The organism is Collimonas antrihumi (assembly GCF_018304965.1).
In the GTDB taxonomy this organism is placed as follows: domain Bacteria; phylum Pseudomonadota; class Gammaproteobacteria; order Burkholderiales; family Burkholderiaceae_D; genus Collimonas; species Collimonas antrihumi.
In genome coordinates, this window is record NZ_JAGQED010000008.1 from 1 (window position 1) to 57,342 (window position 57,342).

Sequence of the window (57,342 nt, forward strand, 5' to 3'; positions counted from 1 at the left end):
AACTGGCGAAATACGGTGAAGAACGCGGCAATGTCGGCAATCTGCTGAGCGATATCCCTTACGGCAAGTTTGCCGAGATGCTGGGTGGTCATGGCGAAGAAGTGCGCGATCCGTCGCAGATCGCCGGTGCTTTGCAGCGGGCCCGTGAAGCGGTGCAGAAGACGCGTCGTTGTGCCGTGGTCAATATCTGGGTCGATCCTGCGGTGTATGCCCCGGGAACCATGGCGCAGACCATGTACAAATAAATTGCCAGGCCAAAATAATAAATTCAAAAATAGATTCGCAAATTGCACAAAAAGATTCGATCAAATGAAACAGGAGATTTGAAATGACCAAGGAAACAAGCAAGGCAAAGCCACTGGACGGCATCCGCATCATCGACTTCACGCACGTGCAAGCCGGTCCTGCATGTACGCAAATGCTGGCATGGTTTGGCGCCGACGTGATCAAGGTTGAGCGTCCCGGTTCAGGCGATGTGACACGCTCGCAACTGCGCGACATCCCGGATGTCGACGCGCTGTATTTCACCATGTTGAACAGCAACAAGCGATCGCTCACGCTGGATACCAAAAAGCCGGAAGGCAAGCTGGTGCTGGAAAAGCTGATCAAGGAATCCGACGTCCTGGTTGAAAACTTCGGTCCGGGTGCGCTTGACCGCATGGGCTTCTCCTGGGAGCGCATCAACGAACTCAATCCAAAGATGATCGTCGCTTCGGTAAAGGGCTTCAGCGACGGCCATCACTATGATGATTTGAAAGTCTACGAAAACGTCGCCCAATGCGCCGGCGGCGCGGCTTCCACCACCGGTTTCTGGGACGGCCCGCCAACCGTCAGCGCCGCTGCCCTGGGCGATAGCAACACCGGCATGCACCTGGCGATCGGCATTCTCACGGCGTTGATCGGTCGCGACAAGAGTGGCAAGGGCCAGCGGGTCGCGGTCTCGATGCAAGATAGCGTTCTGAATCTGTGCCGGGTCAAATTGCGCGACCAGCAACGCCTGGACCGGCTCGGCTTCCTGGAAGAATATCCGCAATACCCGCACGGCACGTTCAGCGATGTCGTACCGCGCGGCGGCAATGCCGGTGGTGGCGGTCAACCGGGCTGGGTGCTCAAGTGCAAAGGTTGGGAAAACGATCCGAACGCCTATATCTATTTCACCATCCAAGGCCATGCCTGGGCGCCTATCTGCAAAGCGATCGGCAAGGATGAATGGATCGACGATCCGGCCTACAGCACGCCAAAGGCGCGCCAGCCGCATATCACCGAGATTTTCGACACCATAGAAGTGTGGCTGAAGGACAAGACCAAGTTTGAAGCAGTCGACATCTTGCGCAAATTCGACATTCCTTGCGCACCGGTGCTGACCATGAAAGAACTGGCAAACGATCCGTCGCTGCGCGCCAGCGGCACCATTACCGAAGTCGATCATAAGGAACGCGGTAAATACCTGACTGTCGGCAGCCCGATCAAGTTCTCCGATCTGACCCCGGAAATCACCGGATCGCCATTGCTGGGCGAGCATACCGATGAAGTGTTGGCGAGCCTCGGCTACAGCGCCGGACAGATTGCAGAATTGCATGGTTCGCAAGCGGTCTGATACTCTCGGAATAGCAGTATGATAGGTGGATAATCGTCGTGTTGACGATTGACGGCGTCCGCCTCGGACGCCGTTTTCACATGCAGGCGGTTTACTCGACACAGGAGCAGGAATATGTCATCCACACTCGATCTCAAGCAGTTGGTAGAGGCAATTGGCGATGCCATCGTGATTTCCGACGCCAGGGGCGCCATCACCTTATGGAATCCAGCAGCCGAGCGCATGTTTGGTTTTACCCAGGAAGATGCGTTGGGGAAGTCGCTGGATCTGATCATCCCCGAACGGCAACGCCAGCGTCATTGGGACGGTTACCAGAAGACCATGGATACCGGCATCACCCGCTACGGCAACGATGTGCTACGGGTGCCTGCGGTACATAAGGATGGACACACCTTGTCGATCGCGTTTACGGTGGCATTGCTGCATACGCCGGACAACAAGGTGGCGGCCATCGTTGCGGTCATCCGCGATGAAAGCAGCCGCTTCGCCGAAGATCGCGCCTTGCGCAAACGTCTGACAGAACTTGAAGCCAAACTGGCTACGCAAACAGCCGAGTCCAGTTAGTATATTGATGGAACCGTTACCGGGAGTCGTTACCGGGAGTCGTTACCGAGAGTCGTTACCGAGAGTCGTTATCGAGAGACCGATATACGGTTCGATCAATATAAATATATAAATATAAACAGGAGATTGTAATGAGCAAAGCACTGGATGGCGTGCGCATTCTTGACTTCACCCATGTCCAGTCAGGGCCGACCTGCACGCAGCTGCTGGCCTGGTTCGGCGCCGACGTCATCAAGGTCGAGCGCGCAGGCGAGGGTGACGCCACACGTGGACAATTGCGCGATATTCCCGGGGTCGACAGCCTGTATTTCACTATGTTGAACCATAACAAGCGTTCAATCACTCTGGATACCAAAAATCCCAAAGGCAAGGAAGTACTGGAAACACTGATCAAGGATTGCGATGTGCTGGTAGAGAATTTCGCACCCGGTGCGCTCGATCGCATGGGCTTTTCCTGGGAACGCATCCAGGAGTTGAATCCACGCATGATCGTCGCCTCCGTCAAAGGTTTCGGTCCCGGCAAATACGAGGATTGCAAGGTGTATGAAAACGTCGCCCAATGCGCGGGCGGTGCGGCTTCCACCACTGGTTTCGACGATGGTCCGCCGATGGTGACCGGCGCCCAGATCGGCGACAGCGGCACCGGCTTGCACCTCGCGCTGGGGATCGTCAGCGCACTGTTTCAGCGCCACACTTCAGGGCGCGGACAGAAGGTGCTGGCGCCGATGCAAGACGCCGTATTGAACTTGTGCCGCGTCAAGCTGCGCGACCAGCAGCGGCTGGAACGCACCGGCACCATGCACGAATATCCGCAATACCCGGACAGCAAGTTCGGCGAGGCAGTGCCGCGCGCCGGCAATGCTTCCGGTGGCGGCCAGCCAGGCTCGATCCTGAAATGCAAGGGCTGGGAAACTGATCCCAACGCTTACATTTATTTCATCACCCAGGGTGCGGTCTGGCCTGCGGTGTGCAAAGTGATCGGCGAAGAAGGCTGGATCACCGACGAGGCCTACGCCACGCCGGCGGCGCGCCTGCTGCATCTGAAGCCGATCTTTGCCCGCATCGAACAATGGACCATGACCAAGACCAAGTTCGAAGCGATGGATATCTTGAACCAGTACGACATTCCGTGCGGACCGATTCTGTCGATGAAGGAAATTGCTGAGGACGCTTCGCTGCGCCAGACGGGCACCATCGTCGAGATCGACCATCCGGCACGCGGCAAGTACCTCACGGTAGGCAATCCGATCAAGATGTCGGACAGCCCGACGGTGGTCACCCGTTCACCTTTGCTGGGAGAGCATACCGAAGAAGTGCTGGCGCAACTTGGTTATGGCAAGGACTACATTGCGGCACTGCGCGAAGAGAAAGTGATTTGAATCAGGCCTGGGCTGACGACATGGCTGCGGGATCAAACGACAAAGCGCCCCATTCTGTCGACGGCTCAGTCGTGACATCTGCCTCGGATTATCCTGGCGGCCACGTCATCCCGCTGCACCGGCATGCCTGCGCGCAGCTGCTGTATGCAACCAAGGGCGTCATGACGGTGGATGCAGCAGCCGGGCGCTGGATAGTGCCGCCCGGCCGCGCCGTCTGGCTGCAGGCGCATGTCGATCATCAGGTCCGTATGCATGGCGAGGTCGGGTTGCGCACGCTGTTGCTTGATGTCGATGCTGCCATGGCGCGGCGCCTGCCGGCACGCAGTTGCGTGTTGAATATCTCGCCTTTGCTGCGTGAGCTGATTGCTGCGGTTCATTGCAACCCGGCAGCGGACGATGGCGCCAGGCGCAACTGGCATATGCTGCAACTGTTGCTGCACGAATTGGGTTCGGTAACGGTGCTGCCTCTTTTTTTGCCCTTGCCGCTGGCTGCGCGGCTACGCAGTCTTTGCGAGTTGCTGATGGCGACTCCCGGCAAACAGGTGACAATCGAAACCTGGGCTGGCCAGCTCGGTATTTCCACCAGTACCCTGCATCGCCTGTTCCTGCGCCAGACCGGCATGCGGTTCGGGCAATGGCGACAGCAAGCGCGGCTGTTGCTGGCTCTGGAACAACTGGCGCGCGGTGGCAAGGTTGCCGCAGCAGCGCAAGACCAAGGCTACAGCAGCCAGAGCGCATTCAGCGCCATGTTCAGAAAACACTTCGGCAGCACCCCCAGCGCTTTCTACCGCTAAATCCCCGCAGACTTTTCTTCAACACCGGTGTCGCAGCGTGGGCAAGCTTTTTTGCCCACGCTGGCGGGCCTCGGAATTTTCTATTACTTGCGTTTTTCAGCGATCAACGGCCGAACATCCGGCGCTTGCAGGCGAGGGCGATCCGGCTCGATCGCGGCCAGCGGTAACACTTCGATCATTGTAGCCAGGCAGCGGCGCGTCAGATCCTGGTAGGTCAGCGTTCCTTCCTGTTTCCAGGCAATTTCTTCTTCGCTCAGCTCGCGTATCACCTTGGCAGGAACCCCGGCAGCCAGGGAGCGCGGTGGAATTTTCATGCCGGCACGCACAAATGCGCTGGCAGCTACGATGGCGTGCTCGCCGATCTCCGCCTCATCCATCACCACTGCGTTCATTCCCACCAGCGCGCCACGCCGCACCAGGCAGCTGTGCAACACGGCGCCATGGCCAATGTGACCGTTTTCTTCTATCACCGTGTCGGCCGACGGGAAGCCGTGGATGACGCAAGTGTCCTGCACATTGGCTCCGCGTTGCAACACGATGCGCCCGAAATCGCCGCGCAGCGAGGCACAAGGGCCGACATAGCAATCGGGACCGATGATGACGTCGCCGATCAGCACTGCGGTCGGATGCACGTATGCGCTCGGATCTACTACCGGCGTGACACCTTCGATGGCATAGCAGGGCATAAGGATTCCTTTGTTTTACCGCTTTTTTATTGTCTAAGAGGCATTTAAATACGCCTTGCTTTTATCTTCAGGCTTAAAATATAATTTAATCCGACCGGTCGGTCAATAATGTTTTAATGGATCAGACAAATGGCACGTGGACGTTCTCCCGGATACGACGACCAGCGCGAGGCAATTCGGGCCGGCGCGGCGCAATTGTTCGCATCGCGCGGCTATCCGGCTACTTCAATGAATGAAGTGGCCGACGCTTGCGGTATGTCGAAACCCTCGCTTTATCACTATTTCCGGGATAAGGACGCATTACTGGCCAGTATCGCCGAAGACCATGTGTCGCGGCTGGAGGCGGTAGTCGAGGCTGTGCAGAAAGAAAGTCTCGATCCGAAAGCGCATCTGTATCGCCTGATTAACCGCTTCGTCGAGGAATATGCCGGCGCCCAGCATGCGCATCGGGTCCTTACCGAGGACGTGCGTTTTCTTGGCGAAGAAGACCGTGAACGCATCCTGGAAGGGCAACGCAGAGTCGTCGCCGCATTTGCACAAGTGATTGTCGCTTTGCGTCCGGAACTGGGCGAGGCGCAACTGGCCAAGCCGCTGACCATGCTGCTGTTCGGCATGATCAACTGGATGTTCACCTGGCTGAAACAGGATGGCAACCTGACGCATGAGGCGATGGCGCCCATCGTCGCCGATTTATTCTTTGGCGGTTATCCGGCGGTGCAATTGCCGGCGATCGCCGCTGGCGCTTAGCCGAGCTTGTAAGTGCGTGTTACCCATACCCGTGATGCACGCCTTTTAACGAAATCCAGATAAAGAGAGTTTTCATGATGAATGTGCCTACCTTACAAAGTTTCATCGGCGGCCGCTGGCTCGGCAGTCAGCCGGCGCAGGTGCTGGCGAGTGCAGTCAACGGCCGCGCCGTGGCGTACACCCATGCCGAGACCATTGATTTCGATGAGGCGCTGGCTCACGCGCGGCGCCAGGGTGTGCCGGCGTTGATGGCAATGGATTTCCAGGAGCGCGCGGCGCGCCTGAAAGCGCTTGCAGCTTACCTTGCGGAGCGCAAGGAGCAGTTGTATGCGATCTCGCAGCATACCGGCGCCACGCGTGCCGACAGCTGGATCGATATCGAGGGCGGCACCGGTACGTTGTTCGCCTACGCCAGCATGGGATCGAACGAACTCCCTTCCGGCAACGTATTTCACGAAGGGCCGCCGATCCAGCTAGGGAAACAAGGCAAGTTCTTTGGCACACATATCTTGGTGCCGCGCGGCGGCGTGGCTGTGCATATCAATGCTTTCAATTTCCCGGTGTGGGGCTTGCTGGAGAAATTTGCGCCGAGTTTCCTGGCCGGCATGCCATGCATAGCCAAGCCGGCGACCGCGACCAGCTATTTGACCGAGGCCATGGTGAGGCTGGCGCACGAGTCCGGCCTGCTGCCCGAAGGCAGTTTGCAACTGGTTATCGGCAGCAGTGGCGACTTGCTTGATCGCCTGCAAGGGATGGACGTCGTGACCTTTACCGGTTCGGCCGATACTGCGGCCAAGTTGCGCGCAAATGCCAATCTGATCAGGCAATCCGTACCATTCAATGCGGAAGCGGATTCGCTTAATTGCGCCATCCTGGGACCGGACGTGATGCCGGATGATGAAGAATTCGATCTGTTCGTCAAGGAAGTGGCGCGAGAGATGACCACCAAGGCAGGGCAGAAATGTACCGCTATCCGCCGTGCCATCGTACCGCGCCGGCATCTGGATGCCGTGGCGCAGCGGCTGCGTGAACGGCTTGCAAAAACCGTTGTGGGCGATCCGGCGCGTGATGGCGTCAAGATGGGTCCGCTGGCATCGCATGCGCAACAGGCGGACGTCGCCGAGCGCCTGGCATTGCTGGCGCAGGGCAATGAAATTGTATTTGGAGGCGGTGGCAACGCTTTCCGGCCGGTCGGCGACGGCGTGGCTGAAGGTGCGTTCTTTGCCCCGACCTTGCTATTGTGCCGCGATGGATTCAAGAACGACAAAGTGCACGAGATCGAAGCATTCGGTCCGGTGAGTACCCTGATGCCTTATGACGAACTGGATGAAGCGTTGGCGTTGGCGGCGAAAGGGCGCGGCAGCCTGGTCGGCTCGCTGGTGACGCGCGATCCGAAAGTCGCGGCGCGAGCGATTCCGGTAGCGGCCATGCATCATGGGCGCATGCTGATATTGGAGCGTGAAGCGGCAATCGAGTCGACCGGCCATGGCTCGCCATTGCCAGCCTTGAAGCACGGCGGCCCGGGACGTGCCGGCGGCGGTGAAGAACTGGGCGGCATTCGCGCAGTCAAGCATTATCTGCAGCGCACTGCGGTGCAGGGCTCGGCCACCATGCTGACGGCGGTTACCGGCGAATACCTGCGCGGTGCGGCAATCAACGAATCAGAGGTGCATCCATTCCGCCGTCATTTCGACGACTTGCAAATCGGCGATTCTCTGCTGACGCATCGCCGCACCGTGACCGAAGCGGATATCGTGGCCTTCGGTGGCTTGTCGGGCGACTATTTTTATATGCATTTCGACGAAATCGCCGCCAGGGATTCGCAATTCGGGAAGCGTATAGCCCATGGTTATTTCGTCTTGTCGGCGGCTGCTGGCCTGTTTGTTTCGCCTGCGCCGGGGCCGGTACTGGCCAATTATGGCTTGGACACGTTGCGCTTCGTCAAGCCGGTTGGCATCGGCGACACAATCCAGGCGCGCCTGACTTGTAAACGCAAAATCGATCGTCGCAGGAAAGACGACAAGGGCGTCGGCCAGGGCGTGGTGGCGTGGGACGTGGCGGTGACCAACCAGCATGGCGAGCTGGTGGCTACTTACGACATTCTTACCCTGGTGTCGAAACGCGCTTGAGTGGTCATGGCCTGAACCGGGCGTTCGTCAGCCATGTCTGATTACTACACTCAGTTCAGACCGCCGAAGCGCTGGTAAAAATAGGGTGCCGCAGCCGGTACGTCGTCGCTTTCGCGACGCAGGGTTTCAAGTATGTATTCTTCGGCGCTGGCCTGGGTGGCGTTATACACCTGATGGCAAAGATCATAGGCCGTCTTGCCGGGCCAGTTGGCCGGTAATAGTTCCAGCGGCAGTTGCGGGTCGTGCAATTGCACGCGGCGGAATTCGTGGATCGCCAAGGTCCGCAAGACGAATGCCTGTTCGGGATCAAGTATCTTTTTTGCGTTCAGGAGTTTTGGCAGCGACGCAAAGCACGTCAGGTAGTGCTCGTAATCGGCCATTACCGATTCCAGTTGCCAGCATTGCTCAACCAGGTCGCTGAGCGGCCGTCCGGCCACCTCTTGTGCTTCGGTTGCGCTGCACACAAAAACTGTATCGTGTACATCGATGCGATCGAGAATTTCCCGAAGCGTCTGCGGATCGGCGTTGGGATGTCCGAAAATCGCCGGCGCGATGGTGCCGAAGCCTTCCCACAGCAATTCTTTGCGTAACAAGGCACGCTGCTCGGCAGTGATGCCGTCGCCACTAGCGAACAGCAATGTCCATTTTCCTTGCCATGGCTGGTCCGAAGGCGTGTACACCCGCTGATACGCATGCTCAAAGCGGGTGGCCGCCGCCGGATTCAGTGCGTACAAGCTGCGTCGGCCCTCGCGCTTGGCGTCCAGCCATCCTTCTTCTGCGAGGCGGAATACACTGGTACGGACCAGGCGGTCGCTGATGCCGAAGGGCGCGAGCAGCTCGATCAGGCTGCCTAGCCATACTTCGCCGCCATGCGGCGTAATCGTATCGCCGAAAAGTGTCATCACCACGGACTTCGCTCTTGGCGGATTGGTCGCTATAAACTGCTCAATCCATTTCTTGATTGCCGGGCTTGGAGTTGAATTCATGATCGAGAGAAGATAGTCTTTGCAATTCAGAATAGCAGGCTCGCCAAAAAATGGGTGCACTGCCGAATTGCTGGATGATACAGGCATCGGCACATTTTTTCACTTCTGGATCATCTGCAAGCGCCATAGGGTGGACACGCCTTTGTGCCCACCCTACGAGGTTGATAAGCGATTTGCGCGAGGTAATAAAAAAAGGCGAGGTGCATTGGATCGCCTCGCCTCAGCATTACTGTCTCACGTAAATGTCACGACACTAAGCTGCTCCTTCTTCCTCTTCCGCGAGATATTTTACCTGTTCGGATGGAGCTGGAACTACGTTATCCAGCGATGTAAACAATTTTCGTGCTTGCAGATTCAACTGCGCCACGCCTGATTCGCCGCCGCCGTTGGCAGCCACGACAATTCCCGACACCGCGTTAATCGCACTCATGAAGGCGCCTTCAAGCCAGCCGCCTAAATGACTGTAGCTGTCACAGGCAAGGAAGAAGCGATTGCCCAGAGCAGCATCTTTCGCGTGCGTGTGATAACGGAAGCAGAAATTGCTCTGATAGTAGTCTCCGGTGACATCCAACTTGAAGCCGCCGGCGGTCTGATTGGTGGTCCAGTCGAAGACAAATCGATCTTCCAGCGTGACCTTGCTCAATACGTCGGCGAACCACCAGCGCGTGTAGAACCCGGTTAGTGGATCCTTGATGTCCCGGCTGGCGCGATTGATCATGGTTCTGAACATGTCTTCAGCCGACAGCGCCTTTCCTTCCGAAACATTCTGCGGATACATGCCAAAATCACGTTGCAAGCGGGTCGAATCATCGTTCCAGGTATAGCTGACCAGCAAAGTCGAATATAGAGAGTTAATCGAACTAGGCACAATGTAGCTGGCAGCCAGGCCGCAGTCAGATACCACCGCCTTGATTTTTTGCGTCACGATCGATGATGGATCGTCCTGATCGGCCTGATAAGTGAATGACGGTACGCCCGGTCCCTCGACGTCGGAAGTCAGGATTTTTCCGAATACCTTGGAAGATCGCACCATGGTCAACATGCTTACCGCCGTGACGGCACGCGCATTCTGCGCTGCATGCGTTCTACTCATCAATAGAGGTGGCAAGGCACTTGCATAGTCCACTGTAGCGTAGCCAAGGCCGATATCGCCAAATTTAACGGTTCTGTCGCCATGGACCGCGTAGCCGGCACGCGTTACCATCGGTATCAACTGGTCCTGTGGAAGCGCCAGGATGGCGTAGTCGAAATTTTTCTGATGCAAAGGGCGCGCTGCAGGATCTTCTGCGTCCTTGTGTTCGTAATAGAGAACCGTAGCCGGGCTATCCAGCCGTGGATCGTGAAATACATCCGATACGCGGCCCAATACGACGCTGACTTCGAATTTGGCTCCGCCGGGATCCGTCTTGAGCGCCAGCTTGCAAAGATCTTCGATGAATGTAACGTTTTCGTCAACTGGCAGTGAATACTCTCGGGAATAATCCCATAACACCAGGCGCATAATCTCCGGCAAGGAAATATTGTAGAGAGGTTTGAAGCCGCCGGTGCCGAAGCCGAAACGGCCAAATAATTCAACGTAATAATTTTCCTTTTCGGCAGTACTGGACAGGCCCGGAATCTCCGGCAGGATGTCCAGCCGGAAGCGTACGCACTGACGCACTGCGGATTCCAGGGTGTGGCCATCCCATTGGTGCACAAAGTCCTTCCAGTTCTGGCTGATGTGGGTCAGTTGGTCTGCCGGGGTGTCTTCCTCCTTCAATTTTTGTAGCACTTCGTATGGCCGTTCGTCGCCAATCATGAACAGAGAATCGTGCTCGCCAGGCAGGTAGCCAGGCTCGCCAGGAGTGAATCCGGGGTCGCCGATGAAGCCAAAAATCACAGCGTCCTTCACCGCCAGTGTGGGTGAGGACTCGTCATGCCAGGTGTCCCGCGCATAACGATCGACCTGGTCGCCGAACACGAATTCCGTGGCTACAGTACCGGGATTAGGGAAAATCTTAATTGGTGCATCTTCGTCAAAAACTTGTGCCGCATAGTGCCATGTCAAACCGGCGATAGTCGGGAAGCGCATCGCACCAACTTCATAAACGGTTTCGGATTCGCCGACGCGTGCGGCTGAAACGCGGCCGGCCTTTTTGCCAAAAACATCGACAGCTTTTCCGGCCGGTTTGGCCAGGAAGCTGTTCGGGTCTGTTTCGAAGATCGTTACGGTGATATTGCCGGAACTGCGCTTTGCAGCGATTCGGCTCAATTCATACAATGCGCTGATGCCCGCAGCGCCTGCGCCGACAATGCCAATATTCAGATCGCCGCCGTCGGGTATGACGCCAATTTCCGGCTCCACTGCAAGAGGGTATGAAATTTCAGCAGAGTCGGGGTGGCGATAAAACTTTCCTTCCTCAAGCACATCGCCAATTTTTGTGAAATCGGGGATTTTCATCCCTCGCTTAAGTTTTATCTTGTCCCGCAAGCCCAGCATTAACGTCACACTCATATAAGCCTCTGTCGGTTGAAATACGCGGATTCTTTGCCTGTGCGGCGAACTATCTGCAATGTCGCCTGCCGTCACAAACCTTGCTTCGCAGTTTTGCATTCGCTCCTCAAAAAAAGCGCGCTCGCCCGGATGCAAAATAATTGTATTTTTTGATAACTTGAGATGCAAGTAAGTATTTCACCTAAATGTGCTTCGAACATTTTTTCATGAGGGTGCTGATTGCATTAATCTGTAAATTGATACATGGAAATAACGTGATACCGAAAAGATGTTTACAGATTAAATTTAGTATCATATTATTTGATTCGTCGACGCACATGACTTCCCCGGACAGACGCGATGCAGTTCATCGCGTTCTTACTGCAACGTTGGAGCATGCGCTGTAGCAAATCGAACAAAAGAGATTGCATAGGAGAGAAACGCCATGTACGCGCAATTGGTTGAAACTGGCAGCAAGTCGCTACGATCCCTGGATGAGATGACGCCGGAAGAGCGTGCGTTTCAGGAGCGGGTGAACGAAGGTGTGAAGATCGAGGCTAAGGACTGGATGCCGGAGGGTTATCGGAAGACTTTGATCCGCCAGATTTCACAGCATGCGCACTCCGAAATTGTCGGGCAATTGCCGGAGGGTAACTGGGTAACCAGAGCGCCAAGCCTAAAGCGGAAATCCATATTGCTGGCGAAGATCCAGGACGAGGCGGGCCACGGTCTTTACCTGTATAGCGCTGTCGAAACGCTCGGTGTATCGCGTGACGAGGTGCTCGCCGACCTGCATTCAGGCAAGGCAAAGTATTCCAGCATTTTCAATTATCCGACCTTGAACTGGGCCGACATGGGAGCCATCGGCTGGCTGGTTGACGGCTCGGCCATCATCAACCAGGTTCCGCTTTGCCGCTGTTCTTACGGCCCATATGCCCGTGCCATGGTACGCGTTTGCAAGGAAGAGTCTTTTCATGCGCGCCAGGGCTACGACATCATGCTGGCATTGTGCAACGGCACGCCGGAACAAAAGCAGATGGCGCAGGATGCGTTCAACCGCTGGTGGTGGCCGGCACTGATGATGTTCGGCCCGTCTGATGCGGAATCGGTCAATAGCACGCAGTCAGCCGCATGGCGCATCAAATTGTTTTCGAACGATGAACTGCGGCAGAAGATGGTCGACCAGACCGTGCCGCAGGCAGAGTTCCTGGGCTTGAGCGTGCCCGATCCCGATCTCAAATTCAATGCTGAAACCCAGCATTACGAATTCGGCGAAATCGACTGGAGTGAATTCAATAACGTCATTAAAGGCAACGGTCCATGCAATCGCGACCGTTTGCGGACCCGCGTCAAGGCGTACCAGGATGGCGAGTGGTTTCGCGATGGCCTGGTGGCGCACGCGGATAAACAGGAACGCCGCAAGGCACAGCAGGCGCCACTGGCGGCCTGATCGAAGGAGAAATATTCCATGAGTAAAGAATGGCCTCTGTGGGAAGTATTCATTCGCAGCCAGCACGGACTGGCGCACAAGCACGTTGGCAGCCTGCATGCGCCGGATGCCGAGATGGCCGTCAATAATGCGCGTGACGTGTATACGCGGCGCAATGAGGGCGTCAGCATCTGGGTAGTGCTGGCCGGCGATATTACCGCTAGCAGTCCTGCCGATAAGTCGGTGCTGTTCGAACCATCCAACAGCAAAGTATATCGTCATCCAACCTTCTTCCCGATGCCGGAAGAAGTCAAGAACCTGTAAGTCAGTCCGGAGATTGAAAATGGCCGATTCTAACGTCGCCGATCCCAAAATCGAATTCCTGTTGCGTCTCGCGGACAATTCCCTGGTGCTGAGTCAACGCCTGTCCGAGTTGTGCGGCAAAGGTCCTGCGCTGGAAGAAGATATAGCGCTGACCAATGTTGCTCTCGATCTGCTGGGGCAAGCACGGTTCTGGTTCGCGTATGCCGGCGAACTGGAAGGCGCCGGCCGCGACGAAGACCGGCTGGCATTCCTGCGCGATGCGCACGAATTTCGCAACCTGCTGCTGGTCGAACAGCCGAACGGCAGTTATGCCGATACGCTGATGCGCCAGTTTTATTTTGACGCCTGGCATTACCTGCTGCTGGAGCAGCTGCTGACATCCTCCGACGAGCGGATTGCCGCGATTGCCGAAAAATCGCTGAAGGAAGTGCGTTATCACCTGCGCCGCAGCGGTGATTTGATCGTACGCCTGGGTGACGGCAGCGAACTCAGCCACAGCATGATGCAACGCGCTGCCGACGACTTGTGGATGTTTACCGATGAAATGTTCCAGGCTGACGCGGTGGAGCAGGCCATGGCGGCGCAGGGCGTGATGCCTGAACTCGGTACGTTGCGGACTCCCTGGATCAATCACGTGGCCGAGATATTCCGCGAGGCGACGCTGGTGCTGCCGCCGCTCGACGCCTGGATGCAAAAGGGCGGAAAGCAAGGGCGCCATGGCGAGAGCCTGGGATATCTGCTGGCGGAAATGCAATTCCTGCCGCGCGCCTATCCGGACGCGGTCTGGTAGATCTGGCAAAGGCGATAGCGATGACGATGACGATGACAAGCGTAGAACAAGTCTGGGCCTGGCTGGAGGAGGTCCCGGATCCGGAAATTCCGGCGATCTCCGTCGTGGACCTGGGAATCGTGCGCGTCGTTGAGCTGGATGGCGCCCAATGCACTGTCACCATTACGCCGACCTACAGCGGCTGCCCGGCCATGCAGGTGATTGCCGATGCTATCGAAACCGGACTGAAAAGCCATGGCATTGCGCATCTGACGATCAAGACGCAACTGTCACCGGCCTGGACCACGGATTGGATGTCGGCAGAGGGTAAGAACAAATTGAGAGCATACGGTATAGCACCGCCGGCACAGCAGGTGATCGATATCAGCCGCATCACCGGTTCCGTGGCGCGCAGCAAAATCGCCGGGCCGCAAGTGGCGTGCCCTCATTGCGGCTCAGGCAAGACGCGTTGCAGCAGTCATTTCGGTTCTACGCCATGCAAGGCGCTGTATCGCTGCGACGATTGCCTGGAACCGTTCGATTATTTTAAGTGCCATTAATTGGATTTGGAGAGTAGCCCGTCATGAGCAAATTCCAGGCGCTAACCGTTGCCCAAGTGAGCAACGAGACGCGCGATACCATTGCCGTAACTTTTGCCGTGCCGCCGGCATTGCGGGAAACCTATCGCTATACGCAAGGCCAGCACCTGACATTGCGCGCAATGATCAATGCGGAAGATGTGCGCCGCTCATATTCCATCTGCTCCGGGGTGCAGGAAGACACGCTGCGAGTTGCCATCAAGCGCACCCCGGGCGGCGTATTTTCCACCTGGGCCAACGACACGTTGCAACCCGGTTCCGTAATCGAGGTCATGCCGCCGATGGGCAATTTCAACGTGCCGCTGGCGCCTGACCATCGCAAACATTACCTGGCGTTCGCCGCCGGCAGCGGCATCACTCCCATGCTGTCGATTATCAAGACCACGCTGGCTGCCGAGCCGCACAGCAGATTCACGCTGTTTTACGGCAACCGCGCATCGTCTTCCGTCATCTTCAAGGAAGAACTGTCGGATTTGAAGGACCGCTATCTGGGCCGTTTCAAGCTGGTCTACGTGATGAGCCGCGAGCAGCAGGATATCGAACTGTTCAACGGCCGCATCACCAAAGACAAGTGCCAGCAATTATTCAAGCACTGGGTCGCGTTGGACGATGTCGACCAGGCATTCATTTGCGGACCTGAGCAGATGACGCAAGAAGTGCTCGAAGCGTTGCAGGTCCACGGCCTGGCCAAGGAAAAAATCAAGATCGAGTTGTTTGCCGCCGGCGCTCCGCGGCGCCAGCATGTGCCGAATGCGCAGCCACAGCCCGGCCAGCGGGAATGCGAGGTTACTTTGATTGTCGATGGCGCGCATCTCAGTTTTACGATGGAAAAGGACCGTGAATCGGTACTCGATGCGGCACTGAAGCAAGGCATCGACATGCGCTACTCATGCAAGGCCGGGGTCTGTTCCACCTGTCGTTGCAAGGTATTGGACGGCAAGGTCGACATGGACGCCAATTACGCCCTTGAAGACTACGAGATTGCGCGCGGTTTTGCGTTGTCCTGCCAGAGTTTTCCGGTATCCGACAAGCTGGTGATGGATTTCGATCAGGATCATTGAACTGCCGGTCGTTGCCGGAATCATATTGCATTAGATGTTAAATAATTAATATATTGGAGATAGCGCCGTGTCCCATCCTCTTTTTGAGCGTCATCAGGAACTGCTGCAGCAGGCCAGCGAAGCAATCGAACAGCGTGGCTACTGGAGCGCGTATACAGAAATGCCTAGCCCCAAGGCGTATGGCGAAACCGCCAATGACGATGGCAAGGCAGCCTATGAGGCGCGCCTGGAAAAGCCGTTTGGCCTGACCCAGGTAGCGACTGTCGGTCAGGTCGGAAATGAGATGTCGCCGTACGGCTTCAAGCTTGGCGTCAGCTACCCGAAGGCGGATCTGGATCAACTGTTTGCAGCCGTCAAGGCTGCATCTCCGGCCTGGCGCAAGGCGGGGCCGGAAGCATGGGTTGGCGTTTCAATGGAGATATTGCAGCGCCTGAACCGGCGCAGTGTCGAGATTGCCTATGCAGTAATGCACACCACCGGCCAGGCATTCATGATGTCGTTCCAGGCTGGCGGTCCGCATGCCCAGGATCGTGGACTGGAAGCGGTGGCGTATGCCTGGCAAGCGATGCGCAAGATCCCGGCGCATGCCTTTTGGGAAAAACCGCAAGGCAAGAACCCGCCGCTGAAAATGGAAAAGCACTATAGCATTGTGCCACGCGGCATCGGGCTGGTAGTCGGCTGCTGCACTTTCCCGACCTGGAACAGCTATCCCGGCCTGTTTGCCAGTCTGGCGACCGGTAATGCCGTGGTGATCAAGCCGCATCCGGGCGCCATCTTGCCGCTGGCGATCACGGTCCAGGTGGCGCGCGAAGTACTGGCCGAAGCCGGCTTCGATCCGAATATCGTGACGTTGGCAGCGCACGAACAGGACGACGACACGGCTACTCAACTGGCGCTCCGTCCGGAAGTACGCCTGATCGATTTTACCGGCAGCAGCAAGAATGGCGACTGGCTGGAACAGCATGCTCGCCAGGCCCAGGTATTTACCGAAAAGGCCGGGGTCAACCAGATCATCATCGACTCCACCGATGATTTCCAGGGCATGGTGCGCAATATCGCGTTTTCGCTCACGCTGTACTCCGGGCAAATGTGCACTGCGCCGCAGAATATCTATATTCCAAAAGACGGCATCGCCACCGCTGAAGGGCATGTCAGTTTCGACCAGGTTGTCGCCGCCATCGGCGAGAGCATCGCCAGGCTGACCGGCGATCCCGCCAAGGCGGTTGAATTGCTGGGCGCGATCCAGAATACCGGCGTGCTGGCGCGCATCGATGCAGCGCGTGCCATCGGTACAGTCGTAATTGACAGTAAACCGTTGCAGCATCCCTTGTTCCCGGCGGCATGCATACGCACGCCGTTGCTGATGAAGGTGGCGGAAGCAGAACAAGGCAAGGTCATGCAGGAGTTCTTCGGGCCGGTTTCTTTCGCCGTTGCCTGTGCCGACATGACGCACTGCATCGCCTTGGCGGAGCAGGCCGCGCGCACACACGGGGCTTTGACCTTGTCAGTGTATTCCAGCAACTCCGCGGTAATTGCCGCAGCGCGCGATGCCGCAGAGGAAGCAGGGGTTGCCTTGTCGATCAATCTCACCGGCGGCGTGTTTGTGAACCAGTCCGCGGCATTCAGTGATTTCCACGGCACCGGCGCCAATCCGGCGGCAAACGCGTGCTTGTCGGATACAGCGTTCGTTGCCGGTCGCTTCCGCGTTGTGCAGACTCGCGCACACGTATAACGAGACGTGCGTAGAGCACATTTCCGCCAAAAATACATAGACAAATCCGGAGCAACGAATGCCTTATCAAAACATTCTGCTGGAGATCCAGGACGGCATTGCGCGACTGACGCTCAACCGTCCTGAAAAGCTCAACAGCTTTACTGTCGCCATGCATAACGAAGTGCGCGCGGCGCTGGAACACATCGAGGCCGATGCTTCGGTCCGGGTGCTGGTGTTGACCGGCGCCGGACGCGGCTTTTGCGCCGGCCAGGACTTGGGCGACCGTGCCGTGGCGCCCGGTTCTGCCGCGCTCGACCTCGGCGAATCGGTGGAGCGATACTACGCACCGCTGGTGCTGGCGCTGCGTAATCTGCCGTTCCCGGTGATTTGCGCAGTCAATGGCGTTGCTGCCGGTGCCGGCGCCAATCTGGCGCTCGCCGCAGATATCGTTATCGCCACCCGCTCGGCATCATTCGTCGAAGCTTTTTGCCGCCTCGGCCTGATCCCTGATACCGGCGGTACTTATTTTCTGCCGCGCCTGGTCGGCAACGCGCGCGCGTTGGGAATGGCGCTGCTGGGCGAAAAATTGACGGCTGAACGGGCCGAAAGCTGGGGATTGATCTGGAAATGTGTGGATGACGATCAATTCGGCGCCGAGGTCGAGCAACTGGCCCGGCATTTCGCCAGTGCGCCAACCAAAGGCCTGGCCCGCACCAAACAAGCCATTTATGCGAGCCCGGCCAATACATTAGTGCAGCAACTCATGCTGGAACGCGATTTTATGCGCGAACTCGGCCACAGCCGGGATTATCGCGAAGGCGTCAGTGCATTCATTGAAAAACGCGCACCGCAATTCAAGGGAGCGTAGCAAATGACAAATTCCATGGCAATCGCACTCAACACCTCGCGGCTGGTTGCGGTGATCGGCAGCGGCGCGATGGGTGCCGGCATTGCACAGGTGGCGGCCGCCGCCGGCCATCGCGTCAAGCTGTACGACACGCGTGACGGTGCCGCTGTCAAGGCTGTCGCCGAAATCCGCAGGAATTATGAAAAGCTGAGCGCGAAAGGCAAAATGACCCCCGCAGCGGCCGATGCAGCAGGCGGAAATTTGCTGGTGGCCGGTACACTGGAAGAACTTGCCGATGCAGCACTGGTCGTGGAAGCGATCGTCGAGAATCTGTCGGTCAAGCGCCAGTTGTTTAGCGATCTGGAAGCGATCGTCGCTGACGATTGCATTCTTGCCAGCAATACCTCGTCGCTTTCGATCACGGCGATTGGCGCCGGTTTGCGCTTGCCGCAGCGGCTGGTTGGCATGCATTTCTTCAATCCGGTGCCACTAATGGCGTTGGTCGAAGTTATCAGCGGCCTGGCAACCGAGCGCTGTGTCGCCGAGATCGTCCACGCCACCGCCATCGCATGGGGCAAGAGCCCGGTGCATGCTGCCTCCACGCCAGGTTTCATCGTCAACCGCGTGGCGCGTCCGTATTATGCCGAAAGCCTGCGTGTAGCCACCGAGCAGGCGGCAAGTCCGGCAACACTGGATGCAGTGATGCGCGAGGCCGGCGGTTTCCGCATGGGGCCATTCGAATTGATGGATCTGATCGGGCATGACGTCAATTTTGCTGTAACCAGCTCGGTATTCGCGGCTTGCTTCAACGATCCGCGCTTCACGCCGTCGCTGCTGCAGCAAGAGCTGGTCAACGCCGGCTTCCTGGGCCGGAAGAGCGGACGTGGCTTTTATCACTATGGCGAGAATACCGACGTACCCGAAGTACACACCGAGCCGGCATATCCGATGCAGCGGGAAGCGGCGCTGCCTGTGGGTTCCGCGATGGCCGATATGCTGGCTGCGCGGCTATCGTCTTCCGGGATACATTTGCGGCGCACTTACTTTGAGCACGGCGACGACGCGCTGCTGGAGTGCGGCAACGCAACCATATTCCTGACCGACGGCCGCAGCGCTACTCAACGTGCCCACGACAATGCGATTCCGAACACAGTATTGCTTGATCTGACCCTGGATTTCTCAAGTGCCAAGCGGGTCGCGCTGGCACGCGCCGATCAATGCAGCGATGCCGCCTACCAGGCGGCGGTTGGATTGTTCCAGGCCGCCGGTTATGCCGTTTCACCGCTCGCCGATGTACCCGGAATGGTGGTCATGCGTACCGTAGCGATGCTGGCCAATGAAGCCGCCGATGCTGTCAACCAGGGCGTATGCAGCGCACCGGCAGTCGATACTGCGATGCAAAAAGGCGTCAATTATCCGTGCGGCCCGCTGGCCTGGGCGGACAGCATCGGCCTGGACCGCGTGCGCACGGTACTGCGCAACCTGACTAACGTGTATGGCGAGGACCGCTACCGCATTTCCCCGCTGATCCAGCGCAAGGTCGCTGCCGGGAGGACATTCCATGGGTGATTTGCAAATCGTTCCGGCCATGCCGGGCATGCAAGAACTGGCCGAAGCCACTGCCAAAACGATGTTCGAACGCGACCAGGCGTCGCAAGCGCTTGGCATGCAGATCGTCGGCATGGGACCTGGATCTGCGCAACTGACCATGCGGGTGCGGCCGGACATGCTGAACGGCCATAGCACCTGTCACGGCGGTTTCATTTTCGCCTTGGCCGACAGCGCCTTTGCCTTTGCCTGCAACAGCCATAACCGCAACACCGTGGCTTCCGGTTGCAGCATCGACTACCTGGCGCCCGGCTATGCAGGCGACATCCTGACCGCACAGGCGGCAGAGCAATCGCGCGCGGGCCGGACCGGCGTCTACGATGTCACGATATGCAACCAGTCCGGCACACGTATCGCATTATTTCGCGGCAGATCCTATCAGATAAAAGGCGAGGTTCTGGAAGAGCCTATGCCTGCTAGCCAACCTGCCGAATCCTGACTGTCACATTTGCCGAATATTATTTGAAGGAGACACGTATGCCGCAACGTAAACATGATCGGAGTGATCTGGAACCGATCGAACTGGCCAGCAAGGATGAATTACAGGCGTTGCAATTGGAACGCATGCAATGGTCGCTCAAGCACGCGTATGAAAATGTGCCGCATTATCGCGCTGCCTTTGATGCCGCCGGCGTTCATCCGAGCGATCTCAAGTCGCTGGCCGACCTGGCACGTTTTCCGTTCACGACCAAACAGGACTTGCGCGATCAGTATCCATTCGGGATGTTTGCCGTGCCACGTGAAAAAATCTCCCGGATCCATGCGTCGAGCGGTACTACGGGCAAGCCAACGGTGGTCGGCTACACCCGCAACGATATCGATACCTGGGCCACCGTTGTTGCGCGTTCGATCCGCGCCGGCGGCGGACGTGCCGGCGATATTATCCATATATCGTATGGCTACGGCTTGTTTACCGGCGGGTTGGGAGCGCATTACGGCGCCGAAAAACTTGGCTGCACCGTGGTGCCGATGTCCGGTGGTCAAACCGAAAAGCAGGTCCAGTTGATCCAGGATTTCAAGCCCAGCATCATCATGGTGACGCCATCGTACATGCTCAACATCATCGAGGAATTTACACGGCAGGGGCTCGATGCGGCGGAAAGTTCGTTGAAAGTGGGGATATTCGGCGCTGAACCGTGGACCGATGCAATGCGCTCGGAAATCCAGACCCGTGCCGACATCGATGCGGTCGATATCTATGGCTTGTCCGAGGTGATGGGGCCAGGCGTGGCCAGCGAATGCATCGAAAGCAAGGACGGTCCAATTATCTGGGAAGATCATTTTTATCCCGAAATCATTAACCCGGATACCGGCGAAGTGGTAGCCGATGGCGAGGAAGGAGAGCTGGTGTTTACCTCGCTGACCAAGGAGGCATTACCGATCATTCGCTACCGGACCCGCGACCTGACGCGCTTGCTGCCGCCTACCTCACGCTCGATGCGGCGTATCGGCAAGATCACCGGCCGTTCCGACGACATGCTGATCATCCGCGGCGTCAACGTGTTCCCGACGCAGATCGAAGAACTGATCCTGAAAAACCCGCGACTGGCGCCGCACTACCAGCTGATCGTCACGCGCGACGGCAACCTGGACAAACTGCAGGTGCTTGCCGAATTGCGCGGCGAAGCCAGCAGTCAGCTGCCGGCGACGGAAATCGAATCGATCGGCAATGAGTTGCAGCATGCCATCAAGACCTATATCGGTATCAGCACACGGGTATCCGTGCTGGCTTCATCCGGCATCGAACGGACTTTGACCGGCAAAGCCAGGCATGTGATCGACAAACGTCCGAAGGTGACACATGAACAGCCGGTCGGCGCTGTATAGACGGTCTGGCATGTCTGGAGCATAGAAGTATAGAAATATGAAAATAAGAATATAAACAGGAGACTTTGCATTGATATCCGCTAAAAAAATAGCATTGGTGCTGGCCATCTGCGGTATCGCGGCCAGCTTGCCTTCGGTACAGGCACGGCAACAGCAACCGTCCATCGTCCACATAGCGCCGCATGGTGCCGTCACGATCAAGCGCGATACATACGGCACGCCGCATATCTATGCCGATACCACGTTCGGCCTGTTCTACGGTTACGGTTATGCGGTAGCGCAGGATCGGCTGTTCCAGATGGAAATGGCGCGCCGTACATTCACCGGGAAAGTGTCAGAGGCATTGGGTGCCAAGTATCTTACCTCGGACCAGGCGGTGCGCAGTAACTATAAGCCGCAATCGCTGCTACGCCAGTATGCCGCTTTGCCTGCGTCGGACAAGGCCATATTTGAAGGATATGCCGCAGGTTTCAATGCCTGGGTCCGGCAGGTCGAGAAGCAACCTGAGCAACTGATGCCCAAGCAATTCAATGACATGGGTTTCAAGCCGGTCAAGTGGACAGCGATGGATGTGGTGATGATATTCGTCGGCTCGATGGCCAATCGTTTTTCCGATTTCAACACCGAACTCGACAATCTCGGGTTGTTGAACGCGCTCGTCGAAAAACACGGCAAGGAAGACGGTTCGCGGATTTTCGATCAATTGAAATGGGTCGACGATCCAGGGGCGCCGACTACCATTCCATCAGGTCCGGCCGAACGCAAGGTGACTGGCCCGGCGCCGGCCGAGCAGGCAGTTGATAATCGGCAGCAACTGGCAGGGTTGGCCGCGCCTTCCAGGCAAACCATGCAGGCCATTGCTCGCATGCCAAGGGATGCGGGCAATGGCCGCCTGTTGCCGATGTCGGGATCGGCGGCGCAGGACCACCTCGATGCTTTGCTTGCCAGGGATGGTTTGAGCGGTATGGGTGGTTTCCCGCAGGCCAGCAACATATGGCTGGCAGGCAAGGGCAAGGCCAAGGATGCCCAAGCAATTCTGTTCAACGGCCCGCAATTTGGCTGGTTCAACCCGGCCTATGTTTATGCGGTCGGCCTGCACGGCGCCGGGTTCAATGTGGTCGGCAACACGCCGTTTGCCTATCCCAGTATCCTGTTCGGACATAACGGAAAAATCGCCTGGGGCGCGACCGCGGGGTATGGCGACGGCGTCGATATCTACCAGGAACAGCTCAATCCGGATAATCGCTACGAGTACCTGTATAAGGGCAAGTATCTGCCGATGATCAAGCGCACCGACATCATCAAGGTCAAAGGTGCGCCAGATCATAAGCTGGATGTTTATGGCACCACGCATGGTTTGGTAGTCGCCTTCGATATGGAAAAAGGCGTGGCGTATTCCAAGAAGCGAACCTGGGACGGACACGAAGTGGAATCGTTGATGGCCTGGATACGGCAGACGCAGGCGCAAGACTATGACCAATGGATCGGCCAGGCCGCGCATATGGCAATCACCATCAACTGGTACTACGCCGACGCCAAAGGTAACATCGGTTATGCCTATACAGGGAAATTCCCGCAGCGCAAGCCGAACCACGATACCCGTCTGCCGGCGCTCGGCACCGGCGACATGGAGTGGGATGCGGTGCTGCCGTTCAGCAGCAATCCGCAGATGCTCAACCCGCAACAGGGCTGGATCGCCAACTGGAACAACAAGCCGGCTGCCGGCTATCCGAGTCCGGATATGTACTGGTTGTCATGGTCTGCCGCCGATCGCGTCGAAACCATCATGGATCACTTCAAGCCGGATGACAAGCTGACTCCGGCGGCGATGGCCGGGATCAATCAGAGCGCGTCGTTTGCCGATGTCAATGCGCGCTATTTCCTGCCGTATCTCAAGGAAGCGGTGGCCCGGCTTGCAGAAAACGACCCGCGCCGCCAGGCGGTAACCCTGTTCGACGGCTGGGATTTGCAAACTGTCGACAGCAGTACCGCCACGCACTACAAGGCGGCTGCCACCCTGATGCGTACCTGGCTGCCGATCATGCTGAAGAACACTTTGGCCGACGTTATTCCGGCGGAATACTTCAAGTTTTATTCTGCCGCAGGTTACCCGGTCGCCGGAACGCCGGTGGTCGGCTCGGTCAATATCCAGCCTGGCACTAAAGTGCTGTATCAGGCACTGAGGGGCAAGCACGCGAGCATCCCGCAGCGCTACGATTTATTTAACGGCAAGAAGCCGCTGGATGTGGTGTTGGCAGCATTGAGCGAGAGTGTCGAGTCGCTGCAAACCCGTTATGGCAGCGATATGCAGAAGTGGCTGGAACCCGTGGATGAGCATGTTTACCTGTCGAATAACTTCGTGGGCATTCCGCAAGCGAATGGCAACGAGCGGTTGAAGACACCGGTCATGATGAATCGCGGCACCGAAAACAACCTGATTTCTTTTACGTCTGACGGCGTACGGAATTGCGAAGTTCTGCCTCCTGGACAAAGCGGCTTCATCGCGCCCGATGGCGCCAAATCAAAGCACTATGAGGATCAACTGGAGCTATACAAAAAATTCGAATGCAAGCACACGTGGCTGGAGCCGGCCGATGTCGACCGGCATCTGGAATCGAAGACGGTGCTGGAGTATTGAGTCGGTTTGTTCAACCCGACGCGGCATTTTCGTGTGGCATGCGGCCCTCTACTGAACAACTTCATCTAAGGATTTAATTAATTATGGACGCTTTTATTTGTGATGCCATCCGCACGCCATTCGGCCGTTACGGCGGCGCATTGTCAACGGTGCGCGCCGATGATCTCGGCGCACTGCCGATCAAGGCGTTGATTGAGCGTAATCCGTCTGTGAACTGGGCGGAAGTGGACGATGTGCTGTACGGGTGCGCTAACCAGGCAGGGGAAGACAACCGCAATGTCGGTCGCATGGCCGCGCTGCTGGCTGGCCTGCCGGAGACGGTGCCGGGCAACACCATCAATCGGCTGTGCGGGTCGAGCATGGATGCGATCGGCCTGGCTGCCCGCAGCATCAAGGCCGGCGAGGCCGGATTGGTGATTGCCGGCGGCGTGGAAAGCATGAGCCGCGCACCTTTCGTGATGGGCAAGGCAGAAAGCGCTTTTTCTCGCGCCGCGAAAATCGAGGACACCACGATTGGCTGGCGCTTCGTCAATCCATTGATGAAGGCGCAATACGGCATTGACTCCATGCCCGAAACAGCAGAGAACGTTGCCGCCGATTTCAATATCAGCCGCACGGACCAGGATGCATTGGCGCTGCGCAGCCAGCAACGCTGGGCCGCAGCACAGGCGGCCGGTTTCTTTACATCGGAAATCGCGCCGGTTTCCATTCCACGGAAGAAGGGCGAACCGATGCTCTTTTCCAGCGACGAACATCCTCGCCCTGAAACCACTTTCGACACGTTGCAGAAGCTCAAAGGCGTGGTTCGTCCCGATGGCAGCGTGACTGCCGGCAACGCTTCAGGCGTCAATGACGGTGCTTGCGCGGTGCTGCTGGCCTCAGCCGCTGCCGTCGATAAATATCGGTTGCAGCCGCGCGCCCGTGTGCTGGGCATGGCGAGCGCCGGGCTGGCGCCGCGCATCATGGGTTTCGGCCCCGCGTTAGCCAGCAAAAAGGTACTGGCGCAGACCGGCCTGACGCTGGCGCAGATGGATGTTATAGAACTCAACGAAGCGTTCGCGGCACAGGCATTGGCGGTAACGCGCGAACTCGGTCTGGCGGACGATGCCGTGCATGTCAATCCGAACGGCGGGGCGATCGCCATCGGCCATCCGCTCGGCGCCTCCGGTGCGCGCCTGGTCATGACGGCGCTCAACCAGCTTGAACGCAGCGGTGGCCGGTATGCGTTGTGCACGATGTGTATCGGCGTCGGCCAAGGTATCGCCTTGATTATCGAACGCGTCTGAGTACTAGCATTCGGCACGGAGGAGTCAGCCGGCATGGTTTTCCTCATCTCATCTTTCTATGGAACGCAAGCGCATGAATGATTTTCAAGATATCAGTCTGGCCCAGCCAGGCAATGGCGTGCTGTTAATCGTTGTGCAACGCCCGGAGGCGCGTAATGCACTGCGTAACAACACCTTGCGCGAAATTGCGGATGTCCTGCGCAGTACGGCGGACGACAGCGCGGTGCGCGTAGTCGTCATTACCGGCGGGCCGAAAATTTTCGCGGCCGGCGCCGACATCAAGGAAATGGCGCAGTTGGGGCCGATCGAGGCTTTGACTGATGTGCGGCCGGAATACTGGAAATGCATCGCGGCCTTCCCCAAACCGCTACTGGCAGCGGTCAACGGCTACGCCCTTGGCGCCGGCTGCGAACTTGTCATGCATGCAGACATCGTGATTGCCGGGGAGGGCGCGAAATTCGGTCAGCCGGAGATCAACCTGGGAACGATCCCGGGCGCTGGCGGCACGCAACGCCTGATCCGCACTGTCGGCAAGCCGCTGGCAATGAAAATGATATTAAGCGGGGAAATGATAGATGCGCAGACCGCACTGACAGCCGGTTTGGTTGCAGAAGTTACAAGCGACGACAAAGTGCTGGAACGCGCCACGGAGCTGGCTGCGGTGATTGCGGCCAAGTCGCCGTTGGCTGCGCGGCTGGCCAAGGAAGCAATATTGCGTTCTTTCGAGCTTGGTCTCGAAAGCGGACTAAACCTTGAGCGCAAGTCATTCTCGCTGCTGGCGGCAAGCAACGACCGCAAGGAAGGTATTGCTGCATTCATGGAAAAGCGACCCGCCGAATTCAACGGGAAATAAAGAAAGTCACAGAAGAATAATTACAGAAATAACTACGGCGATAGCCGCCTTGCTGCATCGGAAGATGCCGGGTGTCATGTCGTTTAATCAACCAGGAGAGAGACCAGCATGACTACCAATGTATTGGCCGCCAGCGCAGCCAGCCCCACAGGCGCAACCCAAGGCGACGACGCGTTATACCGCAAGGTATCAATGCGTATTTTGCCGTTTTTGTTCATCTGTTACGTTATTTCATTCCTGGACCGGATTAACATCGGCTTCGCGCAATTGCACATGCAGAAGGATCTCGGCTTCAGCGACGCGATGTATGGCCTGGGTGCCGCGGTGTTTTATATCGGTTACGTCCTGTGCGAAGTGCCTAGCAATCTGCTGCTGGAAAAATATGGCGCCCGCAAGACATTCTCTCGCATCATGGTGCTATGGGGCCTGGCGTCGGTCGGCATGATGTATGTATCCACTCCCACGCATTTTTATGCCTTGCGCTTTTTCCTTGGCGTATTCGAGGCAGGATTTTTTCCCGGCATCGTGCTTTACCTGACCTACTGGTATCCGGTGAGGCGCAGGGCCGCCGTGCTGTCGATCTTTTTTGCCGGTGTGGCGGTCGCGGGCGTACTGGGCGGTTTGATTTCCGGCTGGATCATGGAAGGCATGGCCGGCGTGTACGGCATGTATGGCTGGCAGTGGATGTTTGCGATCGAAGGGGCGCCCGCGATTATCCTGGCAGTGGTCGCCTGGTTTTATCTGGACGATCACCCAAAACAGGCGAAATGGCTGAGCCCTGCAGAAAAACAAGCGATTGAAGACAATCTTCTGAATGATCCCCGTCAATTGAAGTCGCAAAAAGGCCATTCTTTGGCAGATGCGTTGCGCAATCCGCGTGTCTACCTGTTTTCCTTTATATATTTTGCACTGACTTGCGCCGTTTTAATGCTGGTGTTCTGGATGCCGCTCATTATCCGGGATCTCGGCATCAGCGATGTCCTGCATATCAGCCTCTATAGTGCGGTGCCGAACGCGATTGGCGCAATCGGCGTGATACTGATCGCTTGGCATTCGGATCGGAAAGCCGAGCGGCGCAAGCATTTCGCTTTTTGCGTGATCGGCGGCGCCACCGCACTGTTGATGCTGACCCTGCGCCTGGATAGCTTCGTTGCCATGATGGCGATACTCTCCGTAGCGGCGGCCTTGCTGTATGCGGCGATGCCGATTTTCTGGGCTTTGACGACTAGTTACCTGTCGGGAATGGCGGCGGCCGGCGGCATTGCCCTGATCAGTAGCATCGGCATCACCAGCGGCATTATCAGTCCGTGGGTGATTGGCTTGATCAGGACGCACACGGGTAATATGGATTACACCTTATATATCCTTGCCGTTTTGCTGGTAGCCAGTACCGTCGCAGTGATGGTTGGTACCAAGGCCGACAAGGGATAATGTGCAAAAAATCAATAGCTTAGCGCATTGACCAGAATGTTCACCGATGTCCGCCATGCCAGATCGAAGCGTATCGCAGTATCATGCAAACCGTTTCGGTCGTAAAATCCGAATAAGTAATTTGAATATCATGGTTTTTTATAAAGGAGATTGGCATGGGTCAGGTGAAATATACCGTCGAGCATGAATGGTTACGCGTTGAGGACGACGGTCTGGTGACAGTCGGCATTACCGATTTTGCACAAGGACATCTGGGCGATCTGGTTTTTGTGCAACTGCCGGAAGTCGACAGCGAAATTGCCCGGGGCGACGAAGCCGCGGTGATTGAATCGGTCAAGGCCGCAAGTGAAATCATGATGCCGGTAGCCGGCAAGGTAGTCGAAATTAACACCACGTTGACAGACGAACCAGGCAAGGTCAATGACGATCCGTTAGGCGCTGGCTGGTTTTTCAAAATGAAAGTCAACGATATCGCTGAGTTGAACAGTTTGATGGATGAAGCGGCTTACGCTGCGATGATCAAAGGCCAAGCGTAAGCCACAAGCTAACGCCGCCATTTACTGTTCACAATATGAAGGATGCACCCATGACACAATCGCGGCCTGCTCTTGAAGATCTGGTACAACATGCCGATTTCATTGAACGCCATATCGGTCCGGATCACTCCCAGCAAAAGGCCATGTTGTCGATGCTCGGTTTCGATTCGATCGACGCATTGATACAAAAAGTAGTCCCGGCCGCTATCCTGGAGCGGCAGCCGCTGAAACTCGGCTCCCCGCGCAGCGAAGCGGAAACGCTGGCGGCATTGCGCCAGATTGCCAGTAAGAACCAGTTGTTCAAATCACATATAGGCATGGGGTATTACAACTGCCATACGCCGACCGTGATCTTGCGCAACCTGCTGGAAAATCCGGCCTGGTATACCGCCTACACACCGTACCAGCCTGAAATTTCGCAAGGGCGGCTGGAAGCGCTGTTGAATTTCCAGACCATGGTGACCGACCTGACCGGCATGGAAATCGCCAACGCTTCCCTGCTGGATGAAGCCACCGCGGCAGCCGAAGCGATGACTTTTTGCCAGCGCCTGTCGAAAAGCAAGAGCAACATATTCTTCGTTTCGCAAGACTGCTATCCGCAAACCATCGACGTGCTGCGCACCCGCGCCGCGCCGATCGGCGTCGAGGTGGTGGTCGGCGATCATCTTAAAGACCTGGAGCGGCTCGACTGCTTCGGCGTGCTCCTGCAATATCCGACGCTTAACGGCGAGATCAACGACTATACCGCCACCGCGCGTCTGGCGCATGGCAAGCAGGCATTGGTGGTGGTTGCCGCCGATCTGCTGGCATTGACTTTGCTGACGCCGCCGGGCGAGTTCGGCGCCGATGTGGTGGTCGGCAGCGCCCAGCGTTTCGGCGTGCCGCTTGGTTATGGCGGTCCGCACGCGGCGTATTTCGCTACGCTGGATGTACATAAGCGCGTGATGCCCGGACGATTGGTCGGCGTTTCGATCGACAGCCGCGGCCAACCGGCCTACCGCCTGGCGATGCAAACCCGCGAACAGCATATCCGCCGTGAAAAGGCCACCAGCAACGTGTGTACAGCGCAGGTGCTGCTGGCCAATATCGCCGGCATGTACGCGGTTTACCACGGTCCGCAAGGCTTGAAGACGATCGCACAACGGGTACACCGGCTGACCGCGATCCTGGCCGAAGGCTTGCGTCTGTTGCACCATCCAGTGCCAACCGCCAGCTTCTTCGATACCATCACCGTGCATACCGGCGGCCATACCCAGGATATCCACGCGGCTGCGCGCAGCCAGTCGGTCAACCTGCGGCTGATCGACGATGGCAGCGTCGGCATTGCGCTGGATGAAACCAGCACGCGCGCGGATGTGGAAGCGTTGTGGAGTATCTTCGCAGTCGGCAAGCCGTTGCCGTCGTTCGATGCATTGGAAGCCAGCGCCGCAGAACGGATTCCGGCGCCGCTGATGCGCAACAGTGCTTTCCTGACGCACCCTGTATTCAACAGCCATCACTCGGAAACCCAGATGCTGCGCTACTTGCGCGCGCTGGCAGACAAGGACCTGGCGCTCGACCGCAGCATGATACCGCTCGGCTCCTGCACCATGAAACTCAACGCGACTACCGAGATGATTCCGGTCACCTGGCCGGAGTTCGGCGCGCTGCATCCGTTCGCACCGCTTCACCAGGCCCTGGGTTATCAACAACTGGTGGCCGAACTGGAAGAAATGCTGTGCGTCTGCACCGGCTACGATGCGGTATCGCTGCAGCCTAACGCCGGTTCGCAAGGGGAATATGCCGGCTTGCTGGCGATTCGCGCCTATCACCAGAGCCGTGGCCAAGGCGAACGCAATATCTGCCTGATCCCGAGTTCCGCGCATGGCACCAATCCGGCTACTGCTCATATGGCCGGCATGAAAGTGGTGGTGGTGCAATGCGACGAACAAGGCAATGTCAATGTCGCCGACCTGCGCGCCAAGGCAGATGAACACGCCAACGATCTGGCTGCCTTGATGATTACCTATCCATCGACCCACGGTGTGTTTGAAGAAGCCATCGGCGAGATTTGCGAAATCGTCCATGCCCATGGCGGCCAGGTGTATATCGACGGCGCCAACATGAATGCGATGGTCGGTTTGTGCGCGCCAGGCAAGTTCGGTGGCGACGTGTCGCACCTGAATTTGCACAAGACCTTCTGCATTCCGCATGGCGGCGGCGGGCCCGGTGTCGGCCCGATCGGCGTCAAGGCGCATCTGGCGCCTTTCCTGCCGGGTCACCGCATGCTGGAGAAAGGCATTGCGCCGGTCTCCGCCGCACCTTGGGGCAGCGCCAGCATCCTGCCGATTACCTGGGCGTATATCACGCTGATGGGCGCGCAGGGCTTGCGGCAAGCGAGTGAGTTGGCGATCCTGAACGCCAATTACATCATGCATCGGCTGGCACCGCATTATCCGATCTTGTACAGCGGCAGCGACGGCCTGGTGGCGCACGAGGGCATCATCGACCTGCGGCCGCTCAAGGACAAGACCGGGATTACGGTGGAAGACGTCGCCAAACGCTTGATCGATTACGGTTTCCATGCGCCCACCATGTCGTTCCCGGTGGCCGGCACCCTGATGATAGAGCCGACCGAAAGTGAATCCAAGGAAGAGCTGGATCGTTTCTGCGACGCCATGATCGCGATTCGCGAAGAGATCAGGGCAGTCGAGAACGGCGATATCAAAGCCGAGCAGACGGCGTTGCGGCATGCTCCACATACTGCCCAGGATCTGACCGATGAGTGGGCGCGAGCGTATTCGCGCGAACAGGCTGTCTTTCCGTTGAAGTCGCTGCGCCAGAACAAATATTGGCCGCCGGTAGGACGGATCGATAACGTCTACGGCGACCGCAATCTGGTTTGTTCCTGTCCGCCGATGTCGGATTACGAATAAGGTCGCATGTACACAAGTAGGGTGGGCAAGTTTTTTTGCCCACGCGTTACCGAAGCACGCGTGACGTTGAGTTTGAGGTCACGCGTGGGCACAGGTGTCCACCCTACAAACTGATAAAGGACATTTTTCATGAGTGATACCGGCAACGCCGCCCCAGCGGCCCGTACACCGCTGTACCAATTGCATCTCGAACTAGGCGCCAAGATGGTGCCGTTCGCAGGCTACGAAATGCCATTGCAATATCCGAGCGGCATTCTCAAGGAACACAATCACACCCGCAGCCAGGCCGGCCTGTTCGATGTTTCGCACATGGGCCAGTTGCGCCTGAGTGGCGCTGGCGCTGCCGCTGCATTGGAATCGCTGGTGCCGGTCGACATTGTCGATCTGCCCGTGAACCAGCAGCGTTATGCGCTGTTTACCAACCAGCAAGGCGGCATTCTCGACGACTTGATGGTTGCGAATGCGGGCGATCACCTGTTCCTGGTGGTGAATGCCGCCTGCAAGCAGCAAGACACCGCGCACCTGCGGGAGCATCTGTCCGGCCTCTGTCAAATCGAAGAATTGAGCGATCGCTCTTTGCTCGCCTTGCAAGGGCCGGCAGCGGCGGCCGTGATGGCGCGCCTGGCTCCTGACAGCGCGCGGATGGTTTTCATGCAGACTGCCAAATTTACTTTGGCAGGCAGCGAATGTTTTGTCAGCCGCTCCGGTTACACCGGCGAAGACGGCTTTGAAATTTCAGTGCCGAATGCCGCTGCTGAAGCCTTGGCGCGGCTGCTGCTGGCGCAACCTGAGGTGGCGCCTATCGGTCTTGGCGCGCGTGATTCCCTGCGCCTTGAGGCCGGATTGTGCCTCTACGGCCACGACATGGATGGCAGCACCACGCCGGTCGAAGCCAGCCTGAGTTGGGCCTTGTCCAAGGTGCGGCGCGCCGGCGGCGCTCGTGCCGGCGGTTATCCTGGCGCCGAGGTGATCGCCCGCCAGCTTGAACAAGGCGTCGAACGCAAACGGGTCGGCCTGCTGTTAAAGGATCGCATGCCTGCGCGGGAAGGCGCGGAACTGGTCGACGCCGATGGCAAGCAAGTGGGCAAGGTCACCAGCGGCGGTTTCGGGCCGACGCTGGGAAGCCCGGTGGCAATGGGGTATGTCGATAGCGCACATGCGCCAATCGGCACACTGTTGCAGGCCATGGTGCGCGGCAAGGGGGTGCCAGCCGAAGTCGTCAAGACGCCGTTTACCCCAGCGCGTTATTTCCGCGGCTAAAGGACTGACGGATAAGCATGGATGCCGGTCGGCGCTCAGACCGGCACATCGCCTTCGACGGTGGTGCGGTACAGCGTACGGCGTAAATGCTGAGGCGTGATCGCCGCATAATGCACCGTGCTGCGATTGTCCCAAAACACCATGTCATGCGCGCGCCACTGGTGGCGGTAGACATTCTCGGCGCGTATCGAGTGTTCATGCAAATACCGTAGCAAGGCGTCGCTTTCAGCCTTGGGCAAGCCGACGATGTGCGAGGTAAATCCTTCGCTGACAAACAATGCCTTGCGGCCGCTTTCCGGATGCACCCGTATTACCGGGTGCTCGACTTCAGGCACTTCGTCGATTTGTTTTTGCGTCAGGTCGGCACGCCAGGGCGACAGTTTCTGCAGGCGGCGATAACGATAGACATAGGAATGCACCGCACGCCGTCCTTCCAGGGCTTGCTTGACATCGGCGGGCAGGGTTTCATAAGCATTGAACATATTGGCGAACAAGGTATCTCCTTGTTCGGCCGGTAATTCCTGCGCATGCAGCAAGGAACCCAAACTAGGTTTGGGCATGTACGACAGATCGGAATGCCAGTCGGCGCCGGCGTCCACAAGGCCGATCGGCTTGCCGTTTTCGATGACATTGGAAACGATCAGGATTTCCGGATGGCCTTGCAGATGAAAGCGGTTCAGCACATGGACTTGCAGCGGACCGAAGCGGCGGCTGAATGCTACGTGTTGCTGCGGTGTGATACGTTGTTCGCGAAATACCAGCACGTTGTGCTTAACCAGGGCTGCGCGTATGCGCGCCAGATCCTGTGCGGATACCGGCAATCGCAAATCGAGACCCAGGATTTCTGCGCCTAACGGCCCTTCGATGGGGCGGATCTCGAATGACTGGGCGACAGGAGGTGGCGACAGGGTGCTGGCGTTGGGCATGAGATGGCTCGAATATGGCTCGAATATGGCTCAAATATGGCTCGGTAAGACTCGGATAACGGAGCGGCGCGCCTGTAATGACATCATTGAACAGGTGCAATACCGTCCTAAAACGACATTACACCTGTTCCCGCATCATCACCGCAAATAATGGATTCTCATAACCATATGTGTTTTGCGGCGCAACGCCGCTGCGCTACCTGGCTATCTGTCTAGCGCTGCGTCGAGACCAAGGCAAACATGGCGCCTTGCGGATCCAGTCCCTGGACAATCCAGCTGCCGCCGGGAACCTGATGCGGGCCCATGAGGACCTTGCCGCCACCTTCGTTGATGCGCGTAACAGCAGCGTCGATGGCTTCGACATTGATGTAATACAGCCAGCAGGTGACGGGCATGTCCGGCGTTTTGGTCATCATGCCGCCGATTGGCGCGCCGCCGGTGGCGAACGTCTGGTAGACGCCCATCGGACCCATGTCGATCGCTTCGGCCTTGGTCCAGCCGAACAGGCGGGCATAGAAAGCAAATTCGCTTTCCATATCGCCGGCATGCAATTCGTGCCAGCCGATATGCCCCGGCGTTCCAGCTGCCGCCGGCGCCGGCTGGTCTTCGCTATTGCCTTTGAATAAGAAAAATCCTGCGCCGTGCGGATCTGCCGCGACGGCAAAGCGGCCGACTCCTGGAATGTCTTCCGGAGGGCGACGGATGGTGCCGCCTGCAGCCACGACGCGCCCGGCGTAGTCATCGACATCGCTGACGGCGATATAACCGTTCCAGCCAGGCCGCGCGCCCATGGCGCGTGCTTCTTCCGGGATTTGCATCAGGCCGCCGACCATGATGGTCCCGGCAGACAGTATGGTGTAAGGAGGGCCGCCCATGTCGGCGTCCTGCATGTTCCAGCCGACCACGCTCTTATAAAAAGACTCGGCGGCCTTGGTGTCGCTGGTCATGAGGTCGTACCACACAAATTTTGCTTGATTAGTAGACATTGCGTTTGACTCCTTCGCTTGGATTTGATGGAACAGAACAGTACTGCCAGGTGGACACATTGGGGATAGGGGATTCGGCAACCTGCAGCCAGCCGAAACCCCCGAATCATGCGTCCTTGAAAAAACACATTATGCACCCGCCAGCATATAGGAAAACCTGATATCGACGCTGCAGCGCAATAACCAGCAAACGTTATCCAACTAACCAGTCATGCGCTTTCCATATTGGATAATTTCAGCCCATGCGCTACAGTACGAGGCATGATACTACTGCCTGAAGACCTGGAAAAAATTGCCGCTCTTACCTTGGAGCATTACAACCAGCATGCCGAAGATTTCCGCGAAGGCACCCGCGATCACGACGTCAGCCAGAACATTGCCGCACTGCTGCGCCATATCAAAGGCACGCCGCCTTTCTCGATCCTGGATGTCGGCTGCGGCCCGGGGCGCGACCTGCGCACATTCAGCAAGCTCGGTCACGTTGCTGTCGGCGTTGAAGGCGCGGCGCGTTTCGTTGAGATGGCGCGGGCGGACAGCGGCTGCGAAGTCTGGCATCAGGATTTTCTCAAACTCGATTTTCCGGACGCTCGTTTCGACGGCATCTTCGCCAACGCGGCACTGTTCCATATCCCCGGCCAGGAACTACCGCGCGTCCTGCGGCAATTCCATGCAACGCTGAAGCCTGATGGCGTATTGTTCAGCTCCAACCCGCGCGGCAGCAATCAGGAGGGCTGGAATAGCGGACGTTACGGCAGCTATCACGATCTCGCGGCATGGCGCCATTTCATGTCCGACGCCGGCTTCTCCGAACTTGAGCACTACTACCGGCCCGACGGTCTGCCGCGTGAGCAGCAGCCATGGCTGGCCAGTGTCTGGCGCAAACAATCATGAAAAATTTGAGCGGCGACTAAATGGTTTCCGGTGCAGGTGATATTTCAAGCCTGACAAATTGCCTTGTCGCTTCTATCACGCCCGGGTCTTTCAACAGCCGGCGATGTCCCAGGTTGCGTGTGCTGAGCAGTTGCCCATCGGGCAATTTTTCCATCAGCAACTGGGCTGAGCGAAATGGCACGATGTTGTCGTCGCAATCATGTATCACCAATGTAGGCGTGCCTATCCGCGGCGCGACATGGCCGGCGCCCATGCGTTCGAAGAGCATCCCTTCGCGTGCTTCGAGATAGGAGACCATGTCTGCACGAACGCTTTCACGGATGCCGAAGGCGAGAGCGTAGTCACGCGTTGCCTGCAGCATGGAAACCGGTGCCGCAATCAGCACCAGTTTGTCCAGCGCCAGCCCTAATCCCAACCCGTTCGCCGCAGCAATATATGCCGCAGCGCCGCCCATGGAATGCCCAACCAGCGCCCGCACTCTGCCAAGGCGCGCGGCTGCATAAGCCAACGCCCGTACAAACTGCGGCAGCGTGCTGCTCCACGCCGAACTGCGCCCGTGCGCCGGCTGGTCTATGACAACCACGGCCCAGCCGGCGGCGCTCAAGGCGTCGGCCAGGGCGGTCATTTGCAGACCCCAGCCGGCCCAGCCATGAGTCATCAGCAGTTGCGGGGCATTCTCCGGCGCCGGCCAATGATAGAGGGTGATCGAGGCGCGCTCAAAAGAGAGGGACTCAACGCGCACATCAGGCGGTGCTGTCAAATTGCGTGAAGCCAGCTTACCCGGAATCGGCGTGCAGAATAAGCGGGCGGCGATGCGGGGAGTCAGGTTAGGGGCGACGAATTGCGACAGGCGCATGCCAGCCCTCAACAATTTGAACAGATTGCCGACCGGAGTCTTGTTAGCTGCTTGAGCCTTCGCGGCGAGCGGCTGGCTTGAGGCGGGATGCATATCCATGAAGACTTCCCTATAAGGTATGAGGCTGCGGTTGGGGTACAGTCAAAAGAAGATGAAATCGTCGTTGCAGTCAGGAACGGATTGTCCTGTCAGGAAGATCAGGCGCCATACAGTCAGGCCGGCAGCGGCAACGGTAATCAAAGCGATGCATCCGGTAATAATCAACATGACAATCCTTTATCGCACAGTCGTGCGAAAGTTGTTTGGTAAAAATCGCAAATCCAATCCAGGCATGGCGCTATTTATGCGTGATAGTTGAAACTGCGATAGGTCGAGGTCAGGCGCTCATAGGCGTTGCGCACCCTGTCATGCGCCTTGGGGTCACGCAGAAAACGTGCGTCATGCATCAGGCCGACCATCAGGCTGTAGATTTCGAATACCAGTTGCTCCGGGTCGGTATCGGGCCGCAAATGACCGGCATCCAGCGCCTGGATGACACAGCGGCGCAATACTGCACGCCATCGCAATACGTTATGTTGCAGCCGCTCGCGCATCGGGCTGTCAACATCGTCGTATTCAAAAGCGCCAGCAACATAGATACAGCCGCTGACATTGCAGGCGCGCGAGATCCAGTTCATCACCAGCGCGTTGAGGCGGGGCAGGCCGCGCGGCTGCCTCATCGCGGGTTCGAACACGTCGGCGGCAAAACGCCGGTCGAATTCATTCAGCACTGCTTCGTGCAAGGCTTCACGGGAACCGACGCGCGAGAATACGCCGCTTTTGCTGATACCTAGCCGCTTCGCGACCTCCCCCAGAGAGAGACTTTCCAGTCCCTGCGTGGCAACCATATTCAATGCCGTATCGACAATGGCTGCCAGGGTGAGTTCGCTTTTTTCGGTATGGGTATCCATGTGTCGCAGTTTAGCACTGTCGTGCGAAATGTCCAGGGTAATTTTTGCACGGCAAAAAACGGCGCCGGCTCAATACGCGGCGCCGTCTTGAACATTAGACATCGTTCTTATTCGGTTGGCATCTTCCGGAACCCGACAGCCAGCCGATTCCAGCTATTTATAGTGTTGATGGCAAGGCTCAGATTGACCATTTCGGCAGGATTGAATTGCGCGCTCAGCATGGCGTAATCGGCATCCGGCGCATGGCTTTGCGAAATCAGCGTGAGTGCTTCGGTCCAGGCTAATGCGGCACGTTCACGGGCACTAAAGAACGGCGCTTCGCGCCAGGCCGTGACTGCGTACAGGCGGCGTTCGCTTTCACCGGCCTTGCGTGCATCTGCAGTATGCATGTCGATGCAGAAAGCGCAGCCGTTGATTTGCGAAGCGCGCAATTTGACCAGTTCCAGCAGCGATGGCTCCAGGCCCAGTTTGCCGACCGCGCCTTCGAGCGCAATCATGGCTTTCATGGCGTCGGGGGAAGCTGTGTAGAAATCGATACGGTTTTCCAAGATACTCTCCTTGTGTGGATCATGTGTGAGCTGAGAGCTTGCATCATAAGAGTTGGCGACACGGCATTGGATAGCCAATTCGGCCAAAAAACAGGAGGCCACTCAGCTTGTGATTTGCACTGGACTGGCAGGCATGCTAAAACCGCATGGTTTCATTTGGGAAAGCAGGGGCGTGCGGCCTGCATCGCTGATCGTTTTTTGGAGCTGTTATGGAATTGCATGTCGTCATCGACGGCGATAAGGATCTGGCGGGGCAGGTCTATCGGCAAATCAAGGAAGCCATTCAATCAGGACGGCTGGCGGCCGGCGAGCAAGTGCCGCCGTCGCGCTTGCTGGCGCAACAGTTGCAGGTATCGCGCAAGACGGTGTCGGAAGCCTACGCGCGATTGACCATGGATAAATTGCTTGCCGGCCAGATAGGTACCGGCACCTTTGTTACCGCGGCGACGCAGCCACAGCCAAGTCCACGCCGCTTCGCAGCTAAGGATCTGGCGGCTGGCGCCACGCTCAAGAACTGGCTGGGCCGTTCAATGCCGTTGCAGCCGCCGGAACGACGCTCTGCTTATGATTTTTTTGGCGGCGGCGCCGCAAAAAGCCATTTCCCTCAGGCCGAATGGCGCCAGTGCATACTGCACGGCTTGCGCAAGAGCCAGGCTGCGCGCGGCTATTATTCGGAACCGCAAGGATTGCCGGCGTTGCGCGAAGCGATCGCCCGCCATAGTGCGTTTGCCCGGGGAGTGCAGTGCGGGCCGATGGACGTGCTGGTCACCAACGGCGCCCAGCAGGCGATCGATTTGGTGGCGCGGGTGCTGATCGAACCCGGTTGCACGGTGGCGGTTGAAGATCCCGGTTATCCACCGGCGCGGCTGACGTTTGCCAGCCAGGGCGCGCGTATCGCCTGCATCCCGGTCGACGCCGAAGGAATGATGGTTGCGCACATCCCCGACGATACCCGTCTGATCTATGTCACACCCGCCCATCAGTTCCCGCTCGGCATGCCGATGAGTCTGGCGCGCCGTAAAGCGTTGCTGAAACGCGCCGGCGAACTTGGCGCGATCATCATCGAAGACGACTACGATAGCGAATTCCGCTATCAGGGGCGGCCCACCGATTCCCTGCAAAGCATGGATAGCGAGGGCCTGGTGGCCTTTGTCGGGTCGTTTTCGAAAGTCATGCAGCCGGAACTGCGTATCGGCTATCTGATTGCGCCGCCTGCGATACGGGAAGCCGTGACCGTCGCCAAGCATCTGTGCGACTGGCACGCGCCGACCATGATGCAATGGGCGCTGGCCAAGTTCATCGACGATGGTTATTTGCAAAAGCATATCCGGCGCTGCCACGCGATGTACGCCAGCCGCCGCGAAAAGCTGTTGTCGCGTTTAAATGCTGATCTGGCGCCGTGGCTGCAGCCGATAGCGGCCACCGCAGGCTTCCATCTGACAGCATTGGCGAGCAAGGAGGTCGACATGCGCCAGCTGTTACAGCTGGCGCGACGGGTCGATGTCGGTTTGTATGCGATCGATGTGTTTTATCATGAAATGCCCCCGGTACCGGGACTGTTCTTCGGCTACGGGGCGATAGAAACACTGGATATCGAGCCGGCGCTGGATCGGGTCAAGGCGATCCTGACGGAGATCGCCTAACAGCATCGCCTTTACCTCTACCTTAATGAGCTTGTTTTGCCGGCTTTTGGCGGAAAAACAACATGCAGGTCAGGATGAATGCAAACAGCGCCAGCGATGCGGAATAGCGGCTTAACGCCAGGCCGCCGGCACTGAGCGGTTTATCAAGGAAATCGCCGACTACGGCGCCAAGCGGACGGGTAAGAATGAATGCGGCCCAGAACAACGCGGTGCGCGATATGGCAGTCCGGTAATAGGCGACAGCCAGCACCGCCAGAAGGCCGCCGAAAACCAGCGCGGCGCCGGTATAGCCGAGGCCGGCGGTATCAGCCGTCCAGTCGCCCAGCGCCGTACCCAAGGTTTGGGAAAACATGATGGTCAGCCAGTAGAACATTTCGGCCTTGGGCGAGTTGACGGTGTCGACCGAAATCGAGCCGAGCGAGCGATACCAGATTGCCAACGAGCCCATCAGCAAGACAAACAGCAGCGAACTTCCGCCTGCATAGCCGATGCCAAGCGAACGGTCCGCGAAATCGGCCAGGGTGGTCCCGACTGTTGTGGTCGCAATGATGGTTGCCCAATAAAGAGCCGGGTTGAATTTCTTCGCTTTGATTTGGGCAAATACGGCAACCAGGAAGATTGCGGCGAAAATGGCCGTCGCCACGAGGTAGCCCAGGTTCATCGACATGGATACGGCGTCGCCACCGGTTTCACCCAGTGTCGTGGCGGCTATCTTGATGATCCAGAAGATCAAGGTCACTTCTGGAACCTTGCTCAAACGATGTGCGGTAGTTGAATTCATGCGAGTTCCTTTTTTGCTGATCAATGTGTTCACGATGTGTTCACTGCGGCCGGGAGGCGGACGGATTTGAATGAAACGCTGCTGACAGTCTGAATCTCGAGACTTAGCTGAGCCATAGCAATGTATTTGCTATATTGCCAAGTTCTGAGTGGGCATGCTGTTGCCATGTTCACGTGTTCATGCCTCACGTTACCATGGGGAAACGGTTTGCTGATCTGCGATCTGAGTTGCCGGTCGGGAGCTAATTGCCGGATTCGGATTCTTCACCGTTGCGATTCGAAGAAAGTATGCTGATCACTTCGTCATCTTCGACCTGGCGATAATCTCGATAGAATTGCTGAACTGCAAAGAAATTTGTAGAGGAATGGAGACAGCACACTTTATCGGCCAGCGGCCTGATTTGTTCGAGGCTCTCCGACGCTGCCACAGGCACCGCGCAGACCAGATCGGCAGGTTGTTTTTCCCGGACTGCATGTAATGCGGCAATCATGGTCGCGCCGGTCGCTATCCCATCGTCAACGATAATGGCGGTACGACCGCGCGCGGAAATCGCCGGTCTGAGCGGCGTGTATCGCGTGCGGCGTTGTGTTAACGCCTGCAGTTGCCGCGACTTTTCTTCTTTTAGATAAGTTTCTGTTTCGCCGAATTCTTCGGAAAAAGGAAGGACATAAGTCCAGCCGCTCTCGTCAATGGCGCCGATCGCGCGTTCCGGATTCAAGGGCGCGCTAAGCTTATGCACCAGCACAATATCCAGCTCCCCAAGCAGCAAATCGGCCATCACTTTTCCCATGGGGACTGCACCCCTGGGAATTGCAAGTATCAACGGCTGGCGCCCTTTGTATTCAAGCAAATGAAAAGCAAGGATTTCCGCCGCCTCTGTCCGATTTGCAAAAATATGCGGTCTATCCATTTTTTTCATCCGTGTTTTCACCCATTAAAGGGCAAGCCACACAGCCTTAAGCCTTAGCGAAATACCAGCACCGGTTTCTTGCCATGAGTCAGCACTTTCTGGGTCTCGCTGCCGGCCAGGATCCCTCGCACGCCTTTCCTGCCATGCGAAGCCATGGTGATCATGTCGCATCCCTTGTCTTCGGCCATTTTGAGGATTGCTTCATAAGGATGGTCGCTCACCACATATTCCGTGTCGCATGGAACCCCGGCTTCTTGTGCGGCCCGTTTTATGGCGTCAAGGAACTTGTCAGCTTGCGCTACGCCTTCCTTGTCGAATTGCTCTTTGGTTTCGGTCAGCGTCAGCAGGTGCCGGCTGAAAACATGATATTCGGGGATTACGTGCACGCCGGTTACCGTGGCGCCGGTTTCTTTGGCGAACAGGATGCTTTGCCGAATCGCAGCTTCGGAAGCTTCTGAACCATCCGTGGGTAATAGTAGATGCTTGAACATTTTTGTCTCCTTGAGTTTGGTTTCCCGACACAACAAGACTGTCTGGACAGGCATATTTTCAATCTCGTTTCCTATGGCGAGACTGGCGTTATCCTGATTAAAGGATATGTAAAATATTGAGGAAATGCCAGTTACGTATTTCGTGCAGGATCGGCCTGCGCAGCCTTCGCGACGCCGCTGATCGAGTCGGTCGAGCCGGTCGAGGGCGGCCGGGATTCACGTAAAATTTGTTAAGAATTGATCTAACTGTGGTGGGTCAGTTTTCGATGCAAATTAACAAACACAGGGCATGTCTGGCGATCCAGGCGCTGCGCAGGTTCTTACATCGAGAAATATTGCAAAAATATTAATTATGCAAATATAATGTTCAATAGATAACTCTAAGGAATCATTTTGATTGAATGCCGCTTTGCACTGAATGACAAGCCGATGAGCGCCTTTTCGATTGGCGGGTTATCTGTTCCGGCGTTTTCTGGAAAAGGGACAGATGTAAATAGACGTATGGCGATGTGTAATCGCAATACAGGGCCAATACCTGCCGGAACGTACTACATTTTTGACAGACAGTCTGGTGGGCTACTCGGACCATTGAAAGAAATACTGAATTTAAACGGTAATGACAAAAGAAACTGGTTTTCACTCTACGCCATTGATGACAATATCGATGACGACAAAGTCATTTGCAATGAAATTATTCGGGGCGAATTTCGCTTACATCCTAAAGGGCCTTTAGGACTAAGCGAAGGTTGCATCACCATTGAACATCTCGGCGATTGGGGCCGTATACGCTCTCCCTTAAAACGCGGGGAACAATTCTCTGTTCCAGGCTCTGCCCTTAAAACCTATGGCAGAGTTACCGTTCGATGAGCCAATTTTATCGATTTCTTTTAGTTGCATTATGGTTGGTGCTGGGGACTTTAGGTATTGCCATTTGGTGGATTTACCATCCAGATACCGCCCTAAATTTTTCTGGCGCTGCATGGATGTGGCTAATAGACATTTGCGGCGCAAAGACCGCCGCAGAAATAACCGACGTCGCGTTTGTTTTGTCGATTTTTTGCCTTGGCGTTTTAACGTTGATTTTTTTGCGCCTCTTTCACAGCGTGTTTACGAAGAAATGAAGACGTTTCCCCAATTTTTGGTCATCACACTGTGGCTGCTGCTGGCTACATCAGGTCTGGCGACCTGGTGGATATATCACCCGGAAACTGCTTTAAGTTTTTCCAACCCGGTATGGGAGCGGGCTCGTGATATTTACGGCGCGAAGAACGCTGATCAGGACACTGATTTAGCATTTCTCATGTCTGTCATTTGCCTTTGCGCGTTGACGTGGTTTTTTTTGAGGCTCTGTCGCCGCTTATTCGCGAAGAAATGAACAGTCGTCATTGCCTGTCATAAGCTCAGTTCGCACCCCGCCCGGCAGGCTTGTCCGGACCAGAATAGTGTCCTATATTAAAAACAACAAAGTTGTTGATGAGTACGCAAGTACATTTGCCGATTCTGCACGAAATGTTGATGTATTGGAAAATGCGAGAGTTGCAGCATCGGCTTTATGGCCCATGGCCTGTCCAGAAGGTGATCTTGGCTCCCATGAGAACGCGGTCAAGCTACAACCGGCAAGGTTGGCAACCATAGAAGGAGAACAAAATGGGCGATCACACAGCAATCGGCGACAGGCAACGGAGGACGGTTCTCAAGGCTGCGGCGGCGGCGGGCATTTTGCAAGTTGCTGCCCCATTCATTGGCAAGGCCTACGGTGCGGAGCCGATCAAGTTCGGGCTCAACGATCCTCTTACAGGAACTTACGCAGAACTCGGCAAAAACGAGCAAATCGGCTGCGAACTTGCTGTGGAGCAGATCAACGCCAAAGGCGGTATTCTCGGGCGTCCGGTGCAACTTCTGGTGGAAGATTCAACCAGCGCCGACACCGGTACGGCGGTGCAAAAGGCGCGCAAGTTAATCGTGCGCGACAAGGTGGATTTTCTGCTGGGTAATGTCAATTCAGCGATGGCGCTGGCTATCGGCCAGGTCTCCAACGAACTCAAGACATTGCATATTGTTACCGGTGGGCACACCGACCCCGTAACCGGCACCGATTGCCACTGGAATGTATTCCGGGTCTGCAATACCACGCGTATGGAAACCAATGCCGTATCGAAAATCCTGTTCGAAAAATACGGCAAAAAATGGTTTTTCATCACTCCGGATTATGCGTTCGGGCATACCCTGCAACAGGGCTTCGAGGTCAGTCTCAAGAAGTTCGGCGGAATAGAGGCCGGCGCCGCATTGACTCCGCTCGGCACGAGCGACTATTCACCGTACCTGATCAAGGCACAAGCGGCCAATCCGGACGTGATCATCTTTCTGACTGCGGGAGGCGATGCGGTCAACTCTCTCAAGCAGGCCGTGCAATTCGGTCTGGACAAGCGCTTCCATATCGCCGGTGCCCAGCAGGAACTCGAAGTGCTGGAAGGGTTGCCTCCCAATGCCCGTATCGGTACCTGGGTGTTCGAATGGTACTGGAACCAGCCGAATGTGCCGCATGTGGCCGAATTCGTCGCCGCGATCAAGAAAAAGGCAGGCCGGGTGCCAACGGCACGGCATTGGTTCGGCTATACCGCTGCCTGGACTATCGCACTTGTCGCCAATCAGGAAAAAACCTTGGATGCAGTTAAACTTGCCAAGGCCCTGGAAGGATTCAAGTTGCCGCCCGAAGTGGGGCTGATGCCCGACACCCCGTTCTATCGGGCCGGCGATCATCAGCTGATGCCGAACTTGTATGTCGGACACGCCGTCGAGAAAGGATCCCAACCGGAAGATCTGTTTCATGTGGATACCGTCGTCAAGGGTGTCGATGCCGCATTGCCGGTCGAACAGACGGGTTGCAACATGAAATGGTCCTGAAAGCGCTCCTGAAACGTCGGCCAGGATCCTTAAAGACGGCATATCTGGGAGCGCGCTCTTTCATGCCGCGTCTGGCGGACAGGAAGGAATCGCCGAGCCACCCGGGCCACATTTTGCAGCCCACGCGACCAGACGAGCGGACTGCATCGGCGAGGCGAGCATGACCCAACTTATCCTGTTCAATATCTTCAACGGGATCATCATCGGCGCGTTCTATGCGCTCATGGCGCTCGGCCTTTCCTTGATCCTTAACCTGAGCGGCGTCATCAACTTCGCGCATGGCGGTTTCCTGGCGCTGGGTGCCTATATTGCCTATACGTTGATGCCTTACATCGGCTTCTGGACTGCCTTGCTGATTGCCCCGGTGTTAACCGCCGTGTTGGGATTAGCGGTGGAACGCGTCCTGATCCGCCGGCTTTATGGCCGCGACCCCGTGTACAGCTTGTTGCTGACTTTCGGGCTGGCTTTCATGCTCCAGGACGGCACGCGCTATATCTGGGGGCCACAGACCCTGCCTTACGAGATACCCGCTGCGCTCGCCACGTCGCTGAACCAGACCTTGTTTTTTTTGACCGGATACCGCTTGCTCATGATGCTGCTGGTGACAGCGGTGGTGATCGGCCTGTTCCTGATTCTCAACCACACCCGGCTTGGCATACGGATCCGCGCCGGGACTTCCGATCTCGACATGGTGTCTGCGCTGGGAGTAAATGTACGGATACTGCGTAACCTGAACTTCGGCCTGGGCATCTATCTGGCCGGACTGGCCGGCGTGCTCGCCGCCGGCATGCTCGGGCTTGAGCCGACGATAGGCGACGCCCTGATCATGCCAAGCTTCGTCACCATCATCGTGGGTGGCCTCGGCAGCCTGCCTGGCACTTTGCTGGCCGGGATATTGATCGGGGTGGCATCGAGCGTGACCTCGGTATTCTTCCCGTCGGCGACCGAGGCGGTGATGTACGTGATGATGGCGCTCGTGCTGCTGTTAACGCCGCGCGGCTTGCTGGGCGAAGAAGGGAGGGTGCGGTGAATAGCCGATACAAATTCGCAAGTGATTTGGCGATCTGGGCCGTGTTGTTCACCATGCCCTTCTGGATGGGCTGGATCGGCGGATACACGGCGTTAGGAAGCCGCGTCCTGATCATGGCGCTTGCTGCCATATCGCTTAACTTCCTGCTGGGCTTCACCGGCGTGCTTTCCTTCGGTCATGCCGCCTATTTCGGTTTGGGTGCATACGGCGTAGGCATGACGATCAAGTACCTGACCCCCAGTACACCGCTTGGCATCCTGGTCGGCGTGGCGGTCGGCACGGCGGCGGCAGCCGTCATCGGCGCACTGATCGTCAAGTTGCGTGGTGTCTACTTCGCCATGGCGACGATCGCTTTCGGGCAAGTGTTCTATTTCATCGCGTTCCGCTGGAATGCCGTCACCGGCGGCGATGACGGCCTTTCTGGCTGGCACCGCATGCCGATCGACCTGGGGTTTCGGACCATCGACATTTTGGGCAATGACAAAATATTCTATTATCTGGTGCTGATCTGCTTCGTCGTCGCGATCGCCATCATGGCAGCTTTGCTGCGTTCGCCGTTCGGCCGCACACTGCTGGCGATTCGCGAAAATGAACGGCGCGCTCGGTTTCTCGGCATTTCCATAGAGCGGCACATCTGGTTGTCTTTCATGATCTCCTGCGTGTTCGTAAGCCTGGCCGGCACGCTCTACGCCTTGCTCAACAATTTCGCCGATCCGCACGGCCTGCATTGGAGCCAATCCGGCGATTTCGTCATCATGACAGTGCTCGGCGGCATGCGTTCACTATGGGGGCCGCTGCTCGGCGCGGCAATCTTCGTTGTCTTGCAAGACTACATTTCCAGCCGAACCGAGAACTGGATGTCATTCATCGGCCTGCTTTTCATTTTGGTGGTCCTGTTTTTTCCACGCGGAGTCCTCGGCATTATCCGCGGAAAGGAAAATTCATGAGCTTATTGACGGTCGAAAACGTCTCCTGCCATTTCGGCAGCCTGTGTGCAGTCAATAACGTATCGATGAGCATCGAAGCTGGTGAGCTGCGCGCGGTGATCGGCCCCAACGGCGCCGGCAAGACGACTTTCTTCAATTTGATCAGCGGCATGTTTCTCCCCACTACGGGACGGATCCTGTTTGACGGGCAGGATATTACCGGGATGCCTCCCCATCTGCGTGTGACGATGGGCATGGCGCGCACTTTCCAGATTACGGAGGTGTTTCCGGAACTCTCAGTGCGCGATAACCTGCGCATTCCGGTGGAAATCGAAGCGGGTTACCAGCTGAGTCCGTGGTTATCGCGGACCGCGAAGGGGAGAGTACGGGAGCGCGTCGATGAACTGCTCGCGATGGGAGGGCTGGATGCAAAGGCCGATCGTCTCGTCGGAGAATTATCGCCGGGTGACCAGCGTTCCACCGAGATCATGATGTCTCTCGCACTTAAACCCCGTCTGCTTCTGCTTGATGAACCGACCGCCGGCATGGGCGACCAGGAAACGTACGATATCACTCAACTGATACGAAACCTGCACAAGAATCTTGCGCTGTCGATGGTTCTTATCGAACACGACATGCGCGTCATTTTCCGGCTGGCCCAGCGCATCATGGTACTCGCGGAAGGCCGGGTGTTGGCCGATGGCACACCCGGCGAAATTGCCGCAAGCGAGGACGTGCAAGCCGCTTATCTGGGGAAAACCAAGTGACTATCCTGGAAGCCGAAGGCTTGCACACGTTTTATGGCAAGAGCCATATTCTCCACGCAGTATCGCTTCAGGTAGGCGAAGGGGAAATCGTCGCGCTCTTGGGACGTAACGGCGCGGGCAAGACCACCACGCTACGCAGCTTGATGGGATTGACGCTCGCCCGTGAAGGTACTGTGCGCATCCTGGGCAAGACGACAACTGCCTGGCCGCCTTACCGTATCGCTGCCCTGGGTGTTGGATATGTTCCTGAAGGGCGGCGCATTTTTCCGAATCTGACAGTTGAAGAAAATCTCATGGTCCCGCTAGAGCGCCCGGGTCCGTGGGCAATCGAGCGGGTCTACAAACTGTTCCCGCGATTGAAGGAGCGCAGCGCGAACCAAGGCCGGCAATTGTCGGGGGGAGAGCAGGAGATGTTGGCAATTGCACGGGCGCTGATGCTCAATCCCAAGCTTCTGTTGCTCGACGAACCGTCGCAAGGACTGGCGCCGCTCCTGGTTCAAGAGGTATTCGATGTGATCGCGGCGATGCGCCATGAAGGTATCTCGGTGCTGTTGGTCGAACAAAACGTGCGTGCCGCGGTAGAGATTGCCGACAACGCTTGTGTGCTTAGTGACGGACGTGTGGTTTTCCAGGGTGCTGCCAGCGAATTTGCAAGCGACGAAGCGCGGGTGCGTTCTCTGGCCGGGGCGAGCGTTGAAAATTGGGAAAATACGGAATAACCACGATAATAGTTAAGCCCAAACCACGGAAAGCAGCATCACGGCAGCCACTTCCAGCAGGTCGCCGACACCGTGAGCAATCATTGGCGCCAACAGGCTGCGCGAGCGTCATTATTTACCGTATATCGTGGCACAACATTGCTCATAGGCAACGTTGCGTAACGCTGTTGCCTTGTGCTGGATTGCGGCGCATTCTGGTGATGGCTCGCAATTACTTATTGCAAAGCTAAAATTTAACCATTATTATTGGTCCAACCAATGGACCTATGGACCGATGCCGACAGAGATCATCCAGATTCCTGACAAAATAATTTGGAGGCGACTTTAATGAGACTACAAGGAAAGCGCGTTTTGGTGACCGCGGCCGGGCAAGGCATAGGACGCGCCAGCGCCTTGATGTTTGCAAGAGAGGGCGCGCAGGTCTTGGCTACCGATATAAACCAAAGCACATTGGACGAAACTGCCGCGCTTGCCCGCGCTGACGGCGTCGCACTGGTCACGCAGCATCTTGACGTCACCGACGCCAAGGCGGTGGCCGCACTGGCGCAATCAGATTCGCATTTCGACGTGCTGTTCAATTGCGCCGGTTATGTCCACCACGGCAGCATCCTGGATTGTTCGGAACAGGACTGGCAGTTTTCCTGGGATCTCAACGTCTCCTCCATGTATCGCATGATTCGCGCGCTGTTGCCGGGAATGCTGGCGCAAGGCGGTGGTTCCATCATCAATATGGCGTCGGCTGCATCAAGCGTCAAAGGCGTACCGAACCGATTCGCCTATGGCACGACCAAGGCAGCGGTTATCGGCTTGACCAAGGCAGTCGCAGCAGATTTCGTAACCAAAGGCATCCGTTGCAACGCAATTTGTCCAGGCACCGTGGAATCGCCCTCATTGGAAGCGCGGATCAAGGAGCAGGCACGTCAGCAAGGCGTCGATATTGCCGAAATCCGGGCGGCGTTCGTCGCCCGCCAGCCGATGGGAAGGGTAGGCAAGGCCGAAGAAATCGCTGCCCTTGCGCTTTACCTGGCATCTGATGAGTCGGCCTTTACCACCGGCGCCATTCATCTGGTCGATGGCGGCTGGTCGAACTGATTCTGACACTGATACTGATACTGATACTGATACTAATCCAGCCTGAAGGCGACCGCGTTAACTGTGAAAGAGAATCCATGAAATTGTTGAGATACGGCCAGAAAGGCCAGGAAAAACCCGGCGTACTGGATGCACAAGGACGTGTGCGTGATTTGTCGGGTGTGATCGCGGATATTGCCGGCCGCCACCTGTTACCGCAAGAACTGGACAAGTTGCGCGCCTTGAATCTGGATAGCCTGCCGCTGGTTGCAGGTACACCGCAACAAGACCTGCGTCTCGGCCCGTGCGTGGGCGCAGTCGGCAAATTCATTTGCATCGGTTTGAATTACTCCGATCATGCCGCCGAATCCGGCATGGAGGTACCGGCGGAGCCCGTGGTGTTCAATAAATGGACCAGCGCAATCTGCGGCCCGGACGACGACGTCGAAATCCCGCGTGGTTCCTTGAAGACCGATTGGGAAGTGGAGCTAGGCGTGGTGATCGGCACCGGCGGGAGTTATATCGATGAAGCCGATGCGCTCAAGCATGTCGCCGGCTATTGCGTCATCAACGACGTATCCGAACGCAAATACCAGCTCGAACTGGGCGGCACGTGGGACAAGGGCAAGGGCTGCGACACCTTCGGCCCGCTCGGACCGTGGCTGGTAACCGCCGACGAGGTGGCGGATCCGCACGCACTCAACCTGTGGCTGGAAGTGGATGGCCATCGCTATCAAAACGGTAATACCGCAACCATGGTATTCCAGGTTCCGGCGCTGGTCAGCTATCTGAGCCGTTTCATGAGTTTGCAGCCGGGCGATGTGATTTCTACCGGCACGCCGCCAGGTGTCGGCCTCGGGCAAAAGCCGCCGGTCTATCTGCGCGCAGGCCAGGTGATGCGGCTCGGGATTGACGGCCTCGGCGAGCAACGCCAACACACCATCTCACTTTGAACTAGAAAAAAGAAATATACGATGACCACAATTCGATCGATACGCGTATTGGATGTGCGCTTCCCGACCTCGCAAATGCTGGATGGATCAGATGCGATGAATCCGGATCCGGATTATTCCGCCGCCTACGTCATTCTGGAAACGGATAAGCCGGGCCTGGAAGGCCACGGCCTGACCTTCACCATCGGCCGCGGCAATGAAATATGCTGTGCCGCGATCAAGGCGATGGAACATCTGGTGATCGGCTTGAAGCTGGAATGGATCAGCGAAGACATGGGGCGCTTCTGGCGCCACATCACTTCCGATAGTCAATTGCGCTGGATCGGCCCCGATAAAGGGGCAATTCACCTGGCCACCGGCGCGGTAGTGAATGCTGTCTGGGATTTGTGGGCCAAGGCGGAAGGCAAGCCATTGTGGCAGCTGGTGACCGACATGTCTCCCGAGGAATTGGTGCGGGCGATCGATTTCCGCTACCTGACCGACTGCATCACGCCCGATGAAGCACTGGCTTTGCTGCGCGAGCAGGCGCCGGGCAAAGCCGAACGAATTCGCTCATTACAGGAGAACGGGTACCCGTGCTACACCACCTCAGCCGGCTGGCTGGGTTATGAGGACAAGAAATTGCGCAGGCTGTGCCAGGAGGCAGTGGACAGTGGCTTCAACCATATCAAGCTAAAGGTCGGCCGCGATCTGGCGGACGACATTCGCCGGGTCACCATCGCCCGCGAGGTTATCGGCCAGGAACGGCAACTGATGATCGATGCCAACCAGGTGTGGGAAGTCGACCAGGCGATCGACTGGGTCAAACAGCTGGCCTTTGCCAAGCCTTGGTTTATCGAAGAACCCACCAGCCCGGACGACGTTGAAGGACATCGAAAAATCCGCGAAGGCATCGGTGCGGTCAAGGTTGCCACCGGCGAGATGTGCCAAAACCGCATCATCTTCAAGCAATTCATCATGCGTGGCGCGATCGATGTGGTGCAGATCGATTCCTGCCGTCTTGGCGGCGTCAATGAAATTCTGGCAGTGCTGCTGATGGCGGCAAAATACAAATTACCGGTATGTCCGCATGCCGGCGGCGTCGGCTTGTGCGAATATGTGCAGCATCTGTCGATGATCGACTATGTGTGCATTTCCGGCAGCAAGGCGGGGCGCGTTACCGAATACGTCGATCATCTGCATGAACATTTTGTCGACCCGTGCGTCATACGGAATGCCAGCTACATGCCGCCAACCGCGCCGGGATTCTCGATTACGATGAAACCGGAATCGCTGCAGCAATACCGGTTTCGTGGCTAGGCACAACCAGGCAAGTAGCTCGTTGTGCCTGAAGCTGGTCTATAAAGAGTAAGTGCAAATAATAAGTAAAAGCAAATACAAGAAAATACAAGCAAATGAAAATGGAGACGGCAAGATGGATCTGCGTTTAGCTGGAAAAGTGGTGATCGTTACCGGCGGCGGAGCGGGGATCGGCGGCGCGATCTCGCTGTCACTGGCGGCTGAAGGCGCGATTCCTGTCATTTTAGGTAAAAGCCAGCCCGCGCCAGAATTCCAGGCGGCGTTGTTGGCGCTGCAAGACAAGTCGCGCATTATCCAGCTCGACCTGATGGATGACGACAAGTGCCGGCAAGCTGTTGCGCAAGCCGTCGAAGAATTCGGCCACCTGGACGGCCTGGTGAATAACGCCGGCATCAACGACAACGTCGGGCTCGGCGCTGGCCGGGCGGCCTTTGTGCAATCGCTTGAAAAAAACCTGATTCACTACTACACGATGGCGCATTACTGCGTACCACACTTGAAAGTCAGCCGTGGCGCCATCGTCAATATATCTTCCAAAACCGCCGTAACCGGCCAGGGCAACACCAGTGGCTATTGCGCCTCCAAGGGCGGGCAGCTGGCGTTGACGCGTGAATGGGCCGCCGCGCTGGCGAATGACGGCGTGCGTGTCAATGCCGTGATTCCGGCTGAAGTGATGACACCGCTGTATCGGAACTGGATCGCCAGTTTCGATCATCCTGAAGAAAAACTCGCTGCCATTACCAGCAAGATACCGCTCGGAAAACGCCTCACCACGGCAGAGGAAATTGCCGACACTGCCGTGTTTCTTTTGTCGCAGCGCGCTGCCCATACGACAGGGCAATGGGTGTACGTAGACGGCGGTTATAGCCATCTTGACCGTGCCTTGACCTGAATGCATCTTGAGAGTGGACATGCAGCAATCAGAAAATTCCAGAGACGACGGGCAGACGCACGGAACTGAGTCGGCATCGGAAACCATTATTTCCCTGGAAAATGTCACCAAGCGTTTCCCGGGCGTGCTGGCGCTCGACAACTGCCGGTTCGATCTGCGGCGCGGAGAAGTCCACGCGCTCATGGGGGAAAACGGCGCTGGAAAATCGACGCTGATGAAGGTATTGGCAGGCGTGTACCCGAAGGACAGCGGTGAAATCCGTATCGAAGGGCGCCCGGTTGAGATTCCCACTCCGCGTGCTGCACAAATGCTTGGCATCGGCATCATTCATCAGGAACTCAACCTGATGAACCACCTGACTGCCGCCCAGAATATTTTCATCGGCCGTGAGCCACGCGGCCGCTTTGGCTTGTTTCTCGATGAAGAGGCCCTGAACCAGCAAACCAGGCTGATCTTTGAACGCATGCGGCTGGATCTGGATCCCGGCACGCTGGTGAGCGAGCTGACGGTGGCCAAGCAGCAAATGGTGGAAATCGCCAAGGCCCTGTCATTCGATTCGCGCGTGCTTATCATGGATGAACCCACGGCGGCGTTGAACAACGCTGAAATCGAGGATCTGTTCCGCATCATCCGGCAATTGCAATCGCATGGCGTCGGCATCATTTACATCTCGCACAAGATGGACGAATTGCGGCAGATATCCAACCGCGTCACGGTCATGCGCGACGGCCAGTACATCGCCACGGTTCCTACCGCGACCACCTCCATGGAGACCATCATCGGTATGATGGTGGGCCGCCAGCTCGACAATAGCGGAACGGAAATTCCGGATACGTCCGGCAACGACATCGTACTGCAAGTCAAAGGACTGGAGCGGGGGGCAACTATCAAGGACGTGAGTTTCACCTTGCGCAAGGGTGAAATCCTGGGTTTTGCCGGTTTGATGGGTGCGGGGCGTACCGAAGTGGCGCGTGCGATTTTCGGCGCCGACCACCTTGATGCCGGCGAGATCCTGGTGCATGGCACCAAGGTATCGATCAAGTCGCCAAGAGATGCGGTGGCGCACGGCATCGGTTACCTGTCGGAGGACCGCAAACACTTTGGCCTGGCCACCGGGCTTGACGTCAAGACCAACGTCGCCTTGTCCAGCATGAACGGTTTTCTTAAACAAGGCCTATTCCTGGATCAAGCTGCGATTCGCGATACGGCCCAGGGTTATGTCCGGCAACTGAGCATCAAGACGCCGTCGGTCGATCAGCCGGTGCGGCTGCTGTCTGGCGGCAACCAGCAGAAGATCGTGATTGCCAAATGGCTGCTGCGGGATTGCGACATCCTGTTCTTCGACGAGCCGACGCGCGGCATCGACATCGGCGCCAAGAACGAAATCTACAAGCTGCTCAATACTCTGGCGGAGCAAGGAAAAGCGATTGTCATGATCTCCTCAGAGCTGCCCGAAGTGCTGCGCATGAGCCATCGCATCCTGGTCATGTGCGAGGGTCGCATCACCGGTGAACTTGCCGCCGCCGACGCTTCGCAGGAAAAGATCATGCAGCTGGCCACCCTGCGCGAAGCTGCAGTGGCCTGACGATTGATGATGGATGCTAAATACCCGAATAACTCACATTCAATGAAGACGAACATGGCAAATATCCAGAACCCCCTGGCGCAGGTAAAGCCGCCCATCAGCGGACAGGGCGCACTCGCCGCTCTCAAGGCAAAGATATTCCATCCGGCCACGCGGCAGAAGCTGTTGGCGTTTGCCAGCCTGCTGGTATTGCTGGTGTTTTTCAGCTTTGCATCGTCGAATTTCCTGCAGGTCGACAACCTGGTGAGCATCCTGCAATCCACCGCCGTCAACGGCGTGCTGGCGATTGCCTGCACCTTCGTCATCATCACCGCCGGTATTGATTTGTCGGTAGGCACATTGATGACATTCTGCGCCGTGATGGCCGGGGTGTTCCTTACTTACTGGGGATTGCCGATCTACGTCGGAATTGTTGCCGCGATCGTATTCGGCGCCTTGTGCGGCTGGATTTCCGGCGTGCTGGTGGCCAAGTTCAAGATTCCTCCCTTCATCGCGACGCTTGGCATGATGATGTTGCTCAAAGGCTTGTCGCTGGTGATCTCTGGCACCAAACCGATTTATTTCAATGACACCCCGGGATTTTCGAGCATCTCGCAGGAATCGCTGATCGGCAATTTGATTCCCGCCTTGCCGATTCCCAACGCGGTATTGATCCTGTTCCTGGTAGCGATTGCGGCTGGCGTCGTGCTCAACAAAACCATATTCGGCCGCTATACCTTTGCCTTGGGTAGCAACGAAGAAGCGCTGCGCCTGTCTGGCGTAAATGTCGATTTCTGGAAGGTCGCTGTATACACGTTCAGCGGCGCCATCTGCGGTATTGCCGGCTTGCTGATTGCGTCGCGCCTGAATTCGGCGCAGCCGGCGCTGGGGCAGGGTTACGAGCTTGATGCGATTGCCGCGGTAGTCATTGGCGGCACCTCGCTGTCGGGCGGGACCGGTACCGTGCTCGGTACGATTATCGGCGCCTTCATCATGAGCGTGCTGATCAACGGCTTGCGCATGATGTCCGTCGCCCAGGAATGGCAAACCGTGGTGACCGGCGTCATCATCATCCTGGCGGTCTATATGGATATCTTGCGTCGCCGTCGGCAATGAGGTGGGTCGGAATAAAGTTTAAAGGTTCTGTAGGTGCATATGAGGTACACATGAGGTTCCGGGCATTTGCTTCAACGCCCACTGTTTTATAACCAAAAAAAGGAGACTTGAAATGATAAAGAGAAGAGCAGTCAATATTGCCGTCGGCCTTGCTTTTGCGCTTGGGTTCAGTGCTGCTGCAAGCGCCGAAGACACCTATATTCCGCTGATCTCGAAGGGCTTCCAGCATCAGTTCTGGCAAGCGGTGAAATCCGGCGCCGAACAGGCGGCCAAGGATTTTAATGTGAAGGTATCGTTCGAAGGCCCGGAGACAGAAGCCATGGTCGACAAACAGATCGACATGCTGTCGGCAGCGCTGGCCAAGAAACCCAAAGCCATCGGCTTCGCCGCATTGGACAGCAAGGCAGCTCTGCCATTGCTGAAAAAGGCGCAGGCGGCGCATATCCCGATTGTCGCCTTCGACTCGGGCGTGGACAGCGATATCCCTGTGACCACGGCCACCACCGATAACAAGGCCGCCGCGGGATTGGCAGCGGACAAGATGGCAGAACTGATCGGCAAAGAGGGCGAAGTCGCAGTGGTGGCGCACGACCAAACCAGCCGCACCGGCATTGATCGGCGTGACGGTTTCGTCGAGCGCATGAAAGCCTATCCGAAGATCAAGATCGTCAGCATCCAGTACGGCGCCGGCGATCAGCTGAAATCGACTGAAATCACCAAATCCATCCTGCAGGCCTATCCTCATCTCAAGGGCGCCTTCGGCACTAATGAAGGCTCGGCAATCGGCGTGTTGAATGGCGTCAAGGAAATGAAACGCAAGCTGGTGGTCGTCGGTTACGACTCCGGCAAGCAGCAGAAAGACGCGATTCGCGACGGCAGCATGGCCGGCGCCATCACCCAGAATCCTGTCGGCATCGGCTACAAGACGGTAGAAGCTGCCGTCAAGGCACTCAAGGGCGAGAAATTGCCTAAGGTGATCGACACCGGCTTCTACTGGTACGACAAGAGCAACATCAGCGATCCGAAGATCGCAGCCGTGCTTTACGACTGATCCAAAGTTTTTTACCCCACATGCGACGGGTAGTCGGAACTAACCGGGGGCAGAGTCAAGTTTCGCGACAAACCCTCCGAAAATTGACTCTGCCCCCGGATCACTTATGTCGTCGATGCTCATCTGAGCAGACCAAGCCGCTGATGCCATTCAAACAAAGATTCACGCGGGAAATCGGCAAACTGCTTGTCCTTGCGACCTGCCTTGACTTCTACCCACGGCGCTTTGTAAGCTAACAGCAGATGGGTGTGTTCAGGCGGCGTCGGCAGCGGCGTATCGATGGCAGAAGCAAAGGGGTGCACCAGCTCAGGCCATTCCGGATCGTAGAGCCAGAGCGCGCTGCCGCAGCGCCGGCAAAAATGCCTTTGCGCTGTGCTGGTATGGGCGCGTTGTTCGCCTTTGCGTTTGAGTTTGGCGTGATAGACGCTGACGTCGTCTTGCCCCAGTACCTTCAAGGTCTTGGCGTCACCGCCGAGATTGATGGCATATCCGCCGCCGCCTTGGGTCTTGCGGCAAATCGAACAATAACAGCGCTGATAAGGGTACGGCGAGTCGCTATTCAGACTGAAACGAACTGCGCCGCAATGGCACGATCCCTTGAGCTTCATGGTTCTCTCCTGGTGGTTGCTGCCCGTCAGCGTCCTGGCTCATAGGTGCGCACTTCGAGATTGTGCCCATCAGGGTCATAGAAGTACCAGGCGTCGGCCATGCCGCGCGCGCCCAGAGACTGCTCCAACGGTCCACCGTTGCGGTCGAATGGCGTGCTGCCGAACGCTATCGATCGTTCGCAAAGATGGCGGTGTACCGCGTCGAAGCTGACACGGTCAAGACAAAACGCCAAGTGTACCGGATCGCGCGGGGTCTCGCCCATCAGGTCGAGCGTCAAGCTTTCGTTCACTCGCACGAGTTCGAACGGCCCCGCGCGTCCTTCGTGACGGAAACCGAGTACTTCCTGATAAAAATTAGCTGACGCCACCGGATCGCATACCCGCAGGATGATGTGGTCAAGAGTTACCATGGTGTTCCTTTCAATGTGCTGACAGGGGCGTTCACGTCATGACGCGGCCACCCGCGACATCCAACGTGATGCCGGTGATCCATGACGCCGACGCTGACAGCAAAAATAGTGCTGCCGATGCAATGTCGTCAGGTTGACCAAGCCGGCCCAGCGGAAACGCCTCCAGCATACGTTGCTGCTGCTCGAACGGCATGCGTTGAGCGGTGCGTTCGGTCAACACAGCCGATGGTGAAATGCAGTTCACACGCACGCCGTGCCGGCCAACCTCGTTAGCGGCGTGACGTGTCAGCATGATCACACCGGCCTTGGCTGCCCCGTAGCCGGCCGGCGCTCCCGAAGCGACGCGTCCGCCCGCCGAAGCCATGGTGACGATGCTGCCGCCTCCACGCGCTATCATCGCCGGCAGGAAAGACTTGAGCGTGAAGAATGTTGAAGTCAGGTTGTTGTCGATACTTGAGCGCCAATCCTGTTCGGTGATGTCGGCCAATGCGACGGGGCGTCCGCTGCCGCCGCCGGCAAATGCCAGCAGCAACTCTGGCGCACCGAAATCGGCCTCGACGACCTCGCGCATGCGTTCGACAGAGGCCAGGTCGGCACA

Annotated in this window: 55 protein-coding genes and 1 pseudogene (1 of these 56 only partly in view); 40 read left to right on the plus strand and 16 right to left on the minus strand. The window is 57.1% G+C overall.

Features of this window, described 5'->3' with window-relative positions; translation table 11 throughout:
• The 5 genes and pseudogenes from KHU29_RS09340 to KHU29_RS09360 form a co-directional block, all read left to right on the plus strand.
• Window positions 1-245 (plus strand): annotated as a pseudogene (locus KHU29_RS09340) (thiamine pyrophosphate-binding protein); the annotation flags it as partial.
• Between the two features lie 83 nt (window positions 246-328).
• Window positions 329-1,597 (plus strand): formyl-CoA transferase, encoded by a 1,269-nt coding sequence (gene frc / locus KHU29_RS09345; RefSeq protein ID WP_211452540.1) that lies wholly within the window; start codon window positions 329-331, stop codon window positions 1,595-1,597.
• A 114-nt stretch (window positions 1,598-1,711) separates the two neighbouring features.
• The gene (locus KHU29_RS09350; RefSeq protein ID WP_211452541.1) at window positions 1,712-2,161 is read left to right on the plus strand and encodes a PAS domain-containing protein; all 450 of its coding nucleotides are present in this window, start codon (window positions 1,712-1,714) and stop codon (window positions 2,159-2,161) included.
• Window positions 2,162-2,292: 131 nt separating this feature from the next.
• Entirely contained in the window at window positions 2,293-3,540 is a 1,248-nt protein-coding gene (gene frc / locus KHU29_RS09355; protein ID WP_211452542.1) for a formyl-CoA transferase, read from the plus strand.
• Entirely contained in the window at window positions 3,537-4,334 is a 798-nt protein-coding gene (locus KHU29_RS09360; protein WP_343216044.1) for an AraC family transcriptional regulator, read from the plus strand. The genes frc (KHU29_RS09355) and KHU29_RS09360 overlap by 4 nt, the downstream gene beginning before the upstream one ends.
• An 83-nt stretch (window positions 4,335-4,417) precedes the next feature.
• On the opposite strand, the gene paaY is transcribed toward KHU29_RS09360, so the two are convergent.
• Window positions 4,418-5,020, minus strand: coding sequence for a phenylacetic acid degradation protein PaaY (gene paaY, locus KHU29_RS09365; RefSeq protein WP_211452543.1), 603 nt, complete (start codon window positions 5,018-5,020; stop codon window positions 4,418-4,420).
• Window positions 5,021-5,149: 129 nt separating this feature from the next.
• Between paaY and KHU29_RS09370 the strand changes: the two genes are divergently transcribed.
• Together KHU29_RS09370 and paaZ are read left to right on the plus strand one after the other, a co-directional pair.
• On the plus strand, window positions 5,150-5,767 hold the full coding sequence (locus KHU29_RS09370) for a TetR/AcrR family transcriptional regulator (protein ID WP_211452544.1): 618 nt from the start codon (window positions 5,150-5,152) through the stop codon (window positions 5,765-5,767).
• Window positions 5,768-5,844: 77 nt separating this feature from the next.
• Window positions 5,845-7,896, plus strand: a complete 2,052-nt coding sequence (paaZ, locus tag KHU29_RS09375; RefSeq protein ID WP_425514463.1) for a phenylacetic acid degradation bifunctional protein PaaZ — start codon at window positions 5,845-5,847, stop codon at window positions 7,894-7,896.
• 50 nt (window positions 7,897-7,946) lie between these two features.
• Here paaZ and paaX read toward each other — a convergent pair whose 3' ends face one another.
• From paaX to KHU29_RS09390, 3 genes are all read right to left on the minus strand, one after another.
• Window positions 7,947-8,804: a phenylacetic acid degradation operon negative regulatory protein PaaX gene (gene paaX, locus KHU29_RS09380; RefSeq protein WP_343216045.1), complete on the minus strand. Its 858-nt coding sequence runs from the start codon at window positions 8,802-8,804 to the stop codon at window positions 7,947-7,949.
• 37 nt (window positions 8,805-8,841) lie between these two features.
• Complete coding sequence (locus KHU29_RS09385) at window positions 8,842-9,009, minus strand: hypothetical protein (protein WP_211452687.1); 168 nt, start codon at window positions 9,007-9,009, stop codon at window positions 8,842-8,844.
• A 126-nt stretch (window positions 9,010-9,135) separates the two neighbouring features.
• A complete protein-coding gene (locus tag KHU29_RS09390; protein WP_246541768.1) occupies window positions 9,136-11,376 on the minus strand; it encodes a flavin monoamine oxidase family protein in 2,241 nt (746 codons plus the stop codon).
• Between the two features lie 424 nt (window positions 11,377-11,800).
• Between KHU29_RS09390 and paaA the strand changes: the two genes are divergently transcribed.
• From paaA to gcvT, 17 genes are all read left to right on the plus strand, one after another.
• Window positions 11,801-12,805, plus strand: a complete 1,005-nt coding sequence (gene paaA, locus KHU29_RS09395) for a 1,2-phenylacetyl-CoA epoxidase subunit PaaA (protein ID WP_211452547.1) — start codon at window positions 11,801-11,803, stop codon at window positions 12,803-12,805.
• A gap of 18 nt (window positions 12,806-12,823) precedes the next feature.
• Entirely contained in the window at window positions 12,824-13,108 is a 285-nt protein-coding gene (gene paaB, locus KHU29_RS09400) for a 1,2-phenylacetyl-CoA epoxidase subunit PaaB (protein WP_211452548.1), read from the plus strand.
• Between the two features lie 19 nt (window positions 13,109-13,127).
• Complete coding sequence (gene paaC / locus KHU29_RS09405) at window positions 13,128-13,898, plus strand: 1,2-phenylacetyl-CoA epoxidase subunit PaaC (RefSeq protein ID WP_211452549.1); 771 nt, start codon at window positions 13,128-13,130, stop codon at window positions 13,896-13,898.
• A 20-nt stretch (window positions 13,899-13,918) separates the two neighbouring features.
• Window positions 13,919-14,437 (plus strand): 1,2-phenylacetyl-CoA epoxidase subunit PaaD, encoded by a 519-nt coding sequence (gene paaD, locus KHU29_RS09410; protein WP_211452550.1) that lies wholly within the window; start codon window positions 13,919-13,921, stop codon window positions 14,435-14,437.
• A gap of 23 nt (window positions 14,438-14,460) precedes the next feature.
• The gene (gene paaE, locus KHU29_RS09415; protein ID WP_211452551.1) at window positions 14,461-15,537 is read left to right on the plus strand and encodes a 1,2-phenylacetyl-CoA epoxidase subunit PaaE; all 1,077 of its coding nucleotides are present in this window, start codon (window positions 14,461-14,463) and stop codon (window positions 15,535-15,537) included.
• A gap of 67 nt (window positions 15,538-15,604) precedes the next feature.
• Window positions 15,605-17,269: a phenylacetic acid degradation protein PaaN gene (gene paaN, locus KHU29_RS09420; RefSeq protein WP_211452552.1), complete on the plus strand. Its 1,665-nt coding sequence runs from the start codon at window positions 15,605-15,607 to the stop codon at window positions 17,267-17,269.
• A gap of 58 nt (window positions 17,270-17,327) precedes the next feature.
• Window positions 17,328-18,119 carry a 2-(1,2-epoxy-1,2-dihydrophenyl)acetyl-CoA isomerase PaaG gene (gene paaG, locus KHU29_RS09425; RefSeq protein ID WP_211452553.1) on the plus strand — a complete coding sequence of 264 codons (792 nt, stop codon included), beginning with the start codon at window positions 17,328-17,330 and terminating at the stop codon, window positions 18,117-18,119.
• A 3-nt stretch (window positions 18,120-18,122) separates the two neighbouring features.
• Window positions 18,123-19,667, plus strand: a complete 1,545-nt coding sequence (paaH, locus tag KHU29_RS09430) for a 3-hydroxyacyl-CoA dehydrogenase PaaH (protein ID WP_246541769.1) — start codon at window positions 18,123-18,125, stop codon at window positions 19,665-19,667.
• Entirely contained in the window at window positions 19,660-20,145 is a 486-nt protein-coding gene (gene paaI, locus KHU29_RS09435; RefSeq protein ID WP_211452554.1) for a hydroxyphenylacetyl-CoA thioesterase PaaI, read from the plus strand. Before paaH ends, paaI begins: the two co-directional genes overlap by 8 nt.
• A gap of 38 nt (window positions 20,146-20,183) precedes the next feature.
• Entirely contained in the window at window positions 20,184-21,533 is a 1,350-nt protein-coding gene (gene paaK / locus KHU29_RS09440) for a phenylacetate--CoA ligase PaaK (RefSeq protein WP_211452555.1), read from the plus strand.
• Between the two features lie 70 nt (window positions 21,534-21,603).
• Window positions 21,604-24,171 (plus strand): penicillin acylase family protein, encoded by a 2,568-nt coding sequence (locus KHU29_RS09445; protein ID WP_211452556.1) that lies wholly within the window; start codon window positions 21,604-21,606, stop codon window positions 24,169-24,171.
• An 83-nt stretch (window positions 24,172-24,254) separates the two neighbouring features.
• Window positions 24,255-25,457: a 3-oxoadipyl-CoA thiolase gene (gene pcaF, locus KHU29_RS09450; RefSeq protein ID WP_246541771.1), complete on the plus strand. Its 1,203-nt coding sequence runs from the start codon at window positions 24,255-24,257 to the stop codon at window positions 25,455-25,457.
• Between the two features lie 73 nt (window positions 25,458-25,530).
• A complete protein-coding gene (locus tag KHU29_RS09455; RefSeq protein ID WP_211452557.1) occupies window positions 25,531-26,310 on the plus strand; it encodes an enoyl-CoA hydratase-related protein in 780 nt (259 codons plus the stop codon).
• A gap of 108 nt (window positions 26,311-26,418) precedes the next feature.
• Window positions 26,419-27,741 (plus strand): MFS transporter, encoded by a 1,323-nt coding sequence (locus KHU29_RS09460; protein WP_211452558.1) that lies wholly within the window; start codon window positions 26,419-26,421, stop codon window positions 27,739-27,741.
• A gap of 155 nt (window positions 27,742-27,896) precedes the next feature.
• On the plus strand, window positions 27,897-28,277 hold the full coding sequence (gene gcvH, locus KHU29_RS09465) for a glycine cleavage system protein GcvH (protein ID WP_211452559.1): 381 nt from the start codon (window positions 27,897-27,899) through the stop codon (window positions 28,275-28,277).
• Window positions 28,278-28,312: 35 nt separating this feature from the next.
• A complete protein-coding gene (gcvP, locus tag KHU29_RS09470; protein WP_425514461.1) occupies window positions 28,313-31,192 on the plus strand; it encodes an aminomethyl-transferring glycine dehydrogenase in 2,880 nt (959 codons plus the stop codon).
• A 129-nt stretch (window positions 31,193-31,321) separates the two neighbouring features.
• On the plus strand, window positions 31,322-32,452 hold the full coding sequence (gene gcvT, locus KHU29_RS09475) for a glycine cleavage system aminomethyltransferase GcvT (protein WP_211452561.1): 1,131 nt from the start codon (window positions 31,322-31,324) through the stop codon (window positions 32,450-32,452).
• 35 nt (window positions 32,453-32,487) lie between these two features.
• Here gcvT and KHU29_RS09480 read toward each other — a convergent pair whose 3' ends face one another.
• On the minus strand, window positions 32,488-33,378 hold the full coding sequence (locus tag KHU29_RS09480; protein ID WP_211452562.1) for a TauD/TfdA dioxygenase family protein: 891 nt from the start codon (window positions 33,376-33,378) through the stop codon (window positions 32,488-32,490).
• A gap of 212 nt (window positions 33,379-33,590) precedes the next feature.
• Window positions 33,591-34,364, minus strand: coding sequence for a VOC family protein (locus KHU29_RS09485; protein ID WP_211452563.1), 774 nt, complete (start codon window positions 34,362-34,364; stop codon window positions 33,591-33,593).
• A 261-nt stretch (window positions 34,365-34,625) separates the two neighbouring features.
• Here KHU29_RS09485 and KHU29_RS09490 point away from each other — a divergent pair, with 261 nt between their 5' ends.
• The gene (locus tag KHU29_RS09490; protein ID WP_211452564.1) at window positions 34,626-35,255 is read left to right on the plus strand and encodes a class I SAM-dependent methyltransferase; all 630 of its coding nucleotides are present in this window, start codon (window positions 34,626-34,628) and stop codon (window positions 35,253-35,255) included.
• Between the two features lie 16 nt (window positions 35,256-35,271).
• On the opposite strand, the gene KHU29_RS09495 is transcribed toward KHU29_RS09490, so the two are convergent.
• The 4 genes from KHU29_RS09495 to KHU29_RS09505 all read right to left on the minus strand — a co-directional run bounded on the left by KHU29_RS09495 (window position 35,272) and on the right by KHU29_RS09505 (window position 37,609).
• Window positions 35,272-36,210 carry an alpha/beta fold hydrolase gene (locus KHU29_RS09495; RefSeq protein WP_211452565.1) on the minus strand — a complete coding sequence of 313 codons (939 nt, stop codon included), beginning with the start codon at window positions 36,208-36,210 and terminating at the stop codon, window positions 35,272-35,274.
• Window positions 36,211-36,252: 42 nt separating this feature from the next.
• Window positions 36,253-36,378, minus strand: coding sequence for a hypothetical protein (locus tag KHU29_RS22340; RefSeq protein WP_281416101.1), 126 nt, complete (start codon window positions 36,376-36,378; stop codon window positions 36,253-36,255).
• A 74-nt stretch (window positions 36,379-36,452) separates the two neighbouring features.
• Window positions 36,453-37,061, minus strand: coding sequence for a TetR/AcrR family transcriptional regulator (locus tag KHU29_RS09500; RefSeq protein ID WP_211452566.1), 609 nt, complete (start codon window positions 37,059-37,061; stop codon window positions 36,453-36,455).
• A 107-nt stretch (window positions 37,062-37,168) separates the two neighbouring features.
• Window positions 37,169-37,609, minus strand: a complete 441-nt coding sequence (locus KHU29_RS09505) for a carboxymuconolactone decarboxylase family protein (RefSeq protein WP_211452567.1) — start codon at window positions 37,607-37,609, stop codon at window positions 37,169-37,171.
• 209 nt (window positions 37,610-37,818) lie between these two features.
• On the opposite strand from KHU29_RS09505, the gene pdxR reads away from it, so the two are divergent.
• The gene (pdxR, locus tag KHU29_RS09510) at window positions 37,819-39,252 is read left to right on the plus strand and encodes a MocR-like pyridoxine biosynthesis transcription factor PdxR (protein WP_211452568.1); all 1,434 of its coding nucleotides are present in this window, start codon (window positions 37,819-37,821) and stop codon (window positions 39,250-39,252) included.
• Between the two features lie 22 nt (window positions 39,253-39,274).
• On the opposite strand, the gene KHU29_RS09515 is transcribed toward pdxR, so the two are convergent.
• The 3 genes from KHU29_RS09515 to KHU29_RS09525 all read right to left on the minus strand — a co-directional run bounded on the left by KHU29_RS09515 (window position 39,275) and on the right by KHU29_RS09525 (window position 41,434).
• Window positions 39,275-40,033 carry a COG4705 family protein gene (locus KHU29_RS09515; RefSeq protein ID WP_211452569.1) on the minus strand — a complete coding sequence of 253 codons (759 nt, stop codon included), beginning with the start codon at window positions 40,031-40,033 and terminating at the stop codon, window positions 39,275-39,277.
• A gap of 241 nt (window positions 40,034-40,274) precedes the next feature.
• Window positions 40,275-40,952, minus strand: coding sequence for a phosphoribosyltransferase (locus KHU29_RS09520; RefSeq protein WP_211452570.1), 678 nt, complete (start codon window positions 40,950-40,952; stop codon window positions 40,275-40,277).
• Window positions 40,953-40,996: 44 nt separating this feature from the next.
• Window positions 40,997-41,434, minus strand: coding sequence for a universal stress protein (locus KHU29_RS09525; protein WP_211452571.1), 438 nt, complete (start codon window positions 41,432-41,434; stop codon window positions 40,997-40,999).
• Window positions 41,435-41,863: 429 nt separating this feature from the next.
• Between KHU29_RS09525 and KHU29_RS09530 the strand changes: the two genes are divergently transcribed.
• From KHU29_RS09530 to KHU29_RS09595, 14 genes are all read left to right on the plus strand, one after another.
• Complete coding sequence (locus KHU29_RS09530) at window positions 41,864-42,301, plus strand: DUF2778 domain-containing protein (protein WP_343216046.1); 438 nt, start codon at window positions 41,864-41,866, stop codon at window positions 42,299-42,301.
• Window positions 42,279-42,809, plus strand: coding sequence for a hypothetical protein (locus KHU29_RS09535; protein WP_211452573.1), 531 nt, complete (start codon window positions 42,279-42,281; stop codon window positions 42,807-42,809). The genes KHU29_RS09530 and KHU29_RS09535 overlap by 23 nt, the downstream gene beginning before the upstream one ends.
• 272 nt (window positions 42,810-43,081) lie before the next feature.
• Window positions 43,082-44,338, plus strand: a complete 1,257-nt coding sequence (locus KHU29_RS09540) for an ABC transporter substrate-binding protein (RefSeq protein ID WP_211452574.1) — start codon at window positions 43,082-43,084, stop codon at window positions 44,336-44,338.
• 160 nt (window positions 44,339-44,498) lie between these two features.
• Window positions 44,499-45,368, plus strand: a complete 870-nt coding sequence (locus KHU29_RS09545) for a branched-chain amino acid ABC transporter permease (protein ID WP_211452575.1) — start codon at window positions 44,499-44,501, stop codon at window positions 45,366-45,368.
• A gap of 53 nt (window positions 45,369-45,421) precedes the next feature.
• Window positions 45,422-46,315 (plus strand): branched-chain amino acid ABC transporter permease, encoded by an 894-nt coding sequence (locus KHU29_RS09550; protein ID WP_211452679.1) that lies wholly within the window; start codon window positions 45,422-45,424, stop codon window positions 46,313-46,315.
• On the plus strand, window positions 46,312-47,061 hold the full coding sequence (locus KHU29_RS09555; protein WP_211452576.1) for an ABC transporter ATP-binding protein: 750 nt from the start codon (window positions 46,312-46,314) through the stop codon (window positions 47,059-47,061). The genes KHU29_RS09550 and KHU29_RS09555 overlap by 4 nt, the downstream gene beginning before the upstream one ends.
• Window positions 47,058-47,780 carry an ABC transporter ATP-binding protein gene (locus tag KHU29_RS09560; RefSeq protein ID WP_211452577.1) on the plus strand — a complete coding sequence of 241 codons (723 nt, stop codon included), beginning with the start codon at window positions 47,058-47,060 and terminating at the stop codon, window positions 47,778-47,780. Before KHU29_RS09555 ends, KHU29_RS09560 begins: the two co-directional genes overlap by 4 nt.
• Before the next feature lie 327 nt (window positions 47,781-48,107).
• Window positions 48,108-48,872 (plus strand): SDR family oxidoreductase, encoded by a 765-nt coding sequence (locus tag KHU29_RS09565; RefSeq protein ID WP_211452578.1) that lies wholly within the window; start codon window positions 48,108-48,110, stop codon window positions 48,870-48,872.
• Window positions 48,873-48,949: 77 nt separating this feature from the next.
• Window positions 48,950-49,804, plus strand: coding sequence for a fumarylacetoacetate hydrolase family protein (locus tag KHU29_RS09570; protein WP_211452579.1), 855 nt, complete (start codon window positions 48,950-48,952; stop codon window positions 49,802-49,804).
• Between the two features lie 21 nt (window positions 49,805-49,825).
• Window positions 49,826-51,103, plus strand: coding sequence for an L-fuconate dehydratase (locus KHU29_RS09575; RefSeq protein WP_211452580.1), 1,278 nt, complete (start codon window positions 49,826-49,828; stop codon window positions 51,101-51,103).
• Window positions 51,104-51,218: 115 nt separating this feature from the next.
• On the plus strand, window positions 51,219-51,995 hold the full coding sequence (locus KHU29_RS09580) for an SDR family oxidoreductase (RefSeq protein WP_211452581.1): 777 nt from the start codon (window positions 51,219-51,221) through the stop codon (window positions 51,993-51,995).
• Between the two features lie 19 nt (window positions 51,996-52,014).
• Entirely contained in the window at window positions 52,015-53,580 is a 1,566-nt protein-coding gene (locus KHU29_RS09585; RefSeq protein WP_211452582.1) for a sugar ABC transporter ATP-binding protein, read from the plus strand.
• A 54-nt stretch (window positions 53,581-53,634) separates the two neighbouring features.
• Window positions 53,635-54,675, plus strand: coding sequence for an ABC transporter permease (locus KHU29_RS09590; protein ID WP_246541775.1), 1,041 nt, complete (start codon window positions 53,635-53,637; stop codon window positions 54,673-54,675).
• Window positions 54,676-54,787: 112 nt separating this feature from the next.
• On the plus strand, window positions 54,788-55,726 hold the full coding sequence (locus tag KHU29_RS09595; protein ID WP_211452583.1) for an ABC transporter substrate-binding protein: 939 nt from the start codon (window positions 54,788-54,790) through the stop codon (window positions 55,724-55,726).
• A 119-nt stretch (window positions 55,727-55,845) separates the two neighbouring features.
• Here the strand turns inward: KHU29_RS09595 and KHU29_RS09600 are convergent, their stop codons facing one another.
• The 3 genes in view from KHU29_RS09600 to KHU29_RS09610 are tightly spaced (at most 31 nt apart) and all read right to left on the minus strand, a layout consistent with a single transcriptional unit that may run on beyond the window.
• Window positions 55,846-56,334, minus strand: a complete 489-nt coding sequence (locus KHU29_RS09600) for a GFA family protein (protein WP_211452584.1) — start codon at window positions 56,332-56,334, stop codon at window positions 55,846-55,848.
• 26 nt (window positions 56,335-56,360) lie between these two features.
• Window positions 56,361-56,744 (minus strand): VOC family protein, encoded by a 384-nt coding sequence (locus tag KHU29_RS09605; RefSeq protein WP_211452585.1) that lies wholly within the window; start codon window positions 56,742-56,744, stop codon window positions 56,361-56,363.
• 31 nt (window positions 56,745-56,775) lie between these two features.
• Window positions 56,776-57,342: the 3' portion of an SDR family NAD(P)-dependent oxidoreductase gene (locus KHU29_RS09610; protein ID WP_211452586.1), read on the minus strand. The gene runs 219 nt beyond the window's last position; only the last 567 of its 786 coding nucleotides appear in the window; its start codon lies beyond the right edge, outside the window; it ends in the stop codon at window positions 56,776-56,778.

What these genes read in the sequence shown, in the direction of transcription:
- KHU29_RS09485 (WP_211452563.1), bottom strand. Translation starts at nt 34,364, where the DNA reads ATGTCTACTAATCAAGCAAAATTTGTGTGGTACGACCTCATGACCAGC.
- paaA (WP_211452547.1), top strand. Translation starts at nt 11,801, where the DNA reads ATGTACGCGCAATTGGTTGAAACTGGCAGCAAGTCGCTACGATCCCTG.
- frc (WP_211452540.1), top strand. Translation starts at nt 329, where the DNA reads ATGACCAAGGAAACAAGCAAGGCAAAGCCACTGGACGGCATCCGCATC.
- KHU29_RS09455 (WP_211452557.1), top strand. Translation starts at nt 25,531, where the DNA reads ATGAATGATTTTCAAGATATCAGTCTGGCCCAGCCAGGCAATGGCGTG.
- gcvP (WP_425514461.1), top strand. Translation starts at nt 28,313, where the DNA reads ATGAAGGATGCACCCATGACACAATCGCGGCCTGCTCTTGAAGATCTG.
- paaI (WP_211452554.1), top strand. Translation starts at nt 19,660, where the DNA reads ATGGGTGATTTGCAAATCGTTCCGGCCATGCCGGGCATGCAAGAACTG.
- KHU29_RS09520 (WP_211452570.1), bottom strand. Translation starts at nt 40,952, where the DNA reads ATGAAAAAAATGGATAGACCGCATATTTTTGCAAATCGGACAGAGGCG.
- KHU29_RS09525 (WP_211452571.1), bottom strand. Translation starts at nt 41,434, where the DNA reads ATGTTCAAGCATCTACTATTACCCACGGATGGTTCAGAAGCTTCCGAA.
- pdxR (WP_211452568.1), top strand. Translation starts at nt 37,819, where the DNA reads ATGGAATTGCATGTCGTCATCGACGGCGATAAGGATCTGGCGGGGCAG.
- KHU29_RS09370 (WP_211452544.1), top strand. Translation starts at nt 5,150, where the DNA reads ATGGCACGTGGACGTTCTCCCGGATACGACGACCAGCGCGAGGCAATT.
- paaK (WP_211452555.1), top strand. Translation starts at nt 20,184, where the DNA reads ATGCCGCAACGTAAACATGATCGGAGTGATCTGGAACCGATCGAACTG.
- KHU29_RS09575 (WP_211452580.1), top strand. Translation starts at nt 49,826, where the DNA reads ATGACCACAATTCGATCGATACGCGTATTGGATGTGCGCTTCCCGACC.
- KHU29_RS09495 (WP_211452565.1), bottom strand. Translation starts at nt 36,210, where the DNA reads ATGGATATGCATCCCGCCTCAAGCCAGCCGCTCGCCGCGAAGGCTCAA.
- paaG (WP_211452553.1), top strand. Translation starts at nt 17,328, where the DNA reads ATGCCTTATCAAAACATTCTGCTGGAGATCCAGGACGGCATTGCGCGA.
- KHU29_RS22340 (WP_281416101.1), bottom strand. Translation starts at nt 36,378, where the DNA reads ATGTTGATTATTACCGGATGCATCGCTTTGATTACCGTTGCCGCTGCC.
- frc (WP_211452542.1), top strand. Translation starts at nt 2,293, where the DNA reads ATGAGCAAAGCACTGGATGGCGTGCGCATTCTTGACTTCACCCATGTC.
- KHU29_RS09540 (WP_211452574.1), top strand. Translation starts at nt 43,082, where the DNA reads ATGGGCGATCACACAGCAATCGGCGACAGGCAACGGAGGACGGTTCTC.
- gcvT (WP_211452561.1), top strand. Translation starts at nt 31,322, where the DNA reads ATGAGTGATACCGGCAACGCCGCCCCAGCGGCCCGTACACCGCTGTAC.
- paaD (WP_211452550.1), top strand. Translation starts at nt 13,919, where the DNA reads ATGACGATGACGATGACAAGCGTAGAACAAGTCTGGGCCTGGCTGGAG.
- KHU29_RS09490 (WP_211452564.1), top strand. Translation starts at nt 34,626, where the DNA reads ATGATACTACTGCCTGAAGACCTGGAAAAAATTGCCGCTCTTACCTTG.
- KHU29_RS09555 (WP_211452576.1), top strand. Translation starts at nt 46,312, where the DNA reads ATGAGCTTATTGACGGTCGAAAACGTCTCCTGCCATTTCGGCAGCCTG.
- paaH (WP_246541769.1), top strand. Translation starts at nt 18,123, where the DNA reads ATGACAAATTCCATGGCAATCGCACTCAACACCTCGCGGCTGGTTGCG.
- KHU29_RS09530 (WP_343216046.1), top strand. Translation starts at nt 41,864, where the DNA reads ATGAGCGCCTTTTCGATTGGCGGGTTATCTGTTCCGGCGTTTTCTGGA.
- paaY (WP_211452543.1), bottom strand. Translation starts at nt 5,020, where the DNA reads ATGCCCTGCTATGCCATCGAAGGTGTCACGCCGGTAGTAGATCCGAGC.
- KHU29_RS09535 (WP_211452573.1), top strand. Translation starts at nt 42,279, where the DNA reads ATGGCAGAGTTACCGTTCGATGAGCCAATTTTATCGATTTCTTTTAGT.
- KHU29_RS09480 (WP_211452562.1), bottom strand. Translation starts at nt 33,378, where the DNA reads ATGCCCAACGCCAGCACCCTGTCGCCACCTCCTGTCGCCCAGTCATTC.
- KHU29_RS09350 (WP_211452541.1), top strand. Translation starts at nt 1,712, where the DNA reads ATGTCATCCACACTCGATCTCAAGCAGTTGGTAGAGGCAATTGGCGAT.
- paaZ (WP_425514463.1), top strand. Translation starts at nt 5,845, where the DNA reads ATGAATGTGCCTACCTTACAAAGTTTCATCGGCGGCCGCTGGCTCGGC.
- KHU29_RS09570 (WP_211452579.1), top strand. Translation starts at nt 48,950, where the DNA reads ATGAAATTGTTGAGATACGGCCAGAAAGGCCAGGAAAAACCCGGCGTA.
- KHU29_RS09585 (WP_211452582.1), top strand. Translation starts at nt 52,015, where the DNA reads ATGCAGCAATCAGAAAATTCCAGAGACGACGGGCAGACGCACGGAACT.
- KHU29_RS09580 (WP_211452581.1), top strand. Translation starts at nt 51,219, where the DNA reads ATGGATCTGCGTTTAGCTGGAAAAGTGGTGATCGTTACCGGCGGCGGA.
- KHU29_RS09605 (WP_211452585.1), bottom strand. Translation starts at nt 56,744, where the DNA reads ATGGTAACTCTTGACCACATCATCCTGCGGGTATGCGATCCGGTGGCG.
- KHU29_RS09385 (WP_211452687.1), bottom strand. Translation starts at nt 9,009, where the DNA reads ATGGCGCTTGCAGATGATCCAGAAGTGAAAAAATGTGCCGATGCCTGT.
- KHU29_RS09600 (WP_211452584.1), bottom strand. Translation starts at nt 56,334, where the DNA reads ATGAAGCTCAAGGGATCGTGCCATTGCGGCGCAGTTCGTTTCAGTCTG.
- paaC (WP_211452549.1), top strand. Translation starts at nt 13,128, where the DNA reads ATGGCCGATTCTAACGTCGCCGATCCCAAAATCGAATTCCTGTTGCGT.
- KHU29_RS09595 (WP_211452583.1), top strand. Translation starts at nt 54,788, where the DNA reads ATGATAAAGAGAAGAGCAGTCAATATTGCCGTCGGCCTTGCTTTTGCG.
- gcvH (WP_211452559.1), top strand. Translation starts at nt 27,897, where the DNA reads ATGGGTCAGGTGAAATATACCGTCGAGCATGAATGGTTACGCGTTGAG.
- KHU29_RS09515 (WP_211452569.1), bottom strand. Translation starts at nt 40,033, where the DNA reads ATGAATTCAACTACCGCACATCGTTTGAGCAAGGTTCCAGAAGTGACC.
- KHU29_RS09590 (WP_246541775.1), top strand. Translation starts at nt 53,635, where the DNA reads ATGGCAAATATCCAGAACCCCCTGGCGCAGGTAAAGCCGCCCATCAGC.
- KHU29_RS09500 (WP_211452566.1), bottom strand. Translation starts at nt 37,061, where the DNA reads ATGGATACCCATACCGAAAAAAGCGAACTCACCCTGGCAGCCATTGTC.
- KHU29_RS09565 (WP_211452578.1), top strand. Translation starts at nt 48,108, where the DNA reads ATGAGACTACAAGGAAAGCGCGTTTTGGTGACCGCGGCCGGGCAAGGC.
- KHU29_RS09460 (WP_211452558.1), top strand. Translation starts at nt 26,419, where the DNA reads ATGACTACCAATGTATTGGCCGCCAGCGCAGCCAGCCCCACAGGCGCA.
- paaE (WP_211452551.1), top strand. Translation starts at nt 14,461, where the DNA reads ATGAGCAAATTCCAGGCGCTAACCGTTGCCCAAGTGAGCAACGAGACG.
- KHU29_RS09390 (WP_246541768.1), bottom strand. Translation starts at nt 11,376, where the DNA reads ATGAGTGTGACGTTAATGCTGGGCTTGCGGGACAAGATAAAACTTAAG.
- pcaF (WP_246541771.1), top strand. Translation starts at nt 24,255, where the DNA reads ATGGACGCTTTTATTTGTGATGCCATCCGCACGCCATTCGGCCGTTAC.
- KHU29_RS09545 (WP_211452575.1), top strand. Translation starts at nt 44,499, where the DNA reads ATGACCCAACTTATCCTGTTCAATATCTTCAACGGGATCATCATCGGC.
- KHU29_RS09550 (WP_211452679.1), top strand. Translation starts at nt 45,422, where the DNA reads ATGCCCTTCTGGATGGGCTGGATCGGCGGATACACGGCGTTAGGAAGC.
- paaB (WP_211452548.1), top strand. Translation starts at nt 12,824, where the DNA reads ATGAGTAAAGAATGGCCTCTGTGGGAAGTATTCATTCGCAGCCAGCAC.